Source organism: Clostridium sp. MCC353 (assembly GCF_018785315.1).
GTDB lineage: Bacteria > Bacillota > Clostridia > Lachnospirales > Lachnospiraceae > CHH4-2.
Genome location: NZ_WQPN01000168.1, coordinates 6,982 through 64,652 on the forward strand (window position 1 = coordinate 6,982; position 57,671 = coordinate 64,652).

The window sequence follows — 57,671 nt, forward strand, 5'->3', positions numbered from 1 at the left end:
AGCCTTGACCCTTTACTGTTATTCCCCACGTCAGTTACTTGAAATGTCTATACCATAATCTGCTCTAAATACCAAACACCGTCTCAAGCAAACGCTTCTCTGCCTTTTCTACTTCCCTTCCCCAAATCTTTATTTATCCTTTATCAAACCAGTACACAGCCATGAATCCTGGAAATGGGGACGGACGGGGGCGGAGGCCTGCCTGGAGGTTTGATGCCGGGCGGAGCGGAATCCGTTGGCGATGAAAGCCGTCTGGAAACCGTAAGTGAAACTAAGGCTCCAGGGATGGAAAAAGACGGGCAGAAACTGAAAACCAAATCAGTTTCTGAGATGCCCACTGAACGGTAAAGTCCCATAAAGAGTTTACCGTGAATGGGCATCGGACCGTCTTTTTCCGTCCCTGGAGCCTTAGTTTCACTTACGGTTGGAAGCCGGTTTTCATCGCCAACGGATTCCGCTCATGGCGTCACTTTTAAGAATCAACTAAATAAAGATTCAAATCCCCATCTCCTCAAAGCTCCCCCTCATCCTCAACGCATCTTCCATCGTATTATGCCAGCCAAACCGTTTTAAATCCACCCGGTTGTCCCGGACCTCCACGCCTTCTGCCTCCAGCATGATCTTCTGGAGATCCGGCTGGGCAAAGGCTTGGGCGCCGCTTAAATATCCTTGGCCGTTTACAACGCGGTGGGCGGGGACTTCGCCTTCCCGGATGCGCCGGTTCAGGCCGTATCCTACCTGCCTCGCGTTTTTGGGCATGCCGCACAAAAGAGCGATCTGGCCGTAGGATGCCACTTTTCCCTCTGGAATCTGCCTGCATACGAGAATCACTCTCTGGTAAAAATCCATACTGCCGCCCCTATTCCATCACTGCTTCCGCAAAATATTCCGGCAGATGGAAATCCGGTTTTTCACTTTTTATTTCCGTAAAACTTCCGAAATGAACCGGTTCCTGCACCTCGCTGATCTTATAAAAATTGCATTTAAAACGGTCCCCGCCGGAAAATTCACTCTTTTTGTATACATATTCGACCACTTCCAGAGGAACCAGGATTTCCAGTTTCCAGCAGTCTTCCAATATCTGGCACCGGCAGCGGCAGGCTTCCCTCAATTCTTTTGGCAGCGGCTGACGGTCTTTACGGCCCCGTCCGTATTTCGCATGCAGGGTTCCCAGCACATTTGCCTCGAAATTCAGATAAATCTGGTCTTCCCCATCCTGGGGGAAAAACTGGAAAAATGCTTCCATAGCGGTTTCCCGGCACACCATCCCGTCCGGTTCCGTGCAGGCTCCGGCCGGATTTTTCTCCTCGGAAACCATCTCCACTAAAAAGCCATGATTCTTCCAATATCCCATTCTGCCGTATGTTACCGGCCTGTAATCTCCGCCCCAGTTGTAGCAGTCCACATGAAACACCGGGCATTCCTTTAATTCTTCTGCATTCTCAATTGCTTTAACTAAATAATCCATCTTAATCCTCCTAGCCGGAATGTTTTATCCGTAACTATTATTTTCTCACTATTCCCCTTTGTTCGCTCTGTATTCCGTCGGCGTACAGTTTTCATACTTTTTAAATATTTTAGCAAAATAATTCTGGCTGTTAAACCCCACCTCATAGGTAATTTCTTTAATACTTTTGGGGCCTTTTAAAAGCTTCTTGGCTTCCTCCACCCGTTTCTCAGATAAAAGATCGGTAAAATTCTTTTCCGTATATTTTTTCAGCAGACGGCTCAGATAATAAGGTGAGATATCCAGGGCTTCTGCCACTTGTTCCAGCATGATATTATTTTGATAATTACTTTCAATATAATTTAACGCCCTGCCCACGATTTGGTTGGACTTTTCCTTGTTTAAATCTCCGGTTTCCTCCAACACTGCCTTTAAGTGAAGCCTGATATAAGTCTCCACCGCCATATGATCTTCAAGGGCTGTCACCTCGTCAATGGACATTCTGGAATAATCCGCGGATTCCAGCCTGACATAATACCGCTGAATCTCCTTCAGGCACAGGATCATAAATTGATAAATGTTCTCTTTTAACTGTTTAAAAGAATATGTGTTTATCGTCGCCGCCCTGAGAATTTCTCCGGTACAGCATAAAACCGCTTCCTCCTCTCCTGATTTTATGCCGTTTAATATTTTTGCAATCACTTCATCGTAACTGTTTCTGTTGTCCTTATCCCCGCTTCCTGTCATTTTATATACCAGATAAGAGGATTCTTCGCACAATTCCACGGCCCGCAGCGCTTCTCTGTAAGATTCCCTCAATCCGCTTCCCAGTTCATAGATCGTCCCAATTCCCAAACGGCACTCACTGCGTCCCAATTCATCCAAAAGCATTCTGACAAAATGTCCCACTTCTGATGTTTTTCTCATCTCAATCTGATTTCTGCTGAGAATATAAAAGACCAATTCCGTATGAAACAGTTCTCCAATACAATTAAGGCCCACGTCCTGTAATGCGCCTTTTACCTTCCTTAACAAATATCTTGGATTTTTCTCATAACTGCATACGAAACAGAAACCGGTATCCGCCTCAAATCCCAGAAATGAAATCAGCCGCTGGAGCTCTTCTCTTGATTTTCCAGATATCATCCCATAGATGCAGTCCAGCTCCACAATGGGTTTAATCTCTTCCACGCTGGTTAAAAGGGCTGATTTCTTCTGCTCCGTTTCCTGTTCCGCGCTGATTTTCAGTATCACATCTTCAATCACTTTTTTCAGTTCTGAAATCTTCGCAGGCTTTAAAAGGAACTGCTCCACGCCAAGGGTCAGAGCCTTCTGCGCATATTCAAAATGATTATATGACGAAAGGATGATATAACGGCTGCGGCCGCATACTTTTTTCATCTCCCTGATGGTTTCCAAACCGTTGATTCCAGGCATGTTAATATCCACCATCACAATGTCAGGAACCAGCTTTTTACAAAGTTCCAGGGCCTGGAGTCCGTTTTCCGCCTCTTCAATCCGGGAAATCAGAGGGCAGTTGGCCTGAATCATCAGTTTAAGCGCGGCTCTCTCGATGGGTTCATCTTCCACTATCATCAGACTGCTCATAAATTTCCTCCATTCCATTTGAAACCGGAAGTTCAACTGTGACTGCGGTACCGCACTGCACCGCGCTTTCGATACTTAAAACCGGCTTGATTCCAAAAAAAAGTTCCAGCCTTTTTCTCACATTATTGATTCCAATGCTCTTTTCCTCCACACCGGACTGAACCGCTTCCAGTCTGGAACTGTCCATTCCGGTTCCGTTGTCTTCCACCAGGATATAAACCTTATCCCCGCCTCTTTTTACGGAAACCAGTACATGAGCACCGCTGACCATATTTTTAACACCGTGTATAACCGCATTTTCAATCAGCGGCTGTATGATCATTCCTGGCATGATTACCTTGGGGATATGGTTGCCAACACTCAGCTCAAATTTGATCCTGTGTCCAAATCTGACTTCCTGGATTTTAATATAATTCTTAACGCTTTCAATCTCACTGTACAGATCGGAAACGCTGTTTGATTTGTCCAGACTGTATCTGAGAAGATCCGTTGTAGTCTCCATCAGCTCCGACGTCTTCTCTGCGCCTTCCAAATAAGCCATTTTGGAAATCAAACTCAATGTATTAAATAAAAAGTGAGGATTCATCTGCCCCTGAAGAACTTTCAGTTCTGTTTCGATCAGCAGCTCCTTCACTTTCAAATTCTCATTTTCCTTTTCCAACAGCTGGTTTTCCAGTTGGGATTTTTCCTGCACATGGCGGATGCTGGCCTGCACCTCGTCTGCCATCTCCTGCACCGCCTCTTTTAAAACCGCCACCTCCACAGTGTCCACTTTCTCTGGCAGGTTTAAATTGTAATCTTCCTTTTTTATTTTCTCAATGCTTGAAACGATCTTACGGATAGGCAGAGTGATATTCCTGGCCGAAAAGTACGCGAACAGAAGGGCACTGGCCATCATAGCCAGAACAAATATCACCGTTGTGCCGATCTGGTTTTTTAGCTGCATGTTCATCTGATCCTTAGCCGCGTTCATTTCGTCTGCTATTAAAGTGGAATATTCTATGTAAGTATTCTGTATATTTTCCGCAATACGGCTGTAAAATCCATATTTCTCCTGGAAATTCTGCCGGCGGATTCCGATTTCTTCGAAAACTTCAGAATAGGTATCCACCATATTCTGAAGCTTTGTATAGTTCCAAATTAACTCCTCGTTCAATGCTGATTTTTTCAGTTCCGAAATATCCTCACAGCATTGATTCAGCGTGTATCTGTAGAGATCAAGATATTCCTCATCCGACGTATACAAATACATCTGAGCATAACCGTCTAAAACGGCCACATCTTTATAAAACGCGTTCAGTTCACTGTATTGGTTGGTAAAATTATTATAGATCTTCAGCGCCTTGCCCGTCCCAACATTGATATACACGGCAATGGCAGTGGAGAGAAAGAATAAAATCAGATAATAGGCCAACAGCCGCTGATTGATTGTCTTCTGCTTCACTCTTCCTCTCCTCCCTTTTTATGGTCTAAAACTTCTGACCGTTTCCACAAATGCCCTTATATTCTTCTCAGGCGTTCCGGCTGGAAGGGCGCATCCGGCCCCGATTACAAGTCCCTCTCCCTTAAATATATCCAATACCCTTTTTGTTTCCGCCGCGATGGTTTCCGGCGTGCCGAAATAGAACATTCCAGACGGATCGATGGGGCCAAACATCACTGATCTGCCTCTTAAAACCTTTGCGGCCCTGTCCACATCCGTTTTATAATCCACTTCTACCGCATCAAACCCCACACCGGCCACATCCTCAATAATCCGGTCCATGTTCCCACAGATATGGCATAATGTTTTTATTCCCAAATCGGATAAATCCTTTTGAAGCCTTTTATGATACGGCAAGGCGTATTTTATGTACATATCCCTGCTGATCAGATCCGGGCCGCAGGAACTGTCGCCAAAACTGGTCATATCCGCGCCCGCCTCGTTCATCAGCTTATGAAAGGTCAGATGCACCTCATAAGCCCGGTCCATCAGCCGGAATATCCCTTCTTCACAGTCCTCGTCCAAAAGATCCGCCATAAAATCCTGCATCCCATAGGACAGCATGGCCAGGCTGAAAGCCATCTGATCACAGTTGCCTCTTAAAAACAGCTCGTCCTTAACTTCCCGCTTTATCAGGTAAATCGCTTCCAGCAATATCTTAACCCGTTCGTCTTTAACCAGCTTTTCCGGATCCATAGCCTCGATCAGGCATTCGATCTGACCGGACGCAGGACCGGTGACCCGGGCCGGTTCATCCTCCGGAAAATCTACCGGAACGCCTGCCGCATATGCCTCCATACAGGTATCGATATCCACTAAAATGCCGTCCAAACCATATTTCCGCGCAGTATCGATGTGTGATCTGGCAATTACACCTGCATTTTCCCGGTATTCTTTCATGGTGTATCCGCATTCCCTGGCGGCCGACATGAAGTTGTGAAGCATGACTGGGGTCTCACCGATCCTTTCCCCGTCCAGCACACGTTTAATTTTCTCATATCCTGTCATTTATCTGCCCCTTTCATTTTATATCCTGCATTACTTCAGGTCAACTTTTACTTTTAAAGCGTCGCCGTAGGTATCGATATTTTCTTTGGTTATAATGATGGTGCCGGCGTCATTGATTACCTGTTCCGGCTTTTTGCCTTCCGTAATGTTCTGGTACAGCCAGTAAGCGGCCTGATATCCATAGTTAAAGAAAGAGGTGGCAACCGTTCCGTCCAATTCGTCTTTCCTGATCAGGTCAAGGGTTTCTTCCGTATCATCCACGCCGAAAACTACCACCTGATCCCGGATTCCCTTGTCCTGAACCACTTTCGCGCAGGCCGGTCCCGCTTCCGCTGCCAGGTTAATGGCCACATTGGTTTCCGGATATGCTTTGAATGTATTTTCCCACTCCGTTGTGGATTTCATCTTATCTGATTTGGATTCGGATATATTAACCACTTCAAAACCGCCCGGATGTTTGGAAAAGACTTCTTTAATGGCATCGATCTGATCATGGGCGATCTGGTAGTTTAATGCCGCTACCTGGATTGATGCTTTGATGGGCGTATCCTGATCAATTTTTTTACATGCTCCCTCATATAATACATCGGCCTGTTTTTTCACATCTTTTCCAAAAAATGCCAGTCTGTCAGTATCGGGAATATCGGAATCCACAACCAGAACGGGAATTCCGGCGCTGATGGCTGTTTTAACCGGTTCAGCCGGTACTAAGCCCTGGGTGATAATGCCGTCTGCCTTCTGGGCCACCGCTGTCTCAACCAGTTTCGACATCTCTTCCGGTGAAATATTTTGAGGTCCTACCCAGTCTCCCTGTACGCCCAGTTCTTCACAGGCCTGTTCAAATCCCTGCTTTGCAATCAGCCAGACCGGATGAGCCAGAAGCGGTGAAACATAAACAAAATGAAGCTGGTCCGCAGCGGTTGTTTCTTCCTTCTTTCCTCCTGCTCCCTCTGTCTGGTTCGCCGCCGGCGCCGAACATGCCGCTAATGATACCGCCATGGATAACGCTAATACTGCTGATAATAATTTCTTCATACTCTTCTCACTTTCCGCCGTTTAAACGGCACTGTTTTTTATAGGAACTGCTGTTTTCCAAACACGCTCTATGTATTGGACGCTATTTTTAACAATGCAACTTCATTTACCTCATCTTTGCCCAAAATCTTTTGGACCCTGCCTTTGCCTAATACCACAAACCGGTCACACATTGCAATCAATTCCGGCATCTCGGAGGATATCATGATGATACCGATGCCTTTTGCCGCCAGATCCTGTATTATCTTATAGATCTCCGCTTTGGTTCCCACGTCGATTCCCCTGGTCGGCTCATCCAAAAGGATCACTTTCAGATCGGTCATCAGCCATTTGGCCAATATCACTTTCTGCTGGTTTCCGCCGGACAGATTGGAAATCAGAGTATCCATGCCCGGCGCTTTTACTCTGAGGGTATCATAGAATTTCTGTGCTTTTCCACATTCTTTTTGGGGATCGATCAGGATCATACCGGATATCTCTTTTAAAACAGTCAGGGTCATATTGTGTTTGATCGACATGGTTCCGATAAATCCATTCTTTTTCCGGTCTTCGGTCAAAAGTCCGATCCCATACCTTTTCGCATCCTGTGGAGATCTTATATTTATTTCTTTTCCTTCCATCCACACTTTTCCGCTTGTCTTGGGAATGGCCCCAAAGATCGCGTTTACCAGTTCGGATCTCCCGGCGCCGACCAGACCGGCAAGCCCGAGTATCTCTCCTTTATTCAAACTGAAACTGACATCTTCTATGATATTTTTGCCATATGCAAATGTATGCGGGACTTTAAAATGCTCCACCCTTAACAGCTCTTCTCCAATTTTTCTGCCTTCCACCTTGGGGTACATGACATCCAGATGACGGCCGATCATATCTTCAATAACCTTTGTGCTGTCATAACCGGACGCTTTTTGATACTGGCTGATATAAGCCCCGTCCCTTAATATTACCATCCTGTCACATAGGGCAAATACCTCATCCAGCTTATGTGATATGTAGATGCAGGACAGCCCCTCTTCCTTTAGCTGTCTTAAAACCGTCATTAGCTTCTGCGTTTCCCCTTCCGTCAAAACAGATGTGGGTTCGTCTAAAATGAGAATCTTAGGGTTCCTCACCAGCGCCCGGGCGATGCATACCAACTGCTGCATGGATGGGCTCAGGCTGCGGGCGGTTACATTGATGTCGATCTTTGCATGGATTTTTTCCAGGGCAGCGCCGGCCTTTTTCCTGGCTGCCTCCCAATCCACCAGACCAAATCTGGTTTTAGGAAGCATTCCCAGCAGTATATTTTCTGTAACGCTGAGATCCAGTTCCAGATTCAGTTCCTGGTAAATCATGGCAATCCCGGCGCTTTCTGAATCCGAAGGCGCCTGGAACCTGCACTCAGCGCCGTCCAGAAGTATTTTTCCTTCATAGCTGTTTTGCGGATACAAGCCGCTGAGAATTTTCATCAGCGTAGACTTTCCGGCGCCATTTTCCCCCATGACCGCCAGGATTTCATGTTCGCAGAGCTTCAGAGAGACATCTTTTAACGCAACGGTTCCTAAAAACCGCTTGGTCACATGTTCAACAGATAACACAACTTTAGGTCCATTCATACCGCATCCCTCTAGTCTTTCTTAATTGAGTTCTTCAGGATCAGCTGACGCTTATACTGATCTAATAACACCGCCAAAACCAGAATCACGCCTACCACCAGATTCTGCCAGTAGACAGATACTCTCATAAGAGTCAGTGAATTTGTCAATATCTCCATAAACAACGCTCCGATGGAAGCTCCGATGATCGTTCCCATGCCTCCAAAGGTTGATATCCCTCCGATAATGGCTCCGCAGATGACAGTCAGTTCGTAGCCGCTTCCTGCCGCAGCTTCCGCCGAACCCAGGCGGGCCGCCATGAAAACCCCGGCCAGCGCAGCTAATGTGGAAGTTATCACATATACTGAAAATTTTGTCTTCTTTGTATCAATTCCGGAAATCCTCGCTGCCTCTTCATTTCCTCCCAGCGCATAAACCGCTCTTCCAAAGGGCGCTTTCGACAATATAATGTGACCTGCCGCGGCGATGACGACCGCCACGACTACAACCATGGGTATATTAAAAATCCTGGTCTGTTCAATCTTCATCAATCCCTCCGGCAGCGGATAGATGGGAACTCCCTGTGTCAGCACCGATACCAGCCCCCTGGCCGCGTACTGCATTCCCAAAGTGACGATAAGCGGCGGTATTCCCGCCTTCACAATGATCAGGCCGTTAATTCCCCCTATGATTCCGCCCATCAAAATACCGGTTATAATCGCGAAAAATACCGGAACACCGGCTTTGCACATCATGCCGGTTATGACACCGCCCAACGCCAAAACCGATCCAACAGATAAATCCAGCCCTCCCGTGATGAGAACCAGAGACATCCCGACTACGGTTATCAATGTAAATCCTGTGGTCCTCAGTACATTGAAGATATTGCCGGCAGATAAAAATGTGGGGTTGATGCAGGTAACAAATAACACATAGACAATTGTCGCTATTACAATGCTGCTCTCCTGCTTCTGCATAAACCACCTTATTTTTGTCTTCAAATCCTTTTTCTTTTCTCCTTGCTTCATGCTGCTCCCTCCTCTTTTATATCAACTATTATAAGGCGGCGGCTTTCTGTGGTGATGGGCATAAGTTGTCAATATCTTGGACTTATTAGCATTATTCTTTTACAGCGCTAAAAAAATAGCAATATTTTGCTAAAGGACAGCAAAATATTGCTATTAATAATATCGTGGCCTATTTAACTAAAGCCGTTTCCCACACCATTTCTCAAGGGGGCACAGCTCACACTTCGCCTTTCTGGCGGTGCATACCGCCCTTCCGTGATAGATCAACTGAAAGTTGATCCTGTTCCAGTGGTCCTTGGGCAGCACTTTTTGAAGCTCCAGTTCTACCTGCTGGGGGTTTTTGCCGTTTGCCCATCCAAGGCGTCTGGAAATGCGGAATACATGGGTGTCCACAGTCACGCCGGGAATTCCGTAGGCGTCCGCTAAGTATAACGTGGCGGTTTTTCTGCCTACTCCGGCCAGGGTCAGCAGGCCTTCAATGGTATCGGGCACCTTTCCATGGTATTCTTCCACAATCTGGCCGCAGCATTTTTTAATGTTCTTCGCTTTATTTTTATAAAGGCCGACGGACCGGATATACTCTTCGATTTCCTCCACAGAAGCGTTTGCCGCATCCTCCGCCTTTTTAAAACGTCCGAACAGGGCCGGGAGCGCTTCATCCACCTGCTTGTCCGTGCTCTGGGCGCTCAGCATGATGGCTGTAAGAAGCTGCCACTGCTCCTGATGGTAAAATCCTTCTTTGGTGGTTCCATATAACTCATCCAGTTTTTTTAATACCGGCCGCACAAGCTCCGGCGGCGCCGGTTTGAATTCTTTCTCTTCTGTCATACTATCCTCCATGCCTCCCGCTTATATGAAATCGAACAGGCTCAATTGCACGCCGCCGTCCGTCCTTTTCTGCTTATTCGCATCCTCTCTGAGCAGGTCTTCTTCCGGGATGTCGAAAAGAAATGGAGATGGCTCCGGGGAGGTGACCAGAACCAGCTCTTCTTTCGCCCTGGTCATGCCCACATAAAACAGGCGGCGTTCTTCTTCCAAATCCGCCGGCTGCTTTTCATGTTCAAGGGGAATCATGCCTTTTTTCACTCCGCACAGGATCACCGCCGGAAATTCCAGCCCTTTTGCCCCGTGCAGAGTCATGAGAGTGACCGCGTCTGAGGTGTAGGACTTTCCTCCGCACCGCCTCAGATCACTTTCCCGGCCGAACATCAGGTTTTCAAGCAGTTCCTCCATGGTTTTATAAAACACTGCCATGGAAACCAGCTTCTGCATCTCCGGACGGCCGGAAAGCCCGGTTTCCTCCATCCAGGTTTCCAGCAGCTTATCGGGTTTTGTCTTTTTTACAAGCCCGGAAAATTTATCAGCCATGGACTGCAAAATGCAGCCGGATATGCAGTCCTCCGGCAGATTCCATATGTATTTAAGCGCAAGCTGTCTGGAAAAAAGGTCGCCTGGCTTTAAAAGATACCGGAAAAATGCAGCAGTTCCCTGTACTGACGGATCGGACAGGAAATCGTCTCTGCCTGCCACAATATAGGGGATTCCCTCCTGCCGGAGACATTTTTCCAAAAGGTCAGCCTGCCGGTGGGTCCGGTAGAGTACGGCGATATCGGAAAAGCCCTTGATCCGTTTTATATCCTCCTGGGAATTCCGCTCCTGGGCATCCAGCATGTCGATGCCTCCGATCAGACGGTTGATCTCCTTAGCGGTAAAAATGGCCCCGGCCATCTCGCTTTTAGCCGTCACCAAACGGATTGGCGGCCCTTCCTTTTTCCAGGGAACCAGTTCCCGCGGCTGTCCTTCGTTCTGTGAAATGACAGAAACCGCGCCATGGACAATGGACGGAGCCGAACGGTAATTCTGCACCAGACGCACAGTCTGAAGCTCCGGCATGTCCCGTTTCAAATGGTCAAAACAAGCGGCGTCTGATCCCCGGAAGCCATAGATGGCCTGGTCGGGATCTCCGATCACAAATAACTCCCTGCCCCCCTGATTCCACGCCCGGATCAGCCGGTACTGTACCGGATTGATATCCTGAAATTCATCCACCAGAAGGTATGCAAATTTTTGTCTTCGTATTTTATTCTTTTCTTCCTTTTCCAACAGCCGCAGGGTTTCTATGAGAAGGTCGTCAAAATCCAGCACCTGAAGCTGTTTTAAACGGCTCTGGTAATATCCGGCCGCTTCCGCTGTGATTTTATCGGCCAGATTTGACATTCCTGTTTTGATCAATGAAATCTGACGCAGAAACTGTCTGGCGGAAAGCTTCAGGCCAAATTCCCGGACCGCGTCTTCCGCAATTCCCAGGGTTTCTTCCTCACATGCCAGCGTAAACTCCAAGCCTTGTCTGATCAGGAGGTCATTGCAGATGGAATGAAAGGTTCCTATATTCATGAGATGAGCGGTGCGCCTGCTGCCTATGGCCTGTTCCAGACGCTCTTTCATCTCCTGCGCCGCCCGGTTGGTAAAGGTCACCGCGGTTATTTCCGACGGTTTTACCCCTCTCTCCTTTAATAAATACAACACTCTGGATACCAGGGTTTTTGTCTTGCCCGTACCCGGCCCTGCCACAACTGCCAGGCCGCGGCAGGCAGTTTTCACCGCTTCCTGCTGCCGGGGATTTAACTGTTCCCATACTGACGGATCTGTCCCTCTTGTTTCCTGTACTTCTTTCCTGTTTACCGGTTCTGCCTCTAACCCTTTGGAACCATGATCTCTCAGAACGCCCTGAACCGCGGCGGCCGCCTCCATTTCTGCCAGATTGATTCCCTCAAACAGGCTGATCTGGCCGTCCGTATTGGTCAGCTCCGAAGGCTCAAACAATTGGATCGTGCCGTATTCGCCGTCAAATCCCGGCATCCGCCTCACTTCTCCCGCCCTGAGACGCCGGATTCCCTCCGACAGCAGATGGCCGGAGTGATGGCGGATCTCTTCAATCGGAACTTCCCGCAGGATGGAGAACTCGGATCCCAGATCACGGATCAGCGCCTCATACTGGTTCTGAACCTTAACGCTTGCAGAGGAATGTCCGGTAGACGCGCCTATCACTTCCGGAAGGGGCACCAGGCTTTCAAATGATTTCGCCCCCGGCAGGATAAAGCCCTCTTTCCGGTCCGCAAGCTGTTCTACCCGGTGGGATACCCCGATGGTCAGTTTCTTTCCGCAGACCGGACATTTCCCGCCGTATTTTTCCGCCTCCAAAGGGCTGAGGCAGAGGTGGCATTTCCGGTGGCCGTCATAGTGGTATTTCCCTTCTTCCGGGTAGAATTCGATGGTGCCCAAAAGGCCCTTTCCCATCTGAACAGCATCGTAAAGCCCCGTATAGGATAAATCAATGTCCAGAAGATTGGCTTCCCGGCCCAGTTTCGCCGGGGAATGGGCGTCTGAATTGGACACCAGTTGGAAACGGTCCAGGGCGGAAAGCCGCCAGTTCATGGGCGGATCGGATGACAGCCCGGTTTCCAGGGCATGGATATAGGGCGTCAGATCTTCAAAACATTCTTCGATCCTGTCGAATCCGGAAAATGCCCCGAACAGGGAAAAATGAGGCGTCCAGATATGGGCCGGTATATAGATGGCTTTCGGGCAGAGTTCCAGCACGATCTCCAAAAGATCATGGCAGTCCAGCCCCAGAATGGGACGCCCGTCGGAATGGATATTCCCGATGGTTTCCAGTTTCCTGGATATCCGTTCCGCATCTTCCAGACCCGGCAGAATGATCACGCTGTGCACCTTGCGCACTTTGCCGTCCTTTTTATAAATGGAGCTGATCTCTCCTGTAATCACAAAACGCGGTTTGACCGCCGACAGGGCGCTCCCCCGTTCCAGCACAAATTCATCCTTTAAACAATAGAATCCCTCTTCCGCAGGCCTTAATTTTTCCTTCAGCTCCTCCCGCCAGGCCGGGTGGGTGAAATCTCCGGTTCCCACAATCTGAATTCCCTTTTTCCTGGCCCAAAGATCCAGATATTCCGGCGTGCAGTCCCTGCTGGTGGCCCTGGAATATCTGGAATGGATATGCAAATCCGCTATGTACATGTTTTCCTCACATTCTGCCGTTTTTGACGGCCTGTGTCATTTTAATCCTCCATGCCGGAGCAGTTTTTTGCGAAGGCGCGCGCTGAGAATTTCAGATTCTCAGCTGCGATTCAAATTTGTGGTTCCGGCACAAATTGGGGTGTATTCTGAATAATTTGTCATGATACTTGAAATCAATACTTTTCGGTAATCATCTCCTATTTTACACCAAAAAGGAGCCGGGATTCAACGACAAAAAAAATATATTGTGGAAAAGGGGAATAAACTATACTACAATAGCCTTAGACGACACCATTACTTTTTAGAAAACCGGAGGTGCGGTATGGCAGAGCAAATGCTATGTTTCGTATGCTGTTTGTTATGCGCTTTTCCCTTCTTTATTTTTTCACATGCCAATAAGGGGAGCAGGGAACCAATTGTCTTTTGGACAAAGGATAAGAATTTAAAAGAAAAGATCAGGGATATCAGAGGTTACAATGAGGAAATAGCCAAGCTTTATCAATTATGTGCCCTGGCATTTGTAATCACAGGCCTGGCTTTCTTCCTTCATGTCATTGCAGGCTATACCGCTATTGGCCTGATATGCACGCTGGGGATTTATGCCGTCAAGAAAAGATATGACTCCATCTGTGAAAAATACAGTTGAAAGCGGGCATTCCCCATTGACGGCCCCATTCAAACATGTTATATTGATTCTAAGGTACTACTTTAGAACAATAAAGGAAAACAGCTATGATTGAACCAGTAAATAAAAAGTCATTAAGCGACGGTGCAAAAGAAAATCTGAGAAATTATATACAGTCCCTGAACTCTAAATCTTCCTATAAGCTCCCGGCGGAAAATGATCTGGCGCAGCTATTGGGAATCAGCAGGAATACCATCCGCAGGGCGCTGAATGAATTGGAGCAGGAAGGGCTTGTGCTGCGGATTCACGGACGGGGCACCTTTGTCAACCCGGAAGCGCTTCAGATTAAAGTGAATCTCTGTCTCATGATGGAATTCGGCACAGTGATCCGCCGGTGCGGCTATGATTCCCATGTGCGGCTGTCTTCATTTTCCATCGATAAAGGGCTTGAGGAGGTCTGTCTCCAACTGAAAGCCGCCTCCGGCAGCAAACTGATCCGGATTGAACGGATCTATTATGCGGATAACCATCCGGCCATCGTCAGCGTCGGATACATGAAAGAGGATTTATTTGAGGAGATGCCTCCTGAAGAGGAATGGATGGAAACGCCCTACTTTTCCCTGCTGTCCCGGTACGCAGGCCGTGTGGTTGTCAGGGACAAGGTGGAACTGGAAGCCATAAGCCGGAAAAAGATGGCCCAATACCTGACAGGCGACCCCGCCCTTCTGAACGAATCGGTTCTTCTTTTGAAAGCCTGCAGCTTCGATCAGAAGAATGAACCAGTGATGTACGGAATGGCGTTTTATGATACGGATTATATCAGCTTCAATTTAATACGTAATGAATGAAACTAGTAACATGAGCGTTTACTAGTTTTCTTCATAGCAGTATAAAGAGGCTACCTTTAAACCTTGTGCATCTACCCGGACGGGTATGGCAAATAAAACAAATGGAGGAATAAGAAATGAAAACTCTCGAAAACATGTTTCACCTCAGGGAAAACAGGACGACCGTGCGTACAGAACTCCTGGCAGGCGCCACCACCTTCGCGACCATGGCTTATATCTGCGTTCTCCAGCCTCTCTACATGAAACAGGCAGGCATGGATGCCGTCGGCGTTTTGCTCTCCACCGCCCTGGTTTCCGGTTTGATTACCATGTTCATGGGCTGGTACAGCAATATGCCAATTGCCCTGGCCCCTGGAATTGCGTCCAGCGTGGTGCTGACATTTTCCATCGTACAGTCAGGGCTGGCAGCCTGGGAAACGGGCCTGGGCATGGTCATGATATCCGCCCTTCTGTTTTTGATTCTCAGCCTGTTTAACCTTCGGGAAAAGGTGGTGGCCCTGATTCCGAAAAACATCAAAGTCGGCATCAGCGCCGGGCTGGGTGTATTTATCATACGCACTGCGTTGGTAAATGCCAAACTGATCAATCCTGATTTCAGGGGATTTGGAAACCTGTCCGAACCATCCACAGCGCTGGCGGCAGTCAGCATTGTTCTCTGCCTGCTGCTCTATTTCGCGCGGATACGGTTAAACGGCAGAGAATACAAACTGCGCGCCTCCCTTCTGGTGACCATTATCCTGACCACCCTTATCGGAATTCCCATGGGAGTTACCCAGGTGCCGGGCAATGTATTTACACAGGGCGGACTGCGGGCTTTAGGCAATGTGGCGTTTAAGCTGGATCTTTTAGGAGCGCTGAAGCCACAATATGCGGCGTTTATCTTCGCATTTTTTATCAGCGATTTCTTCGGCACCCTGGCAACTGCTCTGGGGCTGGGCTCACAGATGGAGATGCTGGATGAAAACGGCAACCTGCCTGTAATCGGGAAAATATTTTTAGCCGATTCCATCGGTTCCGTAGTGGGCGCGTTTATGGGGCTGACCATTGTTACCAGTTACGTGGAAAGCGCGGCCGGCATCGAGGTGGGCGGAAAAACAGGGCTGTCCTCCATTTTCACCGGCCTGTTCTTTTTGGGCACCATGCTGTTTGCGCCCATATTCCTCATGATTCCCACAGCCGCCACAACTCCTGTGCTGATCATGATCGGCATTTCCATGATGCAGGGGTTAAAAACCGTAAATTATGAATCTACGGAATGGACGCCTGTGGCGATCCTGATCATGTCCACGCTGTTTTATGGTATTTCCCAGGGAATCGGAATCGGGCTGTTCGCATATTGCATGATAAAAACCGCCCATTACCTGTTTACCGGGGAACCCGGCCAGATGCCTTCGCTGATGACCTGGGCGTTTACAATTCTGGCCTGTCTTCAGTTTGTTTTATAGAAAAGGGGGATATCAATGAAAGCAGTACATAATAAAGACCGGAGCCGTCTGATCGCGGCAGTTCTGGGAAAAAGGCCGGTGGACTTAACCATTGAAAACATACGCCTTGTAAATGTGATCACAGGGGAAATCTACCCTGCTTCCGTGGATATCGCCGACGGAATGATCGTTATGGTGAGGGATAACAGCGACGGGACATGCCCCTACGCCCTGGAACGGTTTGACGGTGAGGGAAAATATCTGATTCCCGGTTTTATCGACACTCACGTCCATGTGGAGAGCACTATGATGGTTCCTGAGAATTTTGCAAGAGCGGTTCTGCCCTGGGGCACCACCACCGTGGTATCCGATCCCCATGAAATAGCCAATGTAATGGGTGTTGAGGGGGTGATGTTTATGCTGGAAAACGCCAAAAAGGCTCCTCTGAGGCATTATATGCTGGCCTCGCCCTGTGTGCCTTCGGTACCGGGCAAAGAGGACAGCGGCTGCGAATTTACGGAAAAAGAAATCGGTTTTCTGCTGGATCAGCCGGGAATTATCGGGATTGCCGAATTGATGAACTATGTGGATATCTGCCATGACGACCAGAGGATGCACCGGATCATCGAAGAGGGGATCAAGCGGGGGGCATTTTTACAGGGACACGCGCCCAGGCTCAGAGGCAGCCTTTTAGCCGCCTACAGGCTGGCGGGGCCGGTCAGCGATCACGAATGCAGAAGCGGTGAAGAAGCGAAAGAAAAAACGAGAATCGGCATGCATGTCAACCTGAAAACCAGTTCTCTGTCCAATCACCTGCCGGAAGCGTTGAAAGGGGTTAAAGAACAGCGTTGGAATGACAATGTTTCCCTGTGTACCGACGATGTCCACGCCCAGGTGATCCACACAGAAGGCCATTTAAACCGGGTGGTTGGAAGGGCGGTCACATATGGAGCCGATCCGGTGGAAGCCATCCGGTTTGCCACCTACAATGCGGCCAGGGAATACGGTTTTGAAGACTTGGGCGCCATTGCGCCCGGATACGCCGCAGACCTGCAGCTGGTGGACCAACTGGACGGCAGACGCCCCGCCTGTGTATGGATCGAGGGCAGAATGATCAGCCGGGAAGGACGGCTGATCTGGAACCAGGCCCCTTCCCCTCTGAAACAGCTATCTACGGTTCATTTGTCTTACCTGAAAACACCGGATGATTTCCTGTTAAAAGCGCCGGATGACAGGGCCGAAACGCTGGTCATCCACAGCCGGTGTGACGGGCCGTTTAACAGGGCGTTTTATGAAAAACTCCCCATAGAAAACCGCTGCGTGGATCTGTCCGCTGATCCGGATCTGGCCTATGTCTGCGTATGCAACAGGCATGGGAAAGAGCAGAAAACCATCTCTGTGATCCGCGGATTCGGGGTCAGGGCAGGGGCATTTGCCGCTACGGTGGCCCATGACTGCCACAATCTGGTGGTGATTTACCGGAACGCGGCAGACGCTCTCCTGGCGGCGCAGAAGATAGAAGAAATGGGAGGCGGTTTCGCATACGCCGAAGGCGGCGAAATCATCGGCTCCCTCCCTCTCCCAATCGCTGGAATCATGTCCCCTCTCACCTGTGATCAGCTGGCTGAACAGGTAGGGGAAATGGAACGCATCGTGGGAGAACGGTGCAGCGGAAACTGGCTGTTAAAACATGCCACCATCTGCCTGGCAGCCCTTCCCGGCGCTGTTATCACAGACCGGGGAATCGTGGACGGGGACAGCCAGGACTTTCTGAAACAGTTTAGAACTCAGGACTGAGGCTTCCTGCTCACTTCTATAGAAGTATCCGGCAGCACATCATCCAGGCCGTTGACGAACTCCTTAAAATTCTGGAGCGACTCACCGGCCTGTGCCAGTTCCTCTTTGGAAATATATTCCTCCATGCTCTCCTCCCGGCTGATTTTAAATGCGCAGAACGTGAATTCCGGCGTCTCTTCCCCGGCGCTCAAATTCACTTCCAGATATCCGGCGTTATCCACAAGGCAGAACAGGATCGCGGCCTGTTTGTAAAATGGTTTCAGGCTGATTTCTCCCTGCCCTGCGTACTGTTCCCAGTCGTTCACTTCCAGATTGACCTTTACGCCATAGGGTTCCTTATCCGTAAACAGCTCAAATCCTTTATAATCCAGATAAGGGGAAACTCTGAGCAGCATATTTCCAACCGCGCTGTTATTCCCGATATAAGGGGTTTTCCATTTCCAAAGGCTGTCCATGGTTTCCTCGGACAAAGCGGCCTCCGACAGGGAAGTCCTCTCTGTGGCATTTCCCGCCGATGGGCCTTCAGCCCTGGTTCCGTTTTCCCGGCCGCAGGCGACCAGTGTTCCCAGTAAAATTACAACGGCAGCGGTCAAAACTGCCAACAGCCTTCCGCTTCTTTTTGTTTTCTCATCCATAATATTGTTAAATCTCCTTTTTAAAATTTCCTTTTCGCCGCTAAAATGCGAAGATAACCGGGTTTTTACCCCTCTGCTTTCCGTGATGCATCTGAGAATTGCCCTGCTGTAATCCCTGCGGGCTGTCTCCGGGCAGCTCATCACCACCAGGCTGTCGCAGGAAAGTTCCATGTCCCGTTCAGCGCAGACCGCCATCCAATGGACGGCCGGATTGAAGAAATGTATGCTGCGAGCCGCCATGAGAAGGAACTTATAAACCAGATCCCGCCTTTTGTAATGGATCAATTCATGTTTAAAGACATAATAATCCTTCTCATCCAGGCTCAAAGAAGATACATAAATGGCTGGATGGATCACCCCGATGCAAAACGGCGCCGGAAGTCCCGGGCAGTATTTGAGCTGGGGCGGCTTTTTAAGTCCCAATTCCCGGCAGACGCTCTGGTAACAGGTGATCATTCCATTGTCTGCAGCCGGTTCCTCCCACCGTCTCAGTTTCTGTCTGAATATCATGTAGGAAACCAGGTTCCAAAGAATATAAAAAACAGCCCCGGCGGCCCAGACCACCGACAAAATACCGCTGATCTGATACCTCCACAAGCGGGCTCCGGCTTCCGTTAAGACCCTGTACTCTGCCCTGTCCCTTCCGCCATGAGCCTCCAGACCCGTAGTTTGAACGTTAACTTCCCCATTCATCCGGCTGTCCAAACCATCATTTCGTCTTTCCATCCCTGCCGTATACACAGCCGCCCCCAGGGTTCCGGCCAGCCGGTCCACAGAAACCGGGGCCTGGGATAATGCGGCATTCCACGGCAGGGCTAACCGGAGGATGACCACCAGCCATAACAGGTATCTGCCTTTTGCTCCGTAAACGGCTCCGATCAGCCGGGAACAGAGCATAATCAGGAAAATGACTGCCGTACAGGCAGCGGACACCTCCAGCACATTCCAAAATATCGTTCTAATCATCGGCTCCCCCTGTATTCTTCTCAATAAACCTGGCCAGTTCCTCCAAATCGTCATCCGTAATATTCCTGCTCTTATAGAGGGAGGCTACCAGTTTGGTTATGGAGCTGTTATTGATCCGCTCAAGAAAATTTTTATTCTCAAAGGCCACATACTCCTCCTCTTCCACCAGCGTTTCGTAATACTTATTCTTCCCCTCTTTATAAGTTTTTAAAAATTTCCTGTCAATCAGCCGGTTTAACAGGGTTTGAAGGGCGGATACGTTCCACGGACGTTTTTCGTCCAGAACTTCTTTGATCCGGGAAGTGGATATGGGGGTTCCCTCTTTCCAGATCACTTTCATAATCTCTAATTCCGTATCAGGCAGCTTCACTAATTTCATAATAAAAACCATCTCCTACAATTGTATGATATCAATATCATACAATTGTAGGAGATGGTTGTCAACCCTAAAATATATTTAACCGTTTTTTCGAATGTGAACATTTCTTCTACAATAAAAGTAGTCATCCGGACACCCGAAAGGCACCGCTTACCCTTGACGGAGGGGTTAAACTGCTGTCAAATTGTCTGACACTCTACTTTGCCGGAGTAAGCACAAAAGTAAACTTTTTTTAATAGCGGCCGCAGACATCCGGAAAACTGCCCCGTCTAACCCATTTTACTTCCCATCAAAATACTGAGGGTATTTATCCCTCATAAGGTCCCGGTTTTCTATATATCTCCTCATATGCTGCCTGGCAATCCCATAGGCCTTTTCCTCGTCCTTCTCTTCGATGGCATCCACCAGCTGCTCATGATCCGATAAGATCACGCTGGTGGGCCTGCACCGGAAACTGAGGATGATTGTCCGGTCGAACTGGGGGGAAATGGATTCCACCAGCTCATTCCAGTATTTTTTACGGCACATGGAATAGAGCATGGAGTGAAATTCCTTATCCAGCTTGAGAATCTTCTGTTCATTTTTCTTTTCCATATAATAACGCCATACGGCTATATTTTCCCTCAGACGGTCAATCTGCTCCCCATTCAGCATGGCGCAGGCTGATTTGGCCAGCTCCGATTCCAGCACACACCGAAGGCTTCTCACCTCTTCCACCAGCTCCGGATCGATATAGGACACATAAGTCCCCCGTTTCGGATAGATATCGATCAAATGTTTCTGGCTCAATTCCAGCACCGCCTCGCGGATCGGGGTGCGGCTGACCTGAAACTGGCTGCAGAGTTCATTTTCCATGATCTTTTCGCCCGGTTCCAGATTGATATTCACGATGTTGTGGACCAATACCCTGGTCACATATGTTTTAGTTGATTCTCCCGCCTGTTCTTCCAACAATTCAATCACGGTATTTTCCCTCACTTCTGTTTTATAAGGCTTATTTTATTATAAGGAAGCCTCATTTGCAACCGCAGAAGGGGAAAATGAAGAAATCAGCCCGTGTTTTTCCATGATTTTCCTCAGTTCTTCCTTCCGCTCCCCGTCAAAGGGAATTAAAGGCAGGCGGCAGAAATCCCCGCAGATTCCCATCATGCTGAGCGCTGATTTCACTGGAATGGGGTTCACATCGCTGAACAAAGCGTTCATAAGATCCAGCAGGGACAGTTGAAGCCTTCTGCTCTTTCCCACTTTCCCGCTGAAATAATGACAGCAGAGATCGTGCATTTCTTCCGGCATCAGATTGCCTAAAACAGAGATCACCCCGTGCCCTCCCAGCGCTAAAACAGGCAGGGTCTGGTTGTCATTCCCTGAATACAGGTCCAGCCGGCCTTCGCATAATCCCGCTGTTTCAGCGATCCGGGCAAAGTTGCCGGACGCTTCCTTTATCCCGCAAATATTGGGATGGGCGGACAGTTCCAGATAAGTTTCCGGATTGATATCCATCCCCGTACGGCTGGGCACATTGTAGATGATCATAGGAAGATCCACGCTGTCGCCAATGGCCGTAAAATGCTGTACCAGCCCCTTTTGAGATGTTTTGTTATAATAGGGAGTCACCAGCAACAGGCCGTCCGCCCCCAGGTTTTCCGCTTCTTTCGACAAAAATATGGAATGGGCCGTGTTATTGCTTCCCGTCCCCACGATCACCGGAATCCTGTGATCCACATATCTTATTACATATTCGGCCAGAGCGATGATCTCCCAGTCCTCTAAGACTGCGCTCTCTCCAGTGGTTCCTGCGGCGATAATGGCATCCGCGCCGTGGCCGAGCTGGAATTCCAGCAGCCTTCCAAGGGAAACAAAATCAATATTTCCCGATTCATCCATAGGCGTTACAATGGCGGTTCCCACACCTTTAAAAATTGTATTTTTCACATTTCACCCAACCCATTCTAACAATATATACTAATAGGATATGTTCGTTTTTCTCATTTCGTAACCGTTCAGACAAGTCTGAACGGTTACGCATCCTCTATGTTTTCGTACGGTCTGCGCAGTAAATGCGCAGACCTGTCTGAACGGTTGTTTTTGTTCACAGCCCACGCTGGCGGACCTGGCCTGGCGGCCGTGCCGCTTTGCGGGGCTCCGCCTTCCGCCGTTTGAACGATTTTTGCAGGCCCATCGACAACTCTTAGACTGGAAGGGGATAGAAATAAAGGGGAAAACCTGACCTTCAAAGTCAGATTTTCAGAGGACCTGAATCGAGAAGGCCTTCAGGGCTTCTTGATGAATGTCATCGGTCCCCTTATTTCTATCCCCTTCCGGTCTTAGAGTTGTCCTGGCCGAAACTATGAGTTCAAACGGCGGAAGACGGAACCCCGCAAAGCGGCACGGCCGCCAGGCCGGGTCCGCCAGCATGGGCTGTGAACGGTTACCTCATTTTATACTATGTACAAACTGCCGTCTTGACGAACTAACACTATTAGTTTATACTCACTTTAAAACTAATAGTGTTAGTTAACAGGAAAGGAGGGGTCTGAGCTATGGCGCGAAAAGGATTGACGGAAGACATCATCATCGAAACCTCAGCCAGGCTGATTGCTGAGAACGGTTATCAAAACTTCTCTCTTCATGGGCTGGCCGCAGAATTAGGGATAAAAACAGCCTCCCTTTACAACCATATTCCCAATTCCAAAAAGCTGGTGGCAAAAGTCGGTGAAAGGGTTCTTCACAATCTCAAACAGTCCATCCGTGACGCCACAGAGGGAAAAATGGGTCTGGACGCCGTCGAAGCGCTGGCTGCCGCTTACCGCCGGTTCGCCCTGGAAAACCCGGAACTCTACCAGCTCATTCTTTTGATCCCTGAATTGGATGACGACGATTTTTCCAATGCCGGACGGACGCTGATGGCGGATCTCTACGGCAAGCTGTCGCCATTCTGCCCGTCAAGGGAAGAACAGGTCCATGCCGGACGGATGCTGCGAAGCTGCATGCATGGTTTCATATCGCTGGAGCACGCCGGATTTTTCAGGTCTTCGGTAGAGATTGAAGACAGCTACCGCTATGTCATCCATTCATTTATCCAAATGCTGGAAAGCAAATAATTAAAAAAAGCCGCAAAGGCGGCGGAATGTGAGGTTATGATGAATACAGAACTGCAAAAGCAGAAATTCCGTCATATGACTGAGGACCCGGTGGAAAAACTGGTGTGCAGTATGGCGGTTCCTTCTATTATCAGCATGCTGGTGAGCGCTTTTTACAATATGGCGGATACATTTTTCGTTGGTAAGGTCAGCACCCAGGCGACGGCCGCCATCGGCGTCGTATTTCCCTATATGGCCCTGATCCAGGCCGTATCCTTTTTCTTCGGCCACGGTTCCGGAAACTATATCTCCCGGGCCCTGGGACGCCAGGAGACAAAAGACGCGGAGAAAATGGCGGCAAATGGTTTCTTTTCCGCGCTGATCTTTGGCCTGCTTCTTTTAACGCCATGCTTTTTACTGATGAATCCCCTACTAACCGGCCTGGGCGCCACCGACACGATCCTGCCGGATGCCCGCAGCTACTTCAAATACATACTGCTGGCAACCCCATTCATGATGTGCTCTCTCGTCATGAATAACCAGATGAGGCTGCAGGGCAACGCCAGAAAAGCCATGGTCGGCATTTCAACAGGGGCCATTTTAAATATCATCCTGGACCCGCTGCTGATCTTTGGCCTGAAAATGGGCGTCAGCGGAGCCGCACTGGCCACCGCCGTATCCCAGTTCACCAGCTTTCTGATCCTGCTCCACATGAGCGGACAGGGAGACGGGGTTAAAATACACTGGAAAGCATTTTCCCCTTCTGTCCGTGCATACAGAGAGATTATCGCAGGCGGCCTGCCTTCGCTCTGCCGCCAGGGGCTGGCCAGCATTGCAACCATCTGCTTAAACCAGGCAGCCGGATTTTACGGGGATTCGGCAATCGCCGCATTTTCCGTTGTCAACCGGATTACCATCATCTCGTCTTCCGCCCTTTTAGGCTTCGGGCAGGGATTCCAGCCTGTATGCGGGTTTAATTACGGCGCCAAGCTGTATGAACGGGTTAAAAAGGCATTTTGGTTCTGTATCCGGGTTTCCACTGTGGCTATGAGCACTCTCGGTATTTTCGGCTTTATCTTCGCGGAATCCATCGTCCGGTTATTCCGCGCCAATGACCCGGAACTCATCCGCATAGGCGCCCAGGCCCTCCGCTATCAGAGCCTGGTATTCCCGTTTCTGGGCTGGGTGACGATCACCAACATGTACCTTCAGACTACCAGAAAAACAGTGAGGGCTTCCGTCCTGTCCATGTCCCGGCAGGGAATTGTGTTCATACCGGTGCTTTTTACCGCCATTCATTTTCTGGCTTTAAAAGGGATTCAGATGACGCAGCCCATATCCGATATCCTGACCTTCTGCATCGCGGTTCCATTTGGCCTGTCGGCGCTTCACGAGGTAAAGGAAGAGGGAAAGAGCTAATGCGTGTTTGAAGCCTGCTTTTCCATCCTGATAAAATACCATACGCACAGGATGATCTGCAGAAATGTGGAACACGGGGTTGCCAGCCCAATGCGGAACAAGGATACCGGCACGATCCGGCTCATCAGATAGGAAACCGGAATCCTGACGCCGAAGGCCCCCGCGATCCCCTGGATCATGACAAATCCTGTTTTTCCGCATCCGTTGAAATAGCCGGTAAAGCAGAACATGAAGGAAACCAGCAGACAGTCGATGGCATATGCCTTCAGATAATCGGCGGCGGCAGCCACCACCTCTGTCTCACGGTTAAAGACGCCCGCCAGAATATCCCCGTGGAAAAATGAAAACCACGCCAGAAATACCCCCACTCCCAAAGAGGTTAAAATTCCGTAAGCCAGAGCCCGCTTTGCCCGCTCCGGCTTTTTTGCTCCCACATTCTGAGCCACGAATGCGGAAATGGACTGCATATAGGCGGATGGAACCAGCAGAATAAAGCCGCAGATTTTCTCCGCAACTCCCACTCCCGCCGAAGGAACAACGCCCAGTTCATTTACAATGGCCGTTATGGCTAAAAATGAAATGGATACCAGCATGTCCTGGAACGCGATTGGGAACCCCAGCTCCACCACTTTTCTGATGATCTGCTTTTCAAACCGGACGCATTTTTTTGAGAATTCAAAGGGAAGCCCCTGTTTCCTTATAATGAGCAGGGACAAAAGCACGCTGACTGCCTGGGCCATTACGGTCGCGGCGGCAGCTCCGGCAGCGGCCATGTGAAACACGCCCACCAATATAAGATCTCCAATGATGTTCATCACACAGGCAATGGCCACAGTGATAAGAGGCATTCTGGAATTGCCCATACCGCGGAAAATGCTGCCCAGCACATTATAAGCCACAATAAATATGGAACCCATGGCGCAGATTCTGATATACATCACCGTGCTGGCAAAGGCCGCATCCGGGGCTTTCATCAGCCGCGCCACCGGAACCGCCAGTATCTGCATGAGAATCATAATGACAACGCCGATCAGGGCAAAGAGGCAGATGCTGGCTCCCACCACCCTTCCGGCCTCCTCGTTCTTCTTCTCTCCGATCTTCTGCCCCAGAAGTATGGTGGTTCCCATGGCCAGTCCCACAATGGCGCCTGTGACCGTCTGCATGATCCAGCTTCCTGTGGATACCGCTGATATTTCAGCCGCTGTGCTGAACTGGCCCACGATCAGCATATCCACCGCGCCGTACATGGTCTGTAAAAAGATTGCAAACAGCACCGGAAGCGCAAATTTAACCAACGCAGGCAGGATACTGCCTTCTGTAAAATTCTGACTTTTTTTCATTTTTCTCCCCTAATCCTAAGCTTTTTTGCATAAGCATGCGCTGGGAATTTCAAATTCTCAACTGCGTTCCTGCCTCAGCCAGCCTCTCCGAAAATTGTTCATAGAAATCAACATCCTTTTTATAAGGCGTCATAAAAAATGAGTTCAGAACAAATAGGCTGATCTTTTTAGCGTTTTCCTGCCCCGGATTCTGCGCCGCCAGTTCCTGAAGCCGGACCAGGAAATAATGCCAGTCCGTAATGAATTGTTCATTCTTTTTCACGTCCGGCGTATCAATCCATTTGCGCACCTTTACTTTTGTTTTATTCTCTTTTCTGCACTCGTGAACCTGTAAAAAATACTGGAATCCCCGGCCGTCGTAATATCTTCCCAGGGGGAAAATGCGGCAGATTCCGGGGCGGAATTCATGAATGGTACAGCGGCCGTTTTCACTTAAAAAGGAACACCGCCCTGTTTCCCCGCTCATTTTAAGGTTGGGCAGAATGATTCCGTCCACCACATTTAATTCAATCCGCTCTGCCAGCAGTTCTTCAAATGTCTTTTGAAGGTTTACGGTAAGCCTGTGTACGTCAAGCGGGTCCAAAAGAATGGATGATCCCATTCCCTGACAGCAGGCAGAACAGCCCTGGCAGTCATTGCAGTCCGCTTTTACCATATCATTTAACCCATACAGCTTTCCATCTGATATTTCTTTAAGATCCACTTCTCGTCTCATCTGCTTCGTTCATCTCCTACAATCCATTATTTTCCATACCGGATTTTGATCACAATGGGTATATTCTAACACAAATGAGGTTAAGTTACAAATAATTACAAAAAAATCTATTGACTTTTTTCCAAATTTATGCAATACTATTTGACGGATCATTTGTGGCGGAATAGCTCAGCTGGCTAGAGCACACGGTTCATACCCGTGGTGTCGTTGGTTCAAGTCCAATTTCCGCTACTACAAAAGCCCTGCAGTAACTTGACTGCGGGGCTTTTTTTGTGAACCAATAACTCCTCTAAAGGGCTTTGACCGGACGGGTGCCGGCCTTTTAACGGATTGGGCTGGCCAATGCCGGAAGCTTAGGCGGGAAGGGAACCTTCCTCAAATATTTCGTCCGGTCGGAAATCTTTACTGCATGGGGCCGGTCCGTCCAGTACACACTTTTCGAGGAGCCGGGGGTGTAGGAATCCGGGCCGTTCTGGTTCTTAGAGTGATCCCATTTTCCGGCGATCTGAGGATATATGGTTTCCAGATCATTGAAACCTTTTAGAACCGCTTTATTCTTACAATACGGGCAGCCGGAATGGCTGTTGGTGCGGCTGTTGGGGCTTGCGGCCCATTGATGGACAAATTCTTTTCCGTCTTTTAGGACTGTATGAATCCAGAAAACCCTTTTATCGTATCCATAGGATATTTTATCCGGGAAAATGGACAGCTTCTCATTTCTCCCATAATCCCACTCCCCCAACAGCTCCTTGTGGGTGGTGGCCAGATCATTGATTCCGGATATGATCACTTTTCCGGAACAGACCGGACAGCCGGAGGAACCGCCTTTTCTGATGTTACGGTTACTCACCATCGTATTCAGGGACGCCTCCCATTCATGGCGGACTCCATTTACCACGTGAAACCAGCAGGCCGGCTCGTGCGAATAGCGGGTGAGTTCTGACGGATGGCGTCTATTCTTTTCAAAATCCCAGCACGCCAGCAGTTCCGGTTCCAGGGATTCAAAGTCATTATCCCCTGCTAAAATCCTTTTTCCCGCACAGAAAGGGCATCCTTCGCCGGAGGCCCGTTTTGCAAAACTGGCTTTCCATGTATGGATGATTCCGGCTTGGGTGGTGTGGCACCAGACGGCCTCCACCGCGCTGAATGGCAAAAATCCGTAGGGCGACAGATTGCCGTTGTGCTCTTTGTCAAACTGCTCCGCCAATTGGGGAAACCTGGTTCCAAAGCTCTTTTCATACAGGGCCTGACTCCATTGCTCCCTGACCGCATATTCATCTTTTTCAACCGAGACTTCACATCTGAGTTCCAGGTTCAGGGTTTGTCCGACCTCACGAAACAGGACCGGCAGCACATCGTTCATATGTAAATTGGACTTTTTTTTGGCAGGAAAGCGGATTTCCCTTCCGCAAACTGAGATTTCCGCCAGGCTGCTGTCCTCGGTCAGGCCAAAGAGCAGGATTTCATCCTTTTTGGCCTGCTGCCTCTTTTTCTTATCCAACTCCTTCTTTTTTGCCGCAGCATGGGCCCATTCGCCGGAATATTCGATGCCCAGCATTTTCCCGTTGATGTCATAGATCAGAACATCAATTTCATAGCCAAGGGATACGTCCCTGTTTACGATCTTTTTGCCGGGAAATGCCTTTTTCATATAAAAAAGGACGGCCTGTTCGCAGAATGATGTGGACGCGTATTCATGGCATTTGGGGCAGCCCGACTTTAAATTGGTCCTGGCGTTGGGGGTACACCGCCACTCGTGGCCGCACCGGCTGCATTTCCACCATTTCTTCCGGTTGCATCCAAAGGAGATTTCCTCTGCCCTCTCTTCATTCCGCTCCATATATTCGGCTGCCAGCCGGGGATGGGTGGATTTTAAATCATTAAATCCCGGATATATGGCAAAACCGCTCAAATAGGGGCAGCCGCTCCCCCTCACACGGCCCTGGACAGATGCCTGCCAGCTCAATTCGTATTCTTTCCCCTCTCTCTCAACAGTCATTTTCCACCAATATTTTTTCTGGGTGCCAGACGGCACCTGATTGGCGGACAGAGAGTTTTTCCGGTCATCCCATTCGGCTGCCAGCCGGGGATGCATGGACTGGAAATCATTAAAACCGGACAGCAGTTTTTTCACCGGCCTGGTCAAATAGGGGCAGCCGGATTTATTCTGGGTGCGGTTCCACACGCTGGTTTCCCAGCGCAGTTCCCACATCTTCCCAAACCGCTCTTCATAGCGGATCCAGCAGGCCCGTTTACAGCAGGTGTACCGGATATTGTCCGGAGTCATGCCTTTATTCCTGATATAATCCCATTCTTTCAAAAGATGTTCCTGTTTATTTTCCATGCACCATTCATATAACGACAGCGACTGTAATGATTTATCTTTCATATGCTCAACGGGGCTTTTTGCGGAGTTTTATCTCCACATTTTTCTGAACAGCCATGGATTGGAAGGCGTTTACGGCTTTTAAGGCTTTCTCTTTTACCGGCTGAGAGGCATTTTCCTGTCCGTCAGTTATCTCTGACATTACGGCCCTGAGATCCTGGATTTCCAGCAGATTGACCGCAGCGCAGAAAAACCCCTTCCGTCTCCCGTCATTATATTCGGTCAGCAGCCGCTCTAACATCTCCATTTTTTCTTTCTGTTCCGCCTGATAGGAATCAGGCCCGATGTTTTGGAACCTCTGAAAATCCTTCCTGCGGTTTTTATGCGTGATAAATGAATCAAATTCATCGATTCCCTCGTATCTTACACAGGGGTACTCCGGGCATTGAAAACAATAGGAAACTCCTTGATGGGCCAAACTGCACCTTGCGATGGCACACGTCTGGTTGCCTTCTCCCCCTCCGCAGCCGGGACAGTATTTATTAAGTTTCATCGGGCAAAGCCCGCAGTTCAGACCGCAAAGAGAAAATAATAAATCGTCCCTTGTAAAATTTTTCATTCAATTGATCCTCCGCTCCTATGTAATTTTACTTTTATTTTATGCCGTTTACAATCAGACAGACGGATAACTGAGCAGTTGCCTGACCTGATGCCTGACCGTTTGTCCGACCAACTGCCTGAGAAAACAGTTTCCGGCAATCGAATCCTTGATTGATGTTTCCACTATATTCAGCTATAATTATATCATTATTTTTCCAGCGATGTGCTGACTTCAAATAAAAAGGAGGAAAATAGACATTGAATTTTAAAGAAATAACACCGGAAGAACTGAATTTTAACCCATTTACAAAGATCGGAAAAGAATGGATGCTGATTACCGCTGGAGATGCCAACGGTTTCAATACCATGACAGCCAGTTGGGGCGGTGCCGGTGTTCTCTGGAACAAAAATGTATCCGAATAAAGATTATCATACCATGTATATCGGAGAAATCCTGAAGGTTTACATCAAAGAATAAGCCATCTTTTTAACCTAAAGGGAATATAAATCAATATGCTATTTTTAACTGTTTTCCCCAATTTGAGAACATCCATTTTGTTGACTTTCAATGTAAAAAAGGCTGCTTAAAATAACCGTTTTTAATTAATACCCACTCGCTGCCAAAACTACATTCCACAAATTTGGCCTGAGAAAACCAGCAGAAAAGCGGTAGGAGGCGGCGGCCGGAGGGCCGGATTTTTGGTTGTGGCCGGGCAGGACAAAATCCTGCGGGGATGAAGGCCATCTGGAAATCGTTAGGGAAAATTAGGCTGCAGGGATGGAAAAAGACGGGCAGAAACTGAAAACCAAATCAGTTTCTGAGATGCCCACTGAACGGTGAAGTCCCATAAAGAGTTCACCGTGAATGGGCATCGGACCGTCTTTTTCCATCCCTGCAGCCTTAGTTTCACTTACGGTTGGAAGCCGGCCTTCATCCCCGCAGGATTTTGTCCTGCCCGGCCACAACCAAAAATCCGGCCCTCCGGCCGCCGCCTCCCACCGCTTTTCTACGTAATTCTCACAACTAAATTTCCTGCGTTCCCCCTTAACACACCACCGCAATAGCAGTAAATGTAATCCACATCAATCCAATCCCCATCAGCATCACCGGCACCCCATGTGTCCAGATGAAGCCGGGCCTTTTAATATATCCCGGTTTCCCCAGCAAAAGCGGCGCGGGGCCCGCGGATGCCATGGTTAAAAATGCAAAGAAACAGGAGCAGGCCAGAGCCGCGCCGATAACAGAACCGTTATACCCGTTAACAGTAGCATAAATGACCACAAACGGAGATACCAGACTGCCGATAATCAGGCCCGTAGCCAGGTTTGAGAAGAAGTTGGTGATAACCGTAGCGGTTCCAACCAGCACCAGCATGAATACCGGAAACGCCATATCTTCAAACAGCGGCCCCAAAAGGACAGACAGCCACGTCTTAACTCCCAGATCATTATTGCTCAGCATAGCCCCAACCGCCGTAAATGCGGCGATCGCCAGCACCACGCCCCAAAAGATCTTTCCAAACAACTGCTCCGGATTGACCACCGGTTTATTATCCACTTTAAACAGACAGATAATCGATACCATGAGAGCAAACCACAGCGGCTGCCCGATTCCGCTGAACCAGCCGTAAAAGCCGGTGGATTTGGGAATAAACAGAAGCAGAATGGAATACATCATGCCGCACAAAACCACCAGGCTCACCAGTTTCTGTTGTTTTGTAATTCTCAGATTCTGCATCCCCTCCATTTTCGTGATGTCAAAGGATTTTAATCTGCTCATGTCGATGCGGAATATGTAAAGGGAGAACAGGTTGAATGCAATGACATACAGTGCGAAAAATATGGTAATGCTGATCATATAAATGGCGAAATTTAACTCGAATCCCAGCGCGGCCAGAGGTTCCATAATGCTGTTGAATATGGAGAGGGCAATCCCCTTAAACGGCAGCAGGGATGAACCGATCATGGCGCTGGTCTGCAGCCCCAGACAGGTGATCATATGCCAGTCGCTGTCCTCCTCGTAACCGATGGTATCCTTTATGTAATCCTGTATCGTATAGGCCAGGATCAGGCCTCCAACCGTGCCCACAAATGCCCCCAGACAGAACACCGCAATCATAAATGAGGCGCTGAACAAAAATGGCCTTCCCTGGATTTTTCTCCGGCTGATGATCCATTTCGCAAAGAATTCCCCCGCTCCGGTGATAATAAGAGCCTGGCACAGGGCATAGCAGAAAAACAACTGCACGATGGTTGCCGAACCAAATGTGCTGGTTAACAGGGTTGCAGAAGTATAAAAACCCGACATCAGGCTGGCCGCCATGGACAGGATACAGCTTGGAATCAGGTTAAATCCCATGACGATCATCCAAACCGTCCCAATGAAAATACCGATAGCGGTAATCCCCTGGCGGGTGATTCCGCCCCACGACGGACATATGAATCCAAAGCCAAACAGAAAGAAAATACCCACAACCATTTTCCAAACATATGATATAAAACTCTGTTGCTTTTTATCCGCAGACATCTATAATCCCCCTCTCCGCTTCACCACAAAGCCGGTTATGATCTCTTAGGCACGCAGGTAATCGCATCCCCGCCATTAATAACCAAATCACAATCCATATCTCTTAATTCTTTCCAATAGCCGTCACAAGGCTGGTCTAAATCCACCCCTTCCTCAATCAGCAGTTTCCGTATGCGGCATCCATCGATATCCCGCGGACGCACCTTTTCACGGATCGCGATGTCAGCCGCCAGGCCAGCCGCATGGCCGGTGCCCATAGCCGGACCGATGATTCTCATGGCTCCGTTGGCATGGAATTCCGCTGAACAGCAGCGCCCCGCGCATAGCAGGTTCTCGATCCCTTCCGGCAGAAGACAGCGGTATGGGATTTCACACCAGTCCTGAGGATTGGAGCGGGCCGGTATTCCTTCCGGAACTCCGAAAGGATGCATATTGGCATCGCAGTCCCGGCCAATGTGATCTGATTCGCAGACGGCGCTGCCTTCCGGCTCCGGTATGTGGATATGGCGCATGAATACCCAGTCGCCGCTGGTAGGATGATGGGTATCAAACATCTCCGGGAATCTGGCGATTCCGTCCTCGAATTTCACACCGCAGGCCACATCCCGGGCTTTCAGCATGTAATCGCCGAATATACGGCGGCTGTCCCTCACTCCCGGAAGGGATCCGGTTCCCGTCAGCCTCAGATTTTCAAATCCTGGCACATTATTTTTCAGGAATTTATGGAACTGTTTCATCAATTGATGCTGTTCCAGAATCTGCCTGGAAATGTCCTCCGCATCCGTGTTATGGCAGTAATAGCTGTGAAATGAAAATGTAACGAATTCCGCATTATCATCCGGCGTATTGGGCAGAAGGACGCGGAAAAATCCGGACACACGGTTGCAGACATGCCGGGCCATTTCCCCCCTCTTAATCGCTTCTTCTTCCAGCACATAGACCAAAGGCAGCGGATGTTCAACCCCATTTTCCTTCTGCTGGGCTTTCCAACGGTCTTCTGCCTGCTGGTATCTTATTAAATCCGCCCCTGACCAGCGGGAACCCTGGGTGGTGGACATATTAAGCCCTGCAAAATCCTGGCCTCCCACTTCATAGGGAACGCCGGACAATGCCGCCACATCCCCGTCTCCCGTACTGTCGATGAATATTTTAGCCTTTACCTGGATAAGCCCGCCTTTTGTATAAAATACGGCCGATTTAATGACGCCGTCTTCCACAACAGTATCAATACAGGTGGAGTCATAGATCACCCGGCTTCCGGCCTCGAACACCATGTCTTCCAGTACAATTTTTCCGTACTCCGGCTCAAAGGACGGGTTCCGGTAGTAATCTTTGCTGGGATCCCTCTTCCGGAGCTGTCCCACCGCATCCAGGCGTTGGGCAAATTCCAGACAGATCCCTTCAATCCCGCCTGCGATCTGAGGCACATAACCATTGGTTGCCAGGCCGCCTAAGGTCACCCCTTTTTCAAATAAAATGGTATGAAGCCCTTTTCTCCCGCACTCGATGGCCGCCGCACATCCGCCTGCGCCGCCGCCGATGACCGCCACATCACAAAATAAGGTTTTCGTTATGTTCTGCATATGATCCTCCATTCTGACTTATTATTTTAATAGTTAAAAACAGCTCATCATCCTGACCGAAAAACGGTCAAGAAGTACTGGATGCCCATTCAATTTTCCCGCTGTCCTAAACTATTACGTTAAATTTATATTAAAGTTTCACGCCCTCTTTTGCAAATCCGATTTTGAATTAAAAATGTCGGAAATGGCAAACAAAAATACCCTGGCAAACAGCAGCCTGCGGCCATACATGCGGTATGGCCGCAAGCTGCTGTTTGTCGGGGCATCGGATATCCATTTATTTATTTTTAACGGAATACTCTTTCACACATTGGCGGAACAGGTTCAAGGACGGATTGTCACTCTCTTTTGCGCAGATAAAATACAGATAGACCGGAATTTCCCAGTCCACCACCGGAATCCCGGTGATATGATCTATATTTCCGGTAAATCTTCGGGCAGTAGGATAAATATAATCTCCGTCCTGGAGAATCAACGGCAGCAAAGGCAGGTTTGAGCTGTCTAAAAACCGGACCTTCATCTGTTCTTTTGAGGTTCCAAGATAATTCGACAGATATGGAGGCACTTTTTTCCGTTCACTATCGGCCGTATTGGTTATGATAATGGTCTGTCCAAGAAGCAGATCCCTGTCTTTTTTGTCAAAATATAAACAATCAGCCAAAGGATTTTTCCCGGACATTAAAAAATGAAAACCGCAGTTCACGCTGACCTGGTCTTTTTCGTACTCCTCCGACGGATAGAGTACCTCCGCCCTTTGATATGCGTTGCTGCCCAAAAACGCCACGAAAATTCCATGTAAAAGTCCGGCTGACAACTGCTTTCTAAGATCTTCCGGCGACGCCTCCTTTTGGGACAGGGCGATATCAGGATATCTTTTATTGAACATGGCAAGTATGTCAATTTCTTCTTCGCAGGGGAGATACTGCCCATAGCCGATGCGGAGCCGTTTTCTCCGGTCCCGCCCCAGGCCGTCAATGCTGTTCTGCATCTTTTCATATGCTTTTATAATGGTTTTAATCTCGCCAATCAGCACTTCTCCCGCCAGTGTCAGGTTCATTTCCTTCGATTTGCTGGCCCGTTCGAACAGCTTAACTCCCAGTTCTTCCTCCACCCGGGACACCTGTTTAGCAACTACGGAATAGGAGACAGACAGGGCAAATGCCGCCTCTTTATAGGAACCGAATTTGTAAGCGGCATATACATATTGCAGTGATTCCAAGGTCATAATGTACCATCCTTTATAAACGTTTTCCTTATTTTTTATAATTATAACAGATATTGGAATATATGTGGCCTGGTAAAATGAATTGACAAGTTTCCGCCAATATTCTACACTGAAATCAAAATCCGCTGCTCCCCTGCGGTATTACCACTGTAAATTGTAGATAAGGCGCTTCAGTAAAAAGGAAACTATGAAAAAAATATTGACTATAACAGCCGCCCTTTTAATCATCCTGTCCGGCTGCGCAAACCACACCAGCCCTCCTCCGCAGGCAGAAACAAAGAACGGGACAGCAGATGGAACGATAGAAAAACAGCTTCAAATCATTTCAGATAACTACCTATGGCCACCTGATCACTACAGCGGAACTAATCATATGTATGCTGTCACCGACCTTGACCAGAATGGAAGGCTGGAGTTAATCTGCTCCATTCTACAGGGCAGCGGCCGGTATACGGACAGTGTTTATTATGAGGTAAAGGAAACTTTAGACGGGCTGGAAGAATGTCCATTGGAAAACAGGGAACTGGATTCGGGAGCCGATCTGGTGACGGAAAGCGCCCCTGTATATTATGATCCTGAATATTGCGCATATTATTTCATTTTTGACGATCTGATAAAAGACGGTATGGATCTCAGTTATGAAAATAAGCGGGCAGTTTCCCTAGCTGACGGAAAACTCACCGAACAGATTCTGGCATTTAAAACAACTCAATATGATGAACATTCGCCCATTTCCATCACCTGTGAAGATGCTATAGGAAGGAAAATCACTGAGGTTGAGTATAAGGGCATAGCCGATACTGAATTTGGGGATTTGATAAAAAAAGAGGCCTGCTTTTCCTGGTTCAGTTTAAGTGATCTGGAATTGGAACCTCTTAATAAACCGGCGCTTTTGAACCGGCTCAGGCAATCCTATGAGGGATTTTTAATTCAATGAAATTCAGAGAGGTGGAAATATATATGACAGATAAGACGTTACATGAGACAGGCTGTAAAACCTGCTCCCAATTAACTGCATTAAAAATCAAAGTCCCTTCGGATTTACTGGCCTGCATCGGGATGATAAAATGCTTAATAGAAAACGGTGGTTTTGAGAAAGTGTCGTCTAATTTTGAATTGGAGAATCCTAAAACTCCGGATGGTTACTGGAAAGATGATTTGATGTATTACGCCATCCGGTGCAAAGAGTGCGGACAGCTTTATTCCTGTATCTGTGATACTTATCATGGAAGCGGGAAATTTGGGAAAGAGTAAACTAGAGTGTGTCTGAAAATTAGGCCTAAAAAATATAGGCAAAAAAATAAAACTTTTCCTTGCATTTTTCTCACTTTCATGATATTATATCCAAGTTCGCTTCATTAAGGCCTATTGGTCAAGCGGTTAAGACACCGCCCTCTCACGGCGGAAACCCGGGTTCGATTCCCGGATAGGTCAGATTGCTGCTGCATGTATTGCAGCAGCATTTTTTATTCCATAGAATCTTGTTTTTTCTTTCCCTGTTCCCCCAGTTTTTCCCTGTATTGTGACGGATACTGCCCCATCATCCGGTGGAAGACCGTACTGAAATACAACTGGTCAAATCCCACCTGTTCCGCAATATCTTTAATAAATGCAGCCGGATTCTCTTCCATCAGGGAAACCGCGGTATCGATCTTCTTCCTCAGCACATATTCTTTAAACGATCCCCCGGAATAGGTGCGGAACAATTTGCTGATATAAGGCTGGCTGACGCCGAACATCTGCCCGATTTCCTGAAGGGACGGATTTTCCTTCAGATTATGGCTGATCCAGGACGTGATCTGACGGTAAAGCGTTTCCGCCCGCTTTTGGGAATCCGCCTTATTCTCTTCCTGGCAGAGAAAGACTTCCCTGAACCCCTCCCATATATTTTTCTTCAATTCGTCAAAATTCCTGGAAATCTGCACGCTTTCATCAATCTGCTCATTCATGCCGGTCACATCCAGATGCATGTTCTCAATCTGATTCCATTTTCCGATAATGAGGTAACAGGCGGTTTTTATCTCATATACTGGCCGGTCCTCTCTCTCCCAGCATTGAAACAACTGTTCAAAACTCTGTTCAAACTGCCTGCCGTTTTTTAAATAAAAGGAAGACGTCAGTTTGTCCATCAGTTCCTGATCCATGTTCCCTCTTACCGGCATTTCCGATTTATCAGACGGGTATCGGAACTTCCTGCTTTTCTTCAGGCTCACCCTTCGTTTTAAAAAATGATATAACTGCTTAATCGCAGCAGTCATATCATTAGAAGCCACAATATCCTCTCCGGTGACCGAAGTGACAGTTCCTTTGGTTCTATCGTCAGCCATGAAAACGGTCTGTATTTTATCCAGATTGGTTTCTTTCCTTTCCCTGCTTTCCAATCCTTCCAGCAGAACCACCGCATTTTTATAAGGCACAGCGCAGATAGCCTTATCCCCCAGTTTTTTTATCTGCCGCCCCGCCTCTTCCATCAGAAGGTCCTTGTTTCCGTTTCTGTGAAGCATCATGATGCGGACAAATGGAAATGGAAAATAGACAGCAGTCTCTATCACCGCGTCCTCTTCCTCCATTCCTCCTAAAAACAGGAATTCAAGATGTTTCCGCCTTTTCGTACGGTAATCCTGCATCAGGGTATCCCGGATCCTCTCCATCACCTTGAAAAATTCTTCCCGGTTAATGGGCTTTAACAAATAGTCCACCGTATTTAACTTGATGGCCTCCTGGGCGTATTCAAACATCTTGTATCCGCTGATAATCACGGATAAAAGCTGTGGGTATTCAGATCTGGCCTGGTGGATCAGTTCCAGACCGGTCATTCCGTTCATCTTGATATCGGAGATCAAAAGGTCGGGGCCCGTCATGCGGATCTGTTCCAACGCCTCTTCCCCGTCTTCACATAATCCGACTACCGCATAACCTCCTGCTTCTTCTACCAAAGTCTTGATATATCTGGCTACAGGAGGTTCGTCTTCCGCGATCAATACTTTAAACTGAAGCATCTTTACCACCTTTTTCTTTTAAACAGGAAGATAAAACCACAACGGCTCCCCCTGCCTGAGCATTTGAGAAGGAATATGTAAATCCCTCATAATAAAGATCCAAACGGGCAATGGTATTCCTCACGCCGATCCCGCCCGTCCGGGCTGCTTTTTTAGTTCTGTCATAATCATTTTGAATGAAATTTTCCACTTCTTTATTCAGCGAATCCAGGCTGTCTTTGGTGAATCCCTTTCCATTGTCGGAAATGACGATCTTCCAGCGGTCATTTTCCAATTCTCCGCTCAAATGAACGTGGATGGACCGGTGTTCCTTATCAAATGCGTGTTCCAGCGCATTTTCCACAAAGGGCTGGAGAACCAGTTTGGGAAGTTCCAGGGATTCCAGCCTCTCATCCAGGCTGATCCGGTAACTGAGTTTATGCTCATATCTGAGCTTCATCAGTTCCAGATAGGATTCAATATTGTCAAATTCCTCTGCAAACGTGGAATTGCTGTACGGATCGGAAATGGAATACCGCAAAAGCTCCGACAGCTTGATGCAGGCATCATTGATCCGGTTATTGCCGCTTTCCAGCCCCATGATCCCAATCACATTCAGCGTATTGTACATAAAATGAGGGTTCATCTGGGACTGCAGGGCCCGGAACCGCTCCTCCATCTGCAGGCTCTTGTACACAATGGTTTCATTGATCATAAAATTCAGCCTGTTTCTCATATCCGCAAAGGCATGGCACAGGTATTCGATCTCATAATAGTCGTGGTATTCTTCAAACTCCGATTCCATATCCAGATTATCCAGCGTAACCTTTTCCAGCCTCTTTGTAAAGGCGATTAATGGGCGGGACAGCTTTCTGGAATAGATGACAATACAGCAGATCATGATGGCCAGCATCACAATTCCCTGCACAATCAGCGGTAAAAATGCGTCCATAGCTTCTTTCAGTACGTCCGCCTTTGTTTTCGCCATCATGATAGTGATTCCGGTGGAAGGCGAATCTTTTGAAACCATCAGATACCGTCCATAATCCTGTTCCCCGGGAAACAGCCCGTTTTCGTAGATCACCCGGTCTTCCGACAATACCCGGACCCCTGCGTGAAACAGGCTGCTGCTTTCAAAGACATAAGACAGTTGATCCATATCCGCCTGAACGATTATGTATCCGATAATGCTGCCCGGATCACGGATCGCCCGTCCAAGTCCAATTACATCCGTATCATGTTCAAAAAACGCATTTTTACCCACAGGAAGCAAAAGCTCCGCCCCTTCCTTCTCCTGCACGCCGGGAAGCCAGGGAAGTCCGTCTATGAGATTCTGGTCAATCCTGCTGCCATAATGATAATCGATATTATAATGATAATTGCTGATAAAATAACCTTCCGGGTTAAAAAAGATCACCTGGTAAATGGAATTTGCCAAAGAGTAGGTGACCATATTGTCCACCAGAATCCTGTAATACTCCCTCTGGCTCTGAGGCGTTCTGGAATTGTAATACAGCTTTTTGGTGGTGGCATAGAAATCCCCCCGGCTCAAAAGATCGATGGAGATAAACGCCATATCGCTGTAAATCCGGTCCATCTGGGCGGACACCGTTTCCGCGGAGGAGGTCAGCCTGGACATGGTATTTTTTTCTGTTTCATAGTACCGGTTAATTCCGAATGCGGTTAAAAAGCCGATGACGGGAATCAGGGCTATTACCAGATAGGAAACAACCAGCTTTTGCAGGAAATTCTTTGTTTTTTTCATAGAAATCTTCCTTATTTACCGGGTATGACATAGAGCAGCGGCTCGGTTAATATACCGTTTTCGTGAAGCCGGTAGGTATACGTCCAGGATGTTCCCTGGGTTCTCCACGTTTTAGGCCCCCAATATGCCTCTTTTTCATCACAGTTATGAAGCTGTCCGAACATGTTAATCCTGGTTCCATAGAGCAGGATCGTAATTTCATGGGTTCCGGCAGCCAAAATGCCCAAATCAGCTCTGTAAGGTTCCATAAATACGGCATCACAGTACGTTCCATCCGCCCATACATCCATCAAAGCGCCGCGGTAATTGGGAATCTCCAGAATTCCCCTGCCTTTTGGCGTATCCACCTTCACATGGTAGGCAAAATTTCCTCCATAAAACGGAAATCCCTGGACAGAATAATCTCCAAAGCCGATCTTCTGGGGCTTTTCAATTATAACTGACCGGCCTCCCCCTGTAAACACGGAAAAACAGCCCAGCAGATAGCACCATTCCAGATTCGTTTTGGACCCGAAAGGAATTGTCATTTTAAGCCGGTTGATTCCTTTTTTCACTTTTCCCAGCCCAATTTTCCGTATGGAATCATCTAAATAGTTACCTCTGCTGTTTTTTTCCTTTCCGGGTTCCCCATTCCATTCTACGGTTACATCCTGATCCCCTTCAAAAGCCAGGCAGACATCTATAGCCTCTGTTTCCGATTCCACTTCAAACAGAAGTTCCACACAGTGTTCTTTCACCGGTTCTCCTGATTCCAGCCAGGGTTGTGGAAAGCTGTCGGTTCTCATCCCATATCCCGCCTGTTTCCTGATCCGGTTATCGATCCGCAGCAGTTCTTCCCGTTCCTGCCACTGCCCCTGATCCAGCCGGTAACGGGCCATATCGAGGAGCAGGATGTTGGGCTCTTTCAGGCTGTATTCTGTGCGGGGCGGAAAACGGATGCAGGTTCCACAGGTATTTAATTCATGGGATGGGAGTTGTTTCAAATTGAAGCAGGGAAGAAGACTGGGCATCGGGGCGGATGAATTCTCTTGGATAGAAGTCCCTTCCGGAACGGCTGTGCTTTCGAGAATTCCTTCCGGCACCAGCCTGAGCAAAAGGGAATCATGGCTGTAAAAGAACGTATCGATTCTGGTTTTATTTCCTTCCACTGCTGATTCCATTTGATAAATTCCACCTGTCATCGTATCGTAGACAAATACCTGAAATCTCCCCTTCACATATACTGATATTTTTTTAGTATTCACTTCCCGGCCCAGATTTTCCGTTTCCATGGCATTTATGATCCTGCCGTTTGCCAAAAACAGCCAGCGGACGCCTCCATCGTCCCTCATCTGGTACAATAGGTTCTCTTCCGGAAGATACCGTTCATTGACAATCATCACTTCGCAGAATGGTTCCAATACCTCTTTAATTTTCTGTCTCTCAAATCCAGTCCGCAGGCATTTTCCCGCAAATTCCACCGCCTCTTCACTGGCCATTCCATCCACATACCCGGGAAGGTCTCCGGCGAAAATAACCGTTCCCCCCTGTTTTCTAAATTCCTTCAATATAGAAAGGGTCGTCCTCCGCATTGTAACCAAGCCGGGCACGATCACGGCCTCATATTCCATCTCTCCCACACACAAATTTTTCCCCCGCGCTCCGCCGTATTGACGTGGCAGCAGGGCTTCGGAAATATAGTCAAAATCACACAGGCCAAATAAAAGCCATTGGGTTATATCTGAAAAATTGCGCTCCAGTTCCCGGCGTTTTTGGGCGTTGGCTGAATCCGGCCCCATGTACATCCAATAGCTTTCTATGGGATGGATTACCGCCATCCTAACTCTGGCCTTTCCCCTGGTCATCACCGTATTCAGCCTGGCAAAATGGTCTTCGATCAAGCGGTAACGCCGATACCAGGGCGAATGGGCGTCAATGGGGGCGGGATAATCCCGTTTGGATTCCCCTCCCATGTACATCCAGGACAGATGGGGAACCCGCACTGTAACACCCAGCGCCGCCTGCCAGTCCCCCTGGTGCTTGTGTCCCCGGAAATCGAAATTCCAGTTTGTCACTCCGTACAATTCGCTGATTACGCCAGGACAGCCAAACTGCCTTGAAGCGCTCTGGGCCTGTTTTGCCGTGGTGTATTCATGCCGGTCTGCCAGCATATCGATACCCGGCAGCCCAAATTCCCGGTAAGAACGCATTGCCTCTCCGATATGCCGGGACTGGGAATCCAGAGTGGGCTCCATCATCAGATGGCCGGTCATCATAATCCCGTGTTCCCGGCACCAGCGCCCGATTGTTTCAGCATAAGAACAGGTAAACTGTTCCGAAATGAAGTCCAGATAGCGGTAACGGGTCACAAACGGCCTCCCGTCCTCCCTTTCCCAGAAAATTTCAGGCAGGCGCTCCAAAATACCCTCTCCATACCTCTGCCCATATAATTTATCCGTCCGCTCCGTATAGGGGATGCCCACTTCCCGGTCCGCCCGGGGAAACGGCAGGGTTTCAAAACGGTTCATCTGGGGCTCGTCGGTAAATATGGCGGGAACGGTTTTAGAAAATTCTTCTCCCACCTCCCTGTAATACACATCGTGGGTGACCTGGGTAAACCTTTTTATGGCTTCCGGGTTCAGCACATCCACATAGGCGGAATCGTTGAACCAGGACAATTCCCCGGTCACGATTAAATACGCATACCAGATATCCGCCTCTTGTTTACAGCCCACAAACTCCCGGCCCAGCGGACAGGCTTCATACTCCGCCAGATTTTCTCCACTCAGCGTCACCCTGTATTTCATCAGGAGACGGGCGGTTCCATCTGCGGTCACCCTTCTGGGCGGCAGATTTCGTTCCACCATTTGTCCATCTTCATAGATATTTTTAGAAAATAAAAGATACCGGTTTCTGAATCCTTCTTCCCTGGTTACCCGCCCGCCGCCGTAACCGGAAGGCCACTTGTCTTCATCGTACAGCCATGTCAGCAGGTCCTTTTCTTTTCCCAAACGGCAGCAGTATTTGACACATTCCATAAATTCGTCTTCCAAATAGGGCGTATCAAGTCCGATGCGGGAATGAATATGAAATCCTCCCATGCCCATTTCCTTAAAATCCTCTATCTGTTTTTTCAGGATTTCCTTTTTTACCTTTCCATTCCACGCCCAGAACGGGGCCGCCCGGTATTCCTTGCCGGGATTTTTAAATTCCTGATCAGTCAGTCTATTTTCTTTTTTATAAAGCATATTCTCCTCCCATGCACACCTGTTTTTATGTATATCCGTCTTTCGGTGTTTGGATTTATTGGACGCTTGTATCCGCCTGTCATTTTCCCGTTTTATCTCTATCCTTTCACGGAACCCATAGTCATTCCTTCCAATATCTGCTTATTTAAAAACAGATACAGAATCAGCGGCGGCAAAGAAACCGTCACCACAGCGGCAAACAAATGCCCCCAGTCCGTTGTAAAGGCCGATTGGAACAGGTAAACGCATAACTGCACCGTCGTGTTTTTCGATCCCGACATGTAATACAGCGGATTTGAAAAATCGTTGTAAACCACCACAGAGCGGAGAATAATAATCGTAGCCGTTATGGGCTTCAAAAGAGGAAATATAATATAAAAAAACAATTTGACCGCTCCGCAGCCGTCAATGACCGCAGCCTCATCAATCTCTTTTGGAAGTCCCGCTATATACCCTTTGTACAGCATGGTGGAAAATGGGAATAGGGTGGCAATTTCCACCAGAACCAGCCCGGGCAGGGAACCGGCCACATGGAGTTTGGTCAGCATCCAATACGTAGGAATCACCGACGGCGGCACGATGAGGCCGGCCAGAATCAGGCTGTGGGACATTTTTGTAATCCTGTCATTTCTCCTCTGGATCACAAATGCCGCCATAGCTGCCACCAGGATCAGAATCCCGATGGACAGCACGGTTAGTTTAACGCTGTTCCACAAAGAGAGCAGAAACACATGGTCATTGTATTCAAATATGTATTTATAATTTTCGGTCAGATACCATTCTTTGGGAAGGCCGATGGACAATCTTGCCGCCTCTTTTTTCGGTTTAAATGAATTTATGATGATGAAGTAAAAAATAACCCAATGAAGAATGACTGTAGCCAGAACTGCGGCGATTTCCAAAACCCTTCCTGCCAAACTCCTTTTTTTAACCATTACAGCTCCACCTCCTTTTTCGATACATAAGAGTTAACCGGGTAAATGATCAGGGCAATGAGCACGAACAGGATCACATTTCCCGCAGTAGCCAGGCCGTAATTCCCTCTTGCAAACAGCTTATACACCACTGTCCCCAGCGTTTCCGTGGCATATCCCGGCCCGCCTTCCGTCATCGTCCAGATCAAATCATAATTTTTAAAGCCGCCGATCAGTGAAAGGGTGAGTACCGAGTTGATGGAAGGCACTAACAGAGGCAGTGTGATCCTGAAAAACTTCTGTATGGCATTTGCCCCATCTATGGCCGCCGCCTCATAATAGGTCTGGGAAATTGAGCTGATGCCCGCAATATAAATGACCGTAGTCACCCCGATGCCCTTCCAAAAATCCACCAGCATAACGGAAAAGAGCGCCATATCCGCGTCTGTCAGCCATTTGATTTTTTCCAGGCCTACAGCGGCAAGGGCCTGGTTGATCAGCCCGTTTGTAGGATGCATTAAACTGGAAAACGCGATTCCCACCGCCACATTGCCAAGCAGGGTGGGGAAAAATATGACGCTTTTCAGATAGGAGGCGCTTTTTATCCGGCTGCACAGCCCCAGGGCGATCAGCATACCCAGAATTACCTTGGATAAACTGGTGGTAAATGCAAAGATAAAGGTGTTGGAAACAGACGCCTTAGTATTGGTCTGGCTGAAAAATGTAAAGAAATTTTCCAGACCGATAAAGGTGGAATCCATCAGATTCCATCTGGTCATGGAAAAATAAAAGGATGCAAATGTGGGCACTGCGAAAATCAGCACATAGATAAAAACACCCGGCGCTGCCATCCAATAGGTATAGCTCTTCTTATTTTGTGTATTCATAGGCTGTCTCTCCTTTATTAAAACCGCCCCCAATCTGTAAAAACATCCGGCGTTTTCCACAAACTGAGGGCAGGTATTCCATTTCATATATTTCAGGCATTTACCAGTTGGGGATTCCCTTCTGCTGGGCATCGATTTCATTATCCTTTTCAATCTCTGAAACCGCTTCTTCCGGCGTGATGTCCCCGGAGGCGACCTGGGAACAGATGGTGGCCTGATTGGATCCTTTTATCGTACAGAAATATTCCATAACTGGGGTTGACGCCTTTTCCACCCAGCTCTGAGCTTCTTTTAAAGCGGGATAAACGTCATCCGGCAGCTCCACACCTTTCAGCATGAAGGCGCCCGACGGTTTCTGATAGCTGCAGTATGCGTCCAAAGCCTGGTCTGAGGTGATAAATTCCATAAATTTAAGGGCCAGCTCGGGATTTTTGGCATTTTTATTCACCAAATAGGCCTGCGGCATCCAGGTCGACACGCCCCGTACTTCCGGATTCTGATCCGGCAGAGGGAAAAATCCTATTTCATCCATGCTTTCAGGCGCTACGGAAGCGATGGTTCCCAAAATATTGGAGCGTATGATGGAATGGGCGGCTGTCCCTTCTGCCAGCATCAAAGCCACATCTTCCGACGTTGCTGCCAGAAAATCTTCATTCAGATACTCCTTGTCCGCCAGATCATACATCTTCTGAAGTCCGCGCACAAATACGGGCGTACCGGCAAGGGTGACTTTTTTGTCGGTATAATCCTGGGCAAAACCAGGAAATTCCTCTTGAACATAGTAATAATTGGTCAGGAACGGAATCTGGCTCAAACTGGTTTTCGAGTTGGGCGCTGCCACGGGAGCAATTCCGGCTTTTTTAATTTCCTCACAATTATTTAAAAACTCGTCCCATGTTTTGGGTATTTCCAGGCCAAGTTCTTGGTAAACATTTGTATTATAAAAAACTCCTGCCACATTGGAAGGGCACATGGGAACCCCGTAAGCCGCTCCGTCTATGGTGACAATGGAACGGTATTTATCATCCACCCGGTCCAAAAACGGCTGTCCGGTCAAATCCATGATATTTTCCTTAGGTGAAAGCTCCGACAGCTTCGCACCTACAGCGCTCATAAAGACATCCGCCATAGCCCCTGTCGCAATTCGGACTAATTTCAGGTTTTCTCCCTCATCCCCCTGAGGAAGAATTTCCAGGTCCACCGTAACCCCATATGTTTCTTCAAATGCTTTGATCTGCGCGGTGATGGCGTCGATCTCTCCATCGATCGTGGAAATTGCCATTGTCAGTGTCTGGCCGGTGAAGTCCTGCTGCCCTTCACTTTCATTTTCATTTTCACTGTTTACTTCCTGGGATGCTGAAGCTGAAGTTTCAGCCGGTGGATTCGTCTTTTCTTCCGGAACCGTTCCCTGATTGGAACAGCCTGACAGCATGGTCAGCACCATAGATGCGCTTAGTGCCAATGATAAGAACTTTTTCATTGTAATACCTCCTCTTTTTGCTGAATCACGGGGTTTCATGTAAAAATAGTATCATCAGGAAGACCGTTCGTACATGTGATTCCCAATCCCTTTACATCTAAAATCAAAAAGCCGCCCACCAAGCGGCTATATACCGCTCAATGGACAGCTTCTCCTTCATTCGCCTCTTCAACCGTCACTTCCTCTTCCGGCACCTGTTCAACAAATGCCGCCTGAAGCACCGCCTGGGGCCAATTCAAGCTGACTTTCACATATTTTTCTTTCTGCCTGGCCGCCTCTTCTAAAATGGCCAGCAGCTCTGTAAGAACTTCCCTGGTCAAATATCCTCCGCGCCAGTGAAAAATCAGAATTTTCCCTTTACGAATCGCCTGCAGCGCCCGTTTGGAAACATCCTCCATTTTGGTAAATGACAATCTTTTCTCTTTATAATAAAACCTTGTCCCGTCACCGCAGGAAGGGGCCGGATAGATCACCGGTTCATGGTCCCGGAAAAACTGTTTGTCCTCCAGATTGAAATAATCATACCTCACCGTACCTTCCCGCCCCAGGCTGTTATCAAAGGTAACATCCAGATGATAATAGTTTCCGCTCAATCTGACAATATTCCAGGCATGGCGGTATTTGATTTTCTTATCCGGATTCGCATCTGATACCGCGATCATGCACCAGATCCCCAGTTCATCGCAGAGGGCTTTCACGGATTTGGCAATTCCTTCACAAACGCCCACGCCCTGGCCCAGCGGCCCTATGATCTCATGGGAATAGGGCTTTTTCAATTTATCATAGCGGACATTGGCACAGATAAAATCATGGATGTACTGTTCCTTTTCCCACTCCGTCATCTTCTCTGCCGGACGGGCTAATTTTGTGATTCTGGCTTTCATGGCCTTCTGATGTTCTTTTATCTTGTTTTTATCAAATAAATAGTCCGGTATCATCTCGATATTGGACGATCCCTGATAATGGCGGTATTGAAAGCCGGACACGTAAAATATCCCGGGAAAATCCAGACGCAGTTGAAAAAATATATCCGATAATTCCCTGCCTTCTAAAAATGGGACTGTAAACGTATTTTCCAAGGACAGCAGCCCTGCTTTCATGGCTGAATAGGCGCTTTGCTGTTGTTTGTTCATGTGATTGTAATAGTATGGTTCCATAGGGGGCTTCCTCCATTCGCTGTTCCTACCAGTATAGCGAAATCCCCCCTGATCCACAAGTAATTTTTCCTGATTTCCAGGATTAAACCAGCAGTCCCTTTGTCTGTCCTGCCCGTTAAACGGTCATCGTATCACTTCTCCATCCTTGATTACATGCGCTGGTTTTTGATACATGGCCGTTATATCGGCAGCCGGATCGCCGTCTATAACGATCAGGTCCGCAAACTTCCCAACAGAAACAGATCCAACCTTATGATCGATCCCCATCAATACCGCGCTGTTGATGGTCGCCTGCTTTAACAGGTCTATATTGCTGATGCCAAGCCGTTCTTTTCGGGCCTGCCATTCGATATAAGGATTCGCTTTCATGGTATATAAAGCCATATCGGTTCCCCACCCAATCAGAATATCATAATTTTCATATGCATTGCGCAGGCAGGCATCGCGCTGGGCGCTGACTGTGGAGTATTTTTCATAAACAGCCCCGTCTTTTTCCGTCAGCCCCATTGCTTCAGGGCAGCTGCATGCGATGGTGGGAACAATCCCTATATCCCTTCTTCCATCCAGCTTTTTGCAGGATTCATCCGTAATAAAGCTGGCATGTTCAATTGTGCGGACGCCCTGGTCGATCATGACCCCGATTGCTTCCGCCCCATGGCAGTGGCAGGCGCAGTAAGAATCTTTGCTCCTGGCAATCATAACCGCCTCTGCGATTTCATCTTCCAGCATGATGCGTTTTCCGGGAAGGCTGTCATCCACCAGCATGGAGCCGGTTCCATACAGTTTCAGGAAATCAGCCCCGTGGTTAAACTGATTTCTAGCCTCTTTCCTGACCTCTTCCCTCGTGCTGTAAAATGCGCAGAAATAGCTGTAAGGATCAAACCCGGCTGTTACCGGAACGATGGTTACTCCCGATCCATAAATTCTCGGGCCCTTCACAATTCCCTCGTTAATCGCATTCCTGGCTGCAAGTCCGCTGAAATGAAGCTCATCACCCACATCCCGGATCGTGGTATAGCCGTGATCGAGGAAAAATCCGGCATAGCTGTAACAGTCAAACGCCCATTGGGCGGGCACCGTTATGCGGTCCCGGTCCCCATCCGTAGCCTTTCCCATAAACAGATGCACATGGGCGTCAATCAGTCCCGGCAGAAGCGCCGCGCCATGAAGGTCCATGATTCCGTGCTCCCCTTCGTCCAGCGCGCCGCAGGGTAAGATGGCCTGGATCTTATTTCCCTCGATGACCACATCCGCCAGTTTTGGCGCCCCCGGTTCACTCAATTCCGCAGTCAGTTTACAATTTTTTAAAATCATTCCTTTCTCCTCCTTTATTTTTATTGGCATGGATTCATCTGCCGCCATTCTGCTTTTTCAGTTCCATTTTCAATAAATACGAACCGAACATGAAAATGGACAGCCCCACTACCGCGACACCAAATACATAATAATAAGCATTGCCTCCCATGGTATCCATCCATCTGCCGATCAGGGACGGGAGGAACCAGTCTGAGCAGTATCCCAGGAAAATGGACATTCCGATCGCAGTTCCCAGATAGTTTGACGGTACGGCCAGCTCCGCGAACGGCACAGAACACAGGTTATTGCCCATGCGGTAGGAAAATGTAAAGACCAGGGAAACAGCCACCGCCGCGAACGTCCATCCCGCGCTTTTGGGGAGGAACATAAACAGGATGACAAGCACCAGCGTGGGCATGGCTGTGCAGACAACCATTTTAGGCGTATTATCAATCTTATCACGAAGAATGCCTCCCATCGGGGATGCCACAATCTTAATGCCATATCGAAGCAGTATGCCGTAAATGGATGCCAGAGACGCCGACATCGCATACATATTCACCATGTATGGATTTACATAGTTAAATGCCGTTGATGTTATGTAAACGCCAAAACTCATCACCGCAACAATCCACATAGCAGGCAGCTTTGCCGCCGTTGCATAATTCTTCAGCTTAACCGGTTCCCCGGTATCCGTTAAATATCTGCTGGATAATTCATCGTACTTAAATGTAACAAGAAAACCGATACCTGAAATCAGATAAATGGTTCCAAATACCAGCAGGAGTATTCTCATTCCGGCCGGAGTGGACAGGCGTTCCCCTAATAATGCCGCCATACCGACCATAAGCCCCAATGACATAATTCCGTCAATTCCCTGATACACGCCCCGGATCGTTCCCTGCTCGCCTGCATCCCCCAGCATCCGCAGAACCTTTTCCATGGCGGACCAGAATAATAATCCCAATGTAATCGACATGCAGAAGAACAATCCCAAAAGGACCGGATAGCTTGGTATTGTGGCCATAATGAACACAATGGCAGAGGTGCTGAATACCGCAATCAGCATAAGCCTTTTGGAGTTGAACTTATCAGCGACCCAGCCGCTGATCAGATATCCCGGAACCGCGAGGCTTGCATACGCAGCAGTCAGATTCCCCATCTGGGCATTCGTCAGACTGAATACCGTTTGAAATGCGGAATAAAACATAACCGGGAAAAAAATAATATTTCCTACATTAGCCGCCAAAGAGAAAAATATCAGCGGCCAGATCCTGTTGCCTAGCTTTTTCATCACAAACCTCCTGTATTTATGTGCGTTTAAATATTTTTATTAAGCATGCTTAATATTAGTTTAAAGGAATAACCTGAATTGTCAAGAGATTTTTTTAATTTCTTTCAAATCCAGGTTATGCTTAAATTTCATATTCAGTTTCATTACGCTTCCTCTTTGAGCGCATCCGGATAATATTTTTCCAAAAAAGCTTTGCTGTTCTGAATCACACGGTAAATGACCTTGTCGCTCATTCCCAGGTTATAAAAATAATTTGAAGTGGTAATATCCATGACCACCTCCCTGCTGATCAGGTTCGGATGTTCATGTCTGTGCAGCAGCAGCTCTCTTGTGCTGCCGCGGCAGGCGATCAGATAAATTTCATTCTGCCTCTCACTCACATCCAGATTGTATTCGTCGAGAAATTCACGAACCAATCTGGTATATGTTTTACCATTTTCCCAGAACTGGCCGGGCGTACTTTTGTTGTAACTGTAGTAAAACCTGGCAAAATCCGGGTTTTTGTCTATAATAAGCCACTCCAGAAACACAACCGTATAGAAACGTTCCGCACTGTCCAGCCCGCTCATAGCGGACATGTCCATCTTCTGTATCTCTTCTTCCAGATACTGCCCGCTGACCTGCGCCGCCAGGCGGTCCTTCGATTCGAAATAATAGGCGATCAAACCGGATGTGACCTTTGCCCGGTCCGCGATCTCCCGGAATGTGACTTTATTATATTCCTTTTCCATAAAACACTGCCTGGCAACGCTCAGGATTGTCTGTGCCGCAGGCGTATTGATATTGAGTTGTTTTGCGTTTTCTATCTCTTCATACCGTTTAAACCGCATCTGTACCCTCATCTTTCCAAAACGGGCCCGATTGATATGCGCTCAGTCCCAATTACTTGGATTATAAATGTTAACGGACATAAAATCAATAGATAATCGGCTTATTTATTAATTAGATTAAAATATTACCCATTATTTTTATTAAGCATGCTCAATCATCGGCAGCCAGAATTTATAGATCTTTTTCTATAAAATGAACCTTGGAGTTATCCCAGTATTTCTTATAAACGCGGTCTTCCCGTCCGTCAAAATTCAATTGGTACATACGGAATGTAACCAATATATCTTTAGGCTGCCATTGTTCTTCATACGAATATTGATATTTCATTCCAATATTCTTCATCACCTGGCCGCTTCGGGGATTGTTGATGTCATGAGTCGCTGTGATATAGGGAAGTCCGTCTTTCTCCACTTGTGCGGCCACCGCTTTCCCGGCTTCCGTTATAATGCCCTGATGCCAGAGCTCTTTGCGCAGACCGTAGCCAAAATCATGGTGGTCTTCCATATCAACCTTTATATAACCAATGGGAATATTATCTTTTTTCAGACAGACCCCGTAGGCATAAGCCTGCGGCTGCGCGTATTTTGCCCCATATCGTTCCTCAAAAAATGATCCTGCTTCCTCCATGCTTTTCAGCGGAAACCACGGCAAAAATTTATTGGCTTCCTCATCGCTGTAAATCTGATACAAAGCCTCTATGTCGTTATCCGTAAACTTCCTTAGTATCAGCCGATTCGTTTCAAGCGCAGGTGTATTCACTTCCATCATCCTTTCATTTTAGCCGTAAAATCTGACATTGCTTCGGAAATCTTAATCTGCTGGGGGCATACGGCTTCACAGCGCCTGCATCCGATGCAGGAGGAGGGCTGTTTATCCTCCGGAACGGCCATCAAAGCCATGGGAGCGATGAATCCTCCGCCGGTGAAACAGTGCTCATTGTAAAGGCTGAGCAAAGACGGGATATCCAGTCCCTGAGGACAGTGGCTGGTGCAGTACCGGCAGGCAGTACAGGGCAGCGCAATCTTCTTCACCATGTTGCCGGCTATTTGAAGCAGAGTATCCATTTCCCCTTCTTTTAAAGGATTATCTTCTGCAAATGTATCTATATTCTGTTTCAGTTGTTCCATATCCGACATACCGGATAAAACCACGGTAACGCCGGGAATTGACTGCAGAAAGCGGAAGGCCCAGGCCGCAGTACTCTCACCGGGACGCAGTTCCTTTAACCGGGCTTCATCTTCCGGCTCAAGAGACGCCAGTTTACCGCCCCGCAGCGGTTCCATCACCCAGACGGGAATCTTTAGGCTGTTCAGCAGATCAGCCTTCTCTTTCGCTCCCTGAAATGTCCAATCCAGATAATTAATCTGGATCTGGCAAAACTCCATATGGCTTCCATAGGCCTCCAGAAAACGTTTCATCACCTCATAACTGCCGTGGGCTGAAAATCCAAGATGGCGGATCCGTCCATTCTCTTTCTGTTTTAACAGATATGGAAGTATGCCGTATTTCGTATCCAGATAGGCGTCAATATTCATTTCACAGACATTATGGAACAGATAAAAATCAAAATACTCCACACCACATTTTTCAAGCTGTTTTTCAAATATGGTTTCCACCTTGTCCATGTTGCCAAGGTCGTATCCGGGGAATTTAGTGGCCAGGAAAAAATCTTCTCTGGGATAACGCGCGAGAGCCTTACCGAGAACATTTTCCGAATTCCCCCCATGATATCCCCATGCAGTATCATAATAGTTAATTCCGTTCTCCATCGCGCAATCCACCATGCAGAATGTCTCTTTTTCATCCACCGACGAATCATTCCCATTGGTTACGGGCAGCCTCATGGCCCCCATGCCAAGGGCCGATAACTTTAAATCCTGATACGGTTTGTAAATCATTACTTCCACCCCTTCTTAATGACAAATGTTTGTGTATCCGTCCGGCTTTTGGGTCAGGCGGATGAGCTTTCTGAGCCGCTACAATAATTTTATCTGTATAATCACTTTATGTCTAATACTTATGCGGCATATCTGCATATACCCATTGAGCATGTTTTGCTGCAGGCCTGCTAACCTCAAATAACCGGGCCGCTAACCCGACTAACCGCACTCAGCCGGGTCACCGGTAAACACAGCTATTACAACTTTTCCGCCAGGTGCAGATACATCTGGTATCCCAAAGGGCAGGGCTCCAAAGAGAAGATAATTGGAATCAAATTCTCTCCCGTTTATCTTCTTTTTGGAGCCCCGCCCCAGAACCTGCCCCTCTATGGCGTAACTTTCTCTATTTATTAAAAATTTCCTCTATCCCTTTTTATAGAAAACCAGGGCTTCATAGGGTTTTAAATCCAGCGCCATATCCGCCTGCCTCTTTCCATAATTGCCGAGAATACACTCATAGCCGCGATCCAGGCAGTCTGTTGCAAACCGGGTTTCCTTACCATAGAAATTGCAGATCACCACCAGTGTTTCATCCTGCCATTTTCTCTTATATGCAAAAACGGTATCGTGTTCCGGCGCCAGCGGCTCGAAATCTCCATATGGAATCACATCGTAATGTTTTCTCATCTGAATTAATTCCCGGTAATAATGGAAAACCGAAGTCGTCTCCTCAATGGACCGGGCTGCATTGATCTCCGTGTAATTGCGGTTTACGCCGATCCAGGGAGTTCCTGATGTAAAACCGGCATTTGGGCTGTCATCCCACTGCATTGGGGTACGGCTGTTATCCCTGGAATGTACTCCTAAAATGGCATAGGCATTCTGTTCGCTGATCCCTTTATCCTGCAGAATCCGGAAATGATTCAGGCTTTCCACATCCCTGTATTCATCAATCTTTGTAAATCCGGCATTAGTCATGCCCAGTTCTTCTCCCTGGTAGATATAAGGGGTCCCGCGCAGACAGTGGATTACGGTCGCAAGCATTTTAGCAGATTCATTTCTGAATTTACCTTCATCACCAAACCGGGAAACCACTCTGGGCTGATCGTGATTGCACCAGAAAACAGCGTTCCATGCATGGTGTTCCTGCATTTTCATCTGCCAGTTAAACAGCAGGCCTTTTAATTTCATAAAATCATAGGGAACCAGCACCCATTTTTCAATACCCATATAATCCACCTTCATATGGTGGAAATTAAATACCATGGAAAGCTCATTTGTTTCCTCTCCCGCATACTGAAAGCAGTGTTCCATGGAGGTGCTGTTCATCTCACCTACGGTGATAATCTCCGCATCCCTTCCAAAAGTCGCTTCATTCAGTTCCCGGATATACTCATGTACTCTGGGGCCGTCCGTATAGTATTTCCTGCCGTCGCCGGATTCATCATCCCGGTACTCCCCTTTGCTGATCAGGTTAATCACGTCAAACCGCAGGCCTTTCACGCCTTTGTCCAGCCAGTAATTTACCACGTTCTGCAGTTCTTTCCGCACTTTAGGATTTTCCCAGTTCAGATCCGGCTGGCTCACATCAAAGAGATGGAGATAGTATAAATCCAGATCCTCTACATACTCCCATGCGCTGCCGCCAAATTTGCTGGTCCAGTTGGTGGGGGCGCTGCCGTCTGCCTTCCCCTTTTTGAAGATAAAATAATCCATATACCGGGGATCCCCCTTCAGCGCCTTTTGAAACCACTGATGCTCTGCGGAAACATGGTTAAATACCATATCCATCATCAGCCGGATCCCCCGTTGTGCCGCCTGTTCACACAGCGCATCAAAATCTTCCATGGTGCCATACCGTTCATCGATCTTATAATAATCGGAAATATCATAACCATTATCCTTCTGAGGGGACCGGACAAACGGGGTCAGCCATATGTAATCAACTCCCAGTTTCTGAAGATAATCCAGCTTTGAAATTACCCCTCTCAAATCTCCCAGCCCGTCTCCATCACTGTCACAAAATGATTTCGGATAGATCTGATAAACAACACTTCTTTTTAGTTCTTTTTTCATTTCCAGCCCTGCTTCCATTTTTGTTTCTCGTGCCTGTTATTTTGCTTCGCTTTTTGCTTTCGCTTCCGCGATCTGAGCCGCGTATTTATCAAGTGTAGTCTTTACATCTTTACCTTCGACGATCTCTTTTGCAGCATCGTTAATCGCCTGCTGTGCCTCCGACCAGTATGGTACATTGGGAAGAGGCTGTGCTGCTGCCAAAGCTTCCAGGGTCGCTTCAAAATATGGTTTCTGCCACTCTTCCGCCTCTCCGTATGCATCGCTGCGGAAAGATGCCCATCCATTTTCACGCATCAATGTTTCCTGAACCTCTTTGCTCTCCAAATACTGGATAAATTTCACAGCCAGTTCTTTATTCGGGGAACCTGCCGGAATTCCCAGCATCTCGCCGCCTAAGGTCTTCACCAGACCTTTTGGTCCCTCAAATCCCGCATACGCCTTGATCTCTTTTTTACCGCCGTCTTTTACAATGATATTGGCGCCAAAGGGCCAGTTTGGAGCATAATAAACCTCATCTTTCGCAAGAAAACCATTGGTGCTGCTGAAGCTGGCTTTTATGGTATTCTCCGACAGTTCCGGCCACAGTTTCTGTAAATATGTAAATGCTTCAATGGAGCCTTCATCATTTAATACCAGGGGATCGCCGCCTGCGGAACGGATGAACTCGGCCAGTTCAATCACATCGCCGCTCATTTTAATCTTTAACGCCACACGGCCGATTCCTTCTTTTTCTTTTAAAACTTTCGCAGTTTCATATAATTCATCCCAGTTGGCAGGAACTTTCAGACCGTATTCATTGAATTTGTTCTCATTATAGTAGTTGATTTCCGCATTCGGCCGGTAGGGCATAAAATATGTCCTGCCGTCAAACTGCCCCGCTTCTGCAAGGTTTCCAATGCTTTCAGCAGGAATCAGATCCACATATTCGGACAGGTCTTCAACCAGGCCATTGTATACAAGGCTTGACAGGTTGTTGGCGTCCTGGGCAATCAAATCGATCTCCACCTTGCCGGAACCCTGCATGGCCTGCAGTTTTTTAACCACATCGCTGGCCTCTACCTGAACGGCCTCTACTTTCACATTATTGGCCTTTTCGAATTCAGGAATTACGGATTTGCGCATAACCGCCCACTCTTCTTCGCTGAGGGCCATGGTTACGCGGAGGGTTGACGGGTCATTTTTTGCCTTGGAACCGCATCCTGTGAGAAGGCCTGCTGCCAGCATTGATACAGCTAAGCCTGCTGCTGCTAATTTCATTGATGATTTTTTCATTGTTTTATCTCTCCTTGTTATACTTTTTTAAACTAAAGGGTGAAGGCATTTTTGAAAATGCCTTGAGGGTTTAATGTAAAGCGTGAAGGCTTTTCTGAAAATGCCTTGAGGGTTTAATGTAAAGCGTGAAGGCTTTTTCGAAAATGCCTTGAGGGTTGATGTTTGTGGGTTGATGTTAACCGCTTACCCCTTCACCGCCCCCGACAAATAATCCGATTTCAAATATCTCTGTAAAATAAATGTGATAATAATAACCGGAATAGCCAATATCGTTGCATAGGCCGCCTGCTGGAAGAATCCGCCCCTCTGCACATAATAGTACACTCCTAAGGGCAGCGTCTTCGTAGTCAGGGACAAATACAATGCGTAAGTAAACTCATTCCAGGAATTCAGCCACACATACAGTCCGGATACCGCAATTCCCTGCACCGCTACCGGAAAAATCACATAGAGCAGAGTCCTCATCTTGCTGGCCCCGTCGATCTGCGCAGCCTCCTCTAAATCCTTAGGTATCGCCGAAAATGTAGAAACCAGGATCCATGCCATAAATGGCAGCTGTCCGATCAAATGCGCCATAATCAGTCCCACATTGCTGTCTAAAAGATCCCATTTTAAAAACCGGATGGAAATCGGAAGCGCGATGCCCACTGTTGGAAACATCTTTGTAAAGAAAAGCGTCATAATATAGGTATATTTCACCTTTTTGTCCATTCTGGAAATCGAGTATGCAGCTGGTGCGACCAGCAGAACAGAGATAACCATGGTCGAAGTCGCTACGATCAGGCTCTTAAAAAACGGCCCCCAGATATTCCCCGATACCAGCACATTCTTCCAATGTTCCAGGGTGAACGTATGGGGAAGAAGCGTGGGATGCTGCGTCAGTATTTCCTCTGATGTACCGAAGGAGACTTTCACAATGATGTACAGGGGAATCACCATGAAAAGACAAATAAGAAAGACAATAACCAAAAAACCAACTTTTTTTATCGCTTTATTCTGAGACACTGAACCCTTCCCCCTTATCTATAAACTTGATATATAAAAATGCAAATATCAAAATGATTGCCAAAAGAATCGTGGACGCCGCACCGGAGGCATGTATATTGTTCATGGAATATTCCTCATATGCATAGGTTGCCACAAACGGAATGGACTGCCCCACTAACACCTGGGGAAGTTCAAATATCCTGAATGCATCCACGGCCCGGAACAAAAGCGCCATGGTTACAGTGGGCTTCAGAAGGGGAAGTGTGATTTTCTTAAACGCATACCAGGCTGTTGCCCCGTCAATGCTTCCCGCTTCATATAAATCACCTGAAATGGATTCCAGCCCGGAAAGCAAAAGCAGAATCATGGTTGGCAGCACCTTCCAGGTGTCAGCCAGTATCACAACCAGCAGCCCCCTTATCCCCCCGCTGGTCCAGTCTATCGGCGTCGTTATGAGGCCAAGCCGGAACAGCACTTCATTTAAATATCCCGATGAACCAAATATGTACAAAGCGATTACACCGGATACCAGTGTCGGAATTCCCATGGGCATCAGCACCAGCGCCCTTACAATTCCTTTTCCTTTAAATGCGGTTTTCAGCACCATCGCAATCCCCAGCCCTAAAACCAATTGGAAACAAAGACTTACGAGAGCCGTAAATATGGTGTTGGTTATGGATTTAATAAAATTAGGCCTGCCAAACAGATATTTATAATTATCCAGTGTAAATGTTCCCGTCGTACTGTCCTGAAATCCCATAGCAATGGACTGAAAAATCGGCGCTATGGTAAATCCAAGAATATACAAACTCATGGGAAGTACCAATACGATCTCAAACCAGTACTTCTTTAAAAAACCCTTCATTGCGAATCCCCCTTTTCTCATTACATACATCTGCGTTTTATTCAAATCTTAT

Annotated in this window: 47 protein-coding genes, 2 tRNA genes and 1 pseudogene; 12 read left to right on the plus strand and 38 right to left on the minus strand. The window is 47.9% G+C overall.

All coding sequences use genetic code 11. The features are described 5' to 3' along the window. Positions 1 to 174: 174 nt before the first annotated feature. Positions 175 to 348 carry a hypothetical protein gene (locus GPL15_RS25125; protein WP_215701421.1) on the plus strand — a complete coding sequence of 58 codons (174 nt, stop codon included), beginning with the start codon at positions 175 to 177 and terminating at the stop codon, positions 346 to 348. A gap of 147 nt (positions 349 to 495) precedes the next feature. Here GPL15_RS25125 and GPL15_RS25130 read toward each other — a convergent pair whose 3' ends face one another. The 10 genes from GPL15_RS25130 to GPL15_RS25175 all read right to left on the minus strand — a co-directional run bounded on the left by GPL15_RS25130 (position 496) and on the right by GPL15_RS25175 (position 13,221). Beyond that, the gene (locus GPL15_RS25130) at positions 496 to 849 is read right to left on the minus strand and encodes an MGMT family protein (protein WP_215701422.1); all 354 of its coding nucleotides are present in this window, start codon (positions 847 to 849) and stop codon (positions 496 to 498) included. A gap of 10 nt (positions 850 to 859) precedes the next feature. Then, on the minus strand, positions 860 to 1,468 hold the full coding sequence (locus tag GPL15_RS25135) for a carbohydrate-binding family 9-like protein (RefSeq protein WP_215701423.1): 609 nt from the start codon (positions 1,466 to 1,468) through the stop codon (positions 860 to 862). Positions 1,469 to 1,516: 48 nt separating this feature from the next. Continuing rightward, the gene (locus tag GPL15_RS25140; protein WP_215701424.1) at positions 1,517 to 3,055 is read right to left on the minus strand and encodes a response regulator; all 1,539 of its coding nucleotides are present in this window, start codon (positions 3,053 to 3,055) and stop codon (positions 1,517 to 1,519) included. Then, positions 3,027 to 4,499 carry a sensor histidine kinase gene (locus GPL15_RS28250; RefSeq protein WP_215701425.1) on the minus strand — a complete coding sequence of 491 codons (1,473 nt, stop codon included), beginning with the start codon at positions 4,497 to 4,499 and terminating at the stop codon, positions 3,027 to 3,029. Before GPL15_RS28250 ends, GPL15_RS25140 begins: the two co-directional genes overlap by 29 nt. An 18-nt stretch (positions 4,500 to 4,517) precedes the next feature. Further along, positions 4,518 to 5,546 carry a uroporphyrinogen decarboxylase family protein gene (locus GPL15_RS25150; protein WP_215701426.1) on the minus strand — a complete coding sequence of 343 codons (1,029 nt, stop codon included), beginning with the start codon at positions 5,544 to 5,546 and terminating at the stop codon, positions 4,518 to 4,520. Between the two features lie 30 nt (positions 5,547 to 5,576). Further along, positions 5,577 to 6,581, minus strand: coding sequence for a substrate-binding domain-containing protein (locus GPL15_RS25155; RefSeq protein WP_215701427.1), 1,005 nt, complete (start codon positions 6,579 to 6,581; stop codon positions 5,577 to 5,579). 68 nt (positions 6,582 to 6,649) lie between these two features. Then, a complete protein-coding gene (locus tag GPL15_RS25160) occupies positions 6,650 to 8,176 on the minus strand; it encodes a sugar ABC transporter ATP-binding protein (protein WP_215701428.1) in 1,527 nt (508 codons plus the stop codon). An 11-nt stretch (positions 8,177 to 8,187) separates the two neighbouring features. Beyond that, a complete protein-coding gene (locus GPL15_RS25165) occupies positions 8,188 to 9,183 on the minus strand; it encodes an ABC transporter permease (protein ID WP_215701429.1) in 996 nt (331 codons plus the stop codon). A gap of 177 nt (positions 9,184 to 9,360) precedes the next feature. Beyond that, positions 9,361 to 10,011, minus strand: a complete 651-nt coding sequence (gene nth, locus GPL15_RS25170) for an endonuclease III (RefSeq protein ID WP_215701430.1) — start codon at positions 10,009 to 10,011, stop codon at positions 9,361 to 9,363. A gap of 21 nt (positions 10,012 to 10,032) precedes the next feature. Then, on the minus strand, positions 10,033 to 13,221 hold the full coding sequence (locus GPL15_RS25175; protein ID WP_215701431.1) for a UvrD-helicase domain-containing protein: 3,189 nt from the start codon (positions 13,219 to 13,221) through the stop codon (positions 10,033 to 10,035). 322 nt (positions 13,222 to 13,543) lie between these two features. On the opposite strand from GPL15_RS25175, the gene GPL15_RS25180 reads away from it, so the two are divergent. The 4 genes from GPL15_RS25180 to GPL15_RS25195 all read left to right on the plus strand — a co-directional run bounded on the left by GPL15_RS25180 (position 13,544) and on the right by GPL15_RS25195 (position 17,915). After that, the gene (locus GPL15_RS25180; RefSeq protein WP_215701432.1) at positions 13,544 to 13,867 is read left to right on the plus strand and encodes a hypothetical protein; all 324 of its coding nucleotides are present in this window, start codon (positions 13,544 to 13,546) and stop codon (positions 13,865 to 13,867) included. An 86-nt stretch (positions 13,868 to 13,953) separates the two neighbouring features. Further along, a complete protein-coding gene (locus GPL15_RS25185) occupies positions 13,954 to 14,694 on the plus strand; it encodes a GntR family transcriptional regulator (RefSeq protein ID WP_215701433.1) in 741 nt (246 codons plus the stop codon). 116 nt (positions 14,695 to 14,810) lie between these two features. After that, positions 14,811 to 16,139, plus strand: a complete 1,329-nt coding sequence (locus tag GPL15_RS25190) for an NCS2 family permease (protein ID WP_215701434.1) — start codon at positions 14,811 to 14,813, stop codon at positions 16,137 to 16,139. Between the two features lie 15 nt (positions 16,140 to 16,154). Then, positions 16,155 to 17,915 carry an adenine deaminase C-terminal domain-containing protein gene (locus tag GPL15_RS25195; RefSeq protein ID WP_215701435.1) on the plus strand — a complete coding sequence of 587 codons (1,761 nt, stop codon included), beginning with the start codon at positions 16,155 to 16,157 and terminating at the stop codon, positions 17,913 to 17,915. Here the strand turns inward: GPL15_RS25195 and GPL15_RS25200 are convergent. The 4 genes from GPL15_RS25200 to dapA form a co-directional block, all read right to left on the minus strand. After that, complete coding sequence (locus GPL15_RS25200) at positions 17,906 to 19,516, minus strand: M56 family metallopeptidase (protein WP_215701436.1); 1,611 nt, start codon at positions 19,514 to 19,516, stop codon at positions 17,906 to 17,908. The genes GPL15_RS25195 and GPL15_RS25200 overlap by 10 nt on opposite strands. After that, the gene (locus tag GPL15_RS25205) at positions 19,509 to 19,895 is read right to left on the minus strand and encodes a BlaI/MecI/CopY family transcriptional regulator (RefSeq protein WP_252198621.1); all 387 of its coding nucleotides are present in this window, start codon (positions 19,893 to 19,895) and stop codon (positions 19,509 to 19,511) included. Before GPL15_RS25205 ends, GPL15_RS25200 begins: the two co-directional genes overlap by 8 nt. Positions 19,896 to 20,174: 279 nt before the next feature. Continuing rightward, positions 20,175 to 20,858: a GntR family transcriptional regulator gene (locus GPL15_RS25210; protein ID WP_215701438.1), complete on the minus strand. Its 684-nt coding sequence runs from the start codon at positions 20,856 to 20,858 to the stop codon at positions 20,175 to 20,177. Between the two features lie 39 nt (positions 20,859 to 20,897). Continuing rightward, positions 20,898 to 21,827 carry a 4-hydroxy-tetrahydrodipicolinate synthase gene (gene dapA, locus GPL15_RS25215; protein ID WP_215701439.1) on the minus strand — a complete coding sequence of 310 codons (930 nt, stop codon included), beginning with the start codon at positions 21,825 to 21,827 and terminating at the stop codon, positions 20,898 to 20,900. Positions 21,828 to 22,435: 608 nt separating this feature from the next. Between dapA and GPL15_RS25220 the strand changes: the two genes are divergently transcribed. Next, on the plus strand, positions 22,436 to 22,996 hold the full coding sequence (locus tag GPL15_RS25220) for a TetR/AcrR family transcriptional regulator (RefSeq protein WP_215701440.1): 561 nt from the start codon (positions 22,436 to 22,438) through the stop codon (positions 22,994 to 22,996). 36 nt (positions 22,997 to 23,032) lie between these two features. Continuing rightward, positions 23,033 to 24,394: an MATE family efflux transporter gene (locus GPL15_RS25225; RefSeq protein ID WP_252198622.1), complete on the plus strand. Its 1,362-nt coding sequence runs from the start codon at positions 23,033 to 23,035 to the stop codon at positions 24,392 to 24,394. Here the strand turns inward: GPL15_RS25225 and GPL15_RS25230 are convergent. Both GPL15_RS25230 and GPL15_RS25235 read right to left on the minus strand, forming a co-directional pair. Further along, positions 24,391 to 25,734 (minus strand): MATE family efflux transporter, encoded by a 1,344-nt coding sequence (locus GPL15_RS25230; RefSeq protein ID WP_215701441.1) that lies wholly within the window; start codon positions 25,732 to 25,734, stop codon positions 24,391 to 24,393. The two genes, GPL15_RS25225 and GPL15_RS25230, sit on opposite strands and share 4 nt — an antisense overlap. Before the next feature lie 49 nt (positions 25,735 to 25,783). Continuing rightward, entirely contained in the window at positions 25,784 to 26,449 is a 666-nt protein-coding gene (locus GPL15_RS25235; RefSeq protein WP_215701442.1) for a YkgJ family cysteine cluster protein, read from the minus strand. Positions 26,450 to 26,606: 157 nt separating this feature from the next. Here GPL15_RS25235 and GPL15_RS25240 point away from each other — a divergent pair. Beyond that, positions 26,607 to 26,680, plus strand: a tRNA-Met gene (locus GPL15_RS25240). A 91-nt stretch (positions 26,681 to 26,771) separates the two neighbouring features. Here GPL15_RS25240 and GPL15_RS25245 read toward each other — a convergent pair. Then, positions 26,772 to 28,793, minus strand: coding sequence for a zinc-ribbon domain-containing protein (locus GPL15_RS25245; RefSeq protein WP_215701443.1), 2,022 nt, complete (start codon positions 28,791 to 28,793; stop codon positions 26,772 to 26,774). Positions 28,794 to 28,842: 49 nt separating this feature from the next. Further along, the gene (locus GPL15_RS25250; protein ID WP_215701444.1) at positions 28,843 to 29,394 is read right to left on the minus strand and encodes a DUF3795 domain-containing protein; all 552 of its coding nucleotides are present in this window, start codon (positions 29,392 to 29,394) and stop codon (positions 28,843 to 28,845) included. 239 nt (positions 29,395 to 29,633) lie between these two features. Here GPL15_RS25250 and GPL15_RS25255 point away from each other — a divergent pair. After that, a pseudogene (locus tag GPL15_RS25255) lies at positions 29,634 to 29,789 on the plus strand (flavin reductase family protein); the annotation flags it as partial. A 351-nt stretch (positions 29,790 to 30,140) separates the two neighbouring features. On the opposite strand, the gene GPL15_RS25260 reads toward GPL15_RS25255, so the two are convergent. From GPL15_RS25260 to GPL15_RS25275, 4 genes are all read right to left on the minus strand, one after another. Continuing rightward, positions 30,141 to 30,341, minus strand: a complete 201-nt coding sequence (locus GPL15_RS25260) for a hypothetical protein (RefSeq protein WP_215701445.1) — start codon at positions 30,339 to 30,341, stop codon at positions 30,141 to 30,143. A 79-nt stretch (positions 30,342 to 30,420) separates the two neighbouring features. Continuing rightward, positions 30,421 to 31,902 (minus strand): hypothetical protein, encoded by a 1,482-nt coding sequence (locus GPL15_RS25265; protein WP_215701446.1) that lies wholly within the window; start codon positions 31,900 to 31,902, stop codon positions 30,421 to 30,423. Between the two features lie 35 nt (positions 31,903 to 31,937). Then, on the minus strand, positions 31,938 to 33,485 hold the full coding sequence (locus GPL15_RS25270; RefSeq protein ID WP_215701447.1) for an FAD-dependent oxidoreductase: 1,548 nt from the start codon (positions 33,483 to 33,485) through the stop codon (positions 31,938 to 31,940). A gap of 277 nt (positions 33,486 to 33,762) precedes the next feature. Continuing rightward, positions 33,763 to 34,710: a LysR family transcriptional regulator gene (locus tag GPL15_RS25275; protein ID WP_215701448.1), complete on the minus strand. Its 948-nt coding sequence runs from the start codon at positions 34,708 to 34,710 to the stop codon at positions 33,763 to 33,765. Between the two features lie 187 nt (positions 34,711 to 34,897). On the opposite strand from GPL15_RS25275, the gene GPL15_RS25280 reads away from it, so the two are divergent. The 3 genes from GPL15_RS25280 (at position 34,898) to GPL15_RS25290 (ending at position 36,144) form a co-directional block, all read left to right on the plus strand. Next, on the plus strand, positions 34,898 to 35,647 hold the full coding sequence (locus tag GPL15_RS25280) for a hypothetical protein (RefSeq protein ID WP_215701449.1): 750 nt from the start codon (positions 34,898 to 34,900) through the stop codon (positions 35,645 to 35,647). A 23-nt stretch (positions 35,648 to 35,670) separates the two neighbouring features. Beyond that, positions 35,671 to 35,964: a hypothetical protein gene (locus tag GPL15_RS25285; RefSeq protein WP_252198623.1), complete on the plus strand. Its 294-nt coding sequence runs from the start codon at positions 35,671 to 35,673 to the stop codon at positions 35,962 to 35,964. Positions 35,965 to 36,072: 108 nt separating this feature from the next. Beyond that, a tRNA-Glu gene (locus GPL15_RS25290) sits at positions 36,073 to 36,144 on the plus strand. A 32-nt stretch (positions 36,145 to 36,176) separates the two neighbouring features. On the opposite strand, the gene GPL15_RS25295 is transcribed toward GPL15_RS25290, so the two are convergent. From GPL15_RS25295 to GPL15_RS25370, 16 genes are all read right to left on the minus strand, one after another. After that, positions 36,177 to 37,709 carry a response regulator gene (locus GPL15_RS25295; protein ID WP_215701450.1) on the minus strand — a complete coding sequence of 511 codons (1,533 nt, stop codon included), beginning with the start codon at positions 37,707 to 37,709 and terminating at the stop codon, positions 36,177 to 36,179. Continuing rightward, positions 37,696 to 39,453 (minus strand): histidine kinase, encoded by a 1,758-nt coding sequence (locus GPL15_RS25300; protein WP_215701451.1) that lies wholly within the window; start codon positions 39,451 to 39,453, stop codon positions 37,696 to 37,698. Before GPL15_RS25300 ends, GPL15_RS25295 begins: the two co-directional genes overlap by 14 nt. Positions 39,454 to 39,464: 11 nt before the next feature. Next, entirely contained in the window at positions 39,465 to 42,680 is a 3,216-nt protein-coding gene (locus GPL15_RS25305) for a hypothetical protein (RefSeq protein ID WP_215701452.1), read from the minus strand. A gap of 98 nt (positions 42,681 to 42,778) precedes the next feature. Continuing rightward, positions 42,779 to 43,615, minus strand: coding sequence for a carbohydrate ABC transporter permease (locus GPL15_RS25310; RefSeq protein ID WP_215701453.1), 837 nt, complete (start codon positions 43,613 to 43,615; stop codon positions 42,779 to 42,781). Then, on the minus strand, positions 43,615 to 44,481 hold the full coding sequence (locus GPL15_RS25315; protein ID WP_215701454.1) for a sugar ABC transporter permease: 867 nt from the start codon (positions 44,479 to 44,481) through the stop codon (positions 43,615 to 43,617). Before GPL15_RS25315 ends, GPL15_RS25310 begins: the two co-directional genes overlap by 1 nt. A 100-nt stretch (positions 44,482 to 44,581) precedes the next feature. After that, positions 44,582 to 45,961, minus strand: a complete 1,380-nt coding sequence (locus tag GPL15_RS25320; RefSeq protein ID WP_215701455.1) for an extracellular solute-binding protein — start codon at positions 45,959 to 45,961, stop codon at positions 44,582 to 44,584. A gap of 137 nt (positions 45,962 to 46,098) precedes the next feature. Beyond that, positions 46,099 to 47,118 carry a transglutaminase domain-containing protein gene (locus GPL15_RS25325; protein ID WP_215701456.1) on the minus strand — a complete coding sequence of 340 codons (1,020 nt, stop codon included), beginning with the start codon at positions 47,116 to 47,118 and terminating at the stop codon, positions 46,099 to 46,101. A 123-nt stretch (positions 47,119 to 47,241) separates the two neighbouring features. Further along, positions 47,242 to 48,432 (minus strand): amidohydrolase family protein, encoded by a 1,191-nt coding sequence (locus GPL15_RS25330; protein ID WP_215701457.1) that lies wholly within the window; start codon positions 48,430 to 48,432, stop codon positions 47,242 to 47,244. 34 nt (positions 48,433 to 48,466) lie between these two features. Continuing rightward, positions 48,467 to 49,708 (minus strand): MFS transporter, encoded by a 1,242-nt coding sequence (locus tag GPL15_RS25335; RefSeq protein ID WP_215701458.1) that lies wholly within the window; start codon positions 49,706 to 49,708, stop codon positions 48,467 to 48,469. 143 nt (positions 49,709 to 49,851) lie between these two features. Then, complete coding sequence (locus tag GPL15_RS25340) at positions 49,852 to 50,538, minus strand: TetR/AcrR family transcriptional regulator (protein WP_215701459.1); 687 nt, start codon at positions 50,536 to 50,538, stop codon at positions 49,852 to 49,854. A 172-nt stretch (positions 50,539 to 50,710) separates the two neighbouring features. Beyond that, positions 50,711 to 51,304 (minus strand): GNAT family N-acetyltransferase, encoded by a 594-nt coding sequence (locus GPL15_RS25345; protein WP_346345042.1) that lies wholly within the window; start codon positions 51,302 to 51,304, stop codon positions 50,711 to 50,713. Beyond that, positions 51,304 to 52,437 (minus strand): aldo/keto reductase, encoded by a 1,134-nt coding sequence (locus tag GPL15_RS25350; RefSeq protein ID WP_215701461.1) that lies wholly within the window; start codon positions 52,435 to 52,437, stop codon positions 51,304 to 51,306. Before GPL15_RS25350 ends, GPL15_RS25345 begins: the two co-directional genes overlap by 1 nt. A 405-nt stretch (positions 52,438 to 52,842) precedes the next feature. Then, positions 52,843 to 54,495 carry an alpha,alpha-phosphotrehalase gene (treC, locus tag GPL15_RS25355; protein WP_215701462.1) on the minus strand — a complete coding sequence of 551 codons (1,653 nt, stop codon included), beginning with the start codon at positions 54,493 to 54,495 and terminating at the stop codon, positions 52,843 to 52,845. A gap of 36 nt (positions 54,496 to 54,531) precedes the next feature. Further along, positions 54,532 to 55,767: an extracellular solute-binding protein gene (locus GPL15_RS25360; RefSeq protein WP_252198624.1), complete on the minus strand. Its 1,236-nt coding sequence runs from the start codon at positions 55,765 to 55,767 to the stop codon at positions 54,532 to 54,534. A gap of 183 nt (positions 55,768 to 55,950) precedes the next feature. Further along, positions 55,951 to 56,772 (minus strand): carbohydrate ABC transporter permease, encoded by an 822-nt coding sequence (locus GPL15_RS25365; RefSeq protein ID WP_346345041.1) that lies wholly within the window; start codon positions 56,770 to 56,772, stop codon positions 55,951 to 55,953. Next, positions 56,759 to 57,619: a sugar ABC transporter permease gene (locus GPL15_RS25370; protein WP_215701463.1), complete on the minus strand. Its 861-nt coding sequence runs from the start codon at positions 57,617 to 57,619 to the stop codon at positions 56,759 to 56,761. The genes GPL15_RS25365 and GPL15_RS25370 overlap by 14 nt, the downstream gene beginning before the upstream one ends. Positions 57,620 to 57,671 lie beyond the last annotated feature (52 nt).

What these genes read in the sequence shown, in the direction of transcription:
- GPL15_RS25125 (WP_215701421.1), top strand. Translation starts at nt 175, where the DNA reads ATGGGGACGGACGGGGGCGGAGGCCTGCCTGGAGGTTTGATGCCGGGC.
- GPL15_RS25130 (WP_215701422.1), bottom strand. Translation starts at nt 849, where the DNA reads ATGGATTTTTACCAGAGAGTGATTCTCGTATGCAGGCAGATTCCAGAG.
- GPL15_RS25135 (WP_215701423.1), bottom strand. Translation starts at nt 1,468, where the DNA reads ATGGATTATTTAGTTAAAGCAATTGAGAATGCAGAAGAATTAAAGGAA.
- GPL15_RS25140 (WP_215701424.1), bottom strand. Translation starts at nt 3,055, where the DNA reads ATGAGCAGTCTGATGATAGTGGAAGATGAACCCATCGAGAGAGCCGCG.
- GPL15_RS25150 (WP_215701426.1), bottom strand. Translation starts at nt 5,546, where the DNA reads ATGACAGGATATGAGAAAATTAAACGTGTGCTGGACGGGGAAAGGATC.
- GPL15_RS25155 (WP_215701427.1), bottom strand. Translation starts at nt 6,581, where the DNA reads ATGAAGAAATTATTATCAGCAGTATTAGCGTTATCCATGGCGGTATCA.
- GPL15_RS25160 (WP_215701428.1), bottom strand. Translation starts at nt 8,176, where the DNA reads ATGAATGGACCTAAAGTTGTGTTATCTGTTGAACATGTGACCAAGCGG.
- GPL15_RS25165 (WP_215701429.1), bottom strand. Translation starts at nt 9,183, where the DNA reads ATGAAGCAAGGAGAAAAGAAAAAGGATTTGAAGACAAAAATAAGGTGG.
- nth (WP_215701430.1), bottom strand. Translation starts at nt 10,011, where the DNA reads ATGACAGAAGAGAAAGAATTCAAACCGGCGCCGCCGGAGCTTGTGCGG.
- GPL15_RS25175 (WP_215701431.1), bottom strand. Translation starts at nt 13,221, where the DNA reads ATGTACATAGCGGATTTGCATATCCATTCCAGATATTCCAGGGCCACC.
- GPL15_RS25180 (WP_215701432.1), top strand. Translation starts at nt 13,544, where the DNA reads ATGGCAGAGCAAATGCTATGTTTCGTATGCTGTTTGTTATGCGCTTTT.
- GPL15_RS25185 (WP_215701433.1), top strand. Translation starts at nt 13,954, where the DNA reads ATGATTGAACCAGTAAATAAAAAGTCATTAAGCGACGGTGCAAAAGAA.
- GPL15_RS25190 (WP_215701434.1), top strand. Translation starts at nt 14,811, where the DNA reads ATGAAAACTCTCGAAAACATGTTTCACCTCAGGGAAAACAGGACGACC.
- GPL15_RS25195 (WP_215701435.1), top strand. Translation starts at nt 16,155, where the DNA reads ATGAAAGCAGTACATAATAAAGACCGGAGCCGTCTGATCGCGGCAGTT.
- GPL15_RS25200 (WP_215701436.1), bottom strand. Translation starts at nt 19,516, where the DNA reads ATGATTAGAACGATATTTTGGAATGTGCTGGAGGTGTCCGCTGCCTGT.
- GPL15_RS25205 (WP_252198621.1), bottom strand. Translation starts at nt 19,895, where the DNA reads ATGAAATTAGTGAAGCTGCCTGATACGGAATTAGAGATTATGAAAGTG.
- GPL15_RS25220 (WP_215701440.1), top strand. Translation starts at nt 22,436, where the DNA reads ATGGCGCGAAAAGGATTGACGGAAGACATCATCATCGAAACCTCAGCC.
- GPL15_RS25225 (WP_252198622.1), top strand. Translation starts at nt 23,033, where the DNA reads ATGATGAATACAGAACTGCAAAAGCAGAAATTCCGTCATATGACTGAG.
- GPL15_RS25230 (WP_215701441.1), bottom strand. Translation starts at nt 25,734, where the DNA reads ATGAAAAAAAGTCAGAATTTTACAGAAGGCAGTATCCTGCCTGCGTTG.
- GPL15_RS25235 (WP_215701442.1), bottom strand. Translation starts at nt 26,449, where the DNA reads ATGAGACGAGAAGTGGATCTTAAAGAAATATCAGATGGAAAGCTGTAT.
- GPL15_RS25245 (WP_215701443.1), bottom strand. Translation starts at nt 28,793, where the DNA reads ATGGAAAATAAACAGGAACATCTTTTGAAAGAATGGGATTATATCAGG.
- GPL15_RS25250 (WP_215701444.1), bottom strand. Translation starts at nt 29,394, where the DNA reads ATGAAAAATTTTACAAGGGACGATTTATTATTTTCTCTTTGCGGTCTG.
- GPL15_RS25265 (WP_215701446.1), bottom strand. Translation starts at nt 31,902, where the DNA reads ATGTCTGCGGATAAAAAGCAACAGAGTTTTATATCATATGTTTGGAAA.
- GPL15_RS25270 (WP_215701447.1), bottom strand. Translation starts at nt 33,485, where the DNA reads ATGCAGAACATAACGAAAACCTTATTTTGTGATGTGGCGGTCATCGGC.
- GPL15_RS25275 (WP_215701448.1), bottom strand. Translation starts at nt 34,710, where the DNA reads ATGACCTTGGAATCACTGCAATATGTATATGCCGCTTACAAATTCGGT.
- GPL15_RS25280 (WP_215701449.1), top strand. Translation starts at nt 34,898, where the DNA reads ATGAAAAAAATATTGACTATAACAGCCGCCCTTTTAATCATCCTGTCC.
- GPL15_RS25285 (WP_252198623.1), top strand. Translation starts at nt 35,671, where the DNA reads ATGACAGATAAGACGTTACATGAGACAGGCTGTAAAACCTGCTCCCAA.
- GPL15_RS25295 (WP_215701450.1), bottom strand. Translation starts at nt 37,709, where the DNA reads ATGCTTCAGTTTAAAGTATTGATCGCGGAAGACGAACCTCCTGTAGCC.
- GPL15_RS25300 (WP_215701451.1), bottom strand. Translation starts at nt 39,453, where the DNA reads ATGAAAAAAACAAAGAATTTCCTGCAAAAGCTGGTTGTTTCCTATCTG.
- GPL15_RS25305 (WP_215701452.1), bottom strand. Translation starts at nt 42,680, where the DNA reads ATGCTTTATAAAAAAGAAAATAGACTGACTGATCAGGAATTTAAAAAT.
- GPL15_RS25310 (WP_215701453.1), bottom strand. Translation starts at nt 43,615, where the DNA reads ATGGTTAAAAAAAGGAGTTTGGCAGGAAGGGTTTTGGAAATCGCCGCA.
- GPL15_RS25315 (WP_215701454.1), bottom strand. Translation starts at nt 44,481, where the DNA reads ATGAATACACAAAATAAGAAGAGCTATACCTATTGGATGGCAGCGCCG.
- GPL15_RS25320 (WP_215701455.1), bottom strand. Translation starts at nt 45,961, where the DNA reads ATGAAAAAGTTCTTATCATTGGCACTAAGCGCATCTATGGTGCTGACC.
- GPL15_RS25325 (WP_215701456.1), bottom strand. Translation starts at nt 47,118, where the DNA reads ATGGAACCATACTATTACAATCACATGAACAAACAACAGCAAAGCGCC.
- GPL15_RS25330 (WP_215701457.1), bottom strand. Translation starts at nt 48,432, where the DNA reads ATGATTTTAAAAAATTGTAAACTGACTGCGGAATTGAGTGAACCGGGG.
- GPL15_RS25335 (WP_215701458.1), bottom strand. Translation starts at nt 49,708, where the DNA reads ATGAAAAAGCTAGGCAACAGGATCTGGCCGCTGATATTTTTCTCTTTG.
- GPL15_RS25340 (WP_215701459.1), bottom strand. Translation starts at nt 50,538, where the DNA reads ATGCGGTTTAAACGGTATGAAGAGATAGAAAACGCAAAACAACTCAAT.
- GPL15_RS25345 (WP_346345042.1), bottom strand. Translation starts at nt 51,304, where the DNA reads ATGGAAGTGAATACACCTGCGCTTGAAACGAATCGGCTGATACTAAGG.
- GPL15_RS25350 (WP_215701461.1), bottom strand. Translation starts at nt 52,437, where the DNA reads ATGATTTACAAACCGTATCAGGATTTAAAGTTATCGGCCCTTGGCATG.
- treC (WP_215701462.1), bottom strand. Translation starts at nt 54,495, where the DNA reads ATGAAAAAAGAACTAAAAAGAAGTGTTGTTTATCAGATCTATCCGAAA.
- GPL15_RS25360 (WP_252198624.1), bottom strand. Translation starts at nt 55,767, where the DNA reads ATGAAAAAATCATCAATGAAATTAGCAGCAGCAGGCTTAGCTGTATCA.
- GPL15_RS25370 (WP_215701463.1), bottom strand. Translation starts at nt 57,619, where the DNA reads ATGAAGGGTTTTTTAAAGAAGTACTGGTTTGAGATCGTATTGGTACTT.